Origin of the sequence: Parasedimentitalea denitrificans, assembly GCF_011813015.1 — a bacterium.
In the GTDB taxonomy this organism is placed as follows: domain Bacteria; phylum Pseudomonadota; class Alphaproteobacteria; order Rhodobacterales; family Rhodobacteraceae; genus Parasedimentitalea; species Parasedimentitalea denitrificans.
This window is the reverse complement of sequence record NZ_QHLQ01000011.1, coordinates 72,583-130,253: the sequence shown is the minus strand read 5'-3', so window position 1 is coordinate 130,253 and position 57,671 is coordinate 72,583. Positions and strand designations below refer to the sequence as shown.

The window sequence follows — 57,671 nt, the reverse complement described above, 5'->3', positions numbered from 1 at the left end:
CAAGCAAAGCGGGCAAATTGAGCGCATTCCGGCGCCCAAAGTGCCTGTGTGGCGCCGCGCAGAGAATTGATCAGATAAATATGCCGTGCGTCACTTAGATCCGTTAGCGTCAAAACCGCCTCGCGTAATCTTCCATGGTCCAACATGCTTTGCCTATAAACTCCCGGCAAGCACCCGGAACTAAGGGCTGGGGTCAGTTGTTCACCATCCGGCGTCGTCAGCATAATGTTGGTGATAGTGCCCTCGCACAGCTCGCCCCGTTCGTTGAGCAAGACGGCTTCATGGGTACCCACAGGCAAAGCCGCGCGAGCCTTGTCATAAAGAGCGCGCCGGGTGGTTTTGTGGCGTAGCATCTGATCATCAGAGTTAAGTCGTACATCGGAAATGACAAAGTTCGGCATATGCCAGCGTTTCGGCATTGGAGCAGTTGTCACCTCCAGATCTCCGTCGATGCCCAACGTCAACCGACAACGCAGCGGTTCATTTCCCGCGACCTCTATCATCGTGGCCTCAATCGCAGGCTTGTTGCAACGAAACCCTAGCTCAGCCGCCGAGGCAACTACCCGCGCGACATGCAATTCAGCTCGAGAGATCCCCTGCCCCGGCACATAGCCAAAGGTTTCGATCAGGCGGAAGCTCGGATCGGGTCGGGCTGCCTCAATTGGGCAAATCGGCTTTTCCATAGGGCTTCCTCATATTCGGCCTCGGCCGTGCTGTCCCAAACCACACCACCGCCAACATTCAACGTGGCTTTGCCATTCTCAACCATCAAGGTGCGGATCGCCACGTTGAATTCAGATCGCCCATCCGGGGCTGCCCAGCCGATTGAGCCACAGTAAATTTCGCGCGGGTGGGGTTCCAAGTCACGTAATATCTCCATCGCGCGGATTTTCGGCGCGCCGGTGATAGAACCGCAGGGATACAGCGCGCGTAAGATGTCACCCAATCCAGTATCCGGGCGCAACTTGGCCCTCACAGTAGACACCATCTGATGCACAGTTGCGTAGGTTTCAATGGCAAACAGATCTGGTACATGAACGCTCCCCAGTTCCGCAACTCTGCTGATATCATTACGCAGCAGATCCACGATCATCAGGTTTTCTGCGCGGTTCTTTTCATCTGACTTTAAGAAGGCACGGCGTCTAGCATCCTCTACCGGGTCCGCACTACGCGGCTGGGTTCCCTTCATAGGCCGCGTTTCGATTGCTCCATCAGCATCAGTGCGAAAGAACAATTCGGGACTGCGTGACAGTACGTCAGGCAATCCAACTTGCTCAACCAATACGCCATGCCCAACAGTCTGCACTTCACTCAAAGCCTTATATAGCTCTTCGGCGTTGCCATAGACCCTCGCATCCATCGGAAAAGTCAGGTTGGCTTGATATATGTCGCCGGCGCCGATGTTGCGCTTCACCACCGAAAACCGATCAAGGTAGTCGTCAAAGCTCCAGCGTGGTTTTAATTGTCCCACCACTACTACGGGGCTTGGCATTGCGACTTCAGGCCCAACCATCGTAGGCGCGTCATAAACCCCGAAGCAGATCAGTGGCAGTCGACGATTGTCTGGCATCAGATGCGCAAGTTTCAGCTCTAACGCATACCCCAATTCATAAGAGGCGTAACCTGCCAGCCAAAACCCCTCTTTGCGAGCTTGATCCATAGCCGCCAACGCAGCGGGGACAGAATCAGGTTCATCCGCCCGAATAATTCTTCGTGACGCCTCGAAACACGTCCCTGCCCCCATGGGACCTTGATCAAAGCGAATTCGCACTTAGTTGCACTCCATCAGTCCGTGACCACGCTATAACGATGTTCGCATTGCGCACAAAGAGGTGATTGCGGCAATTTGAGACCAATTTGCGATCCCCCTTGCACCTTTCGGCGCGGTCCCTATAACGCAGGACAATTTGGGCGCTTGGGGGCGCCACTGACTCGCGCAAAATCGAAGGAATATGGCCATGCCTAAAAGAACCGACATCCAATCGATCATGATCATTGGTGCGGGGCCCATTGTTATTGGCCAAGCCTGCGAATTTGACTACTCGGGCGCACAGGCCTGTAAGGCGCTGCGCGAAGAGGGTTACCGGGTTATCCTGGTCAACTCGAACCCGGCGACCATCATGACCGATCCCGGTCTGGCTGATGCGACCTATATCGAGCCGATCACTCCCGAAGTGGTTGCCAAGATCATCGAGAAGGAGCGCCCCGACGCTCTGTTGCCAACCATGGGTGGCCAGACCGGGTTGAACACATCTCTGGCGCTCGAAGAGATGGGTGTGCTAGAGAAATTCGACGTCGAAATGATCGGTGCCACCCGCGATGCCATTGAAATGGCCGAAGATCGTAAGTTGTTCCGCGAAGCGATGGATCGTCTGGGTATCGAAAACCCTCGTGCCACAATCGTCACTGCCCCCAAACTAGACGACGGCAAGGCTGACTTGGATGAGGGTGTGCGCATTGCCCTCGAATCTCTAGAAGACATCGGCCTGCCAGCCATCATCCGCCCTGCATTCACCATGGGCGGAACCGGCGGCGGTGTCGCCTATAACCGCGACGATTATGTCCACTTCTGCCGCACCGGCATGGATGCCTCTCCAGTGAACCAGATCCTGGTCGACGAGAGCCTGCTGGGCTGGAAAGAATTTGAGATGGAGGTTGTGCGCGACAAGGCCGACAACGCCATCATCGTCTGCGCCATCGAGAACATCGATCCAATGGGTGTTCACACCGGTGATTCGATCACAGTTGCCCCGGCGCTGACCCTGACCGACAAAGAATACCAGATCATGCGGACGCACTCGGTCAATGTTCTGCGTGAAATCGGCGTGGAAACTGGCGGGTCGAACGTTCAGTGGGCGGTAAACCCTGCCGACGGCCGGATGGTTGTGATTGAAATGAACCCACGGGTCAGCCGTTCTTCTGCGCTGGCGTCCAAGGCGACCGGCTTCCCGATTGCCAAAATCGCTGCGAAACTGGCTGTCGGATATACACTGGACGAGCTGGACAACGACATCACCAAGGTCACCCCGGCGTCGTTTGAACCAAGCATCGACTACGTCGTCACCAAGATCCCGAAATTCGCATTTGAAAAGTTCCCCGGTTCCGAGCCTTATCTAACCACCGCGATGAAGTCGGTTGGTGAAACTATGGCAATCGGCCGCACCATCCACGAAAGCTTGCAAAAGGCGCTGGCGTCGATGGAATCCGACCTGACTGGGTTTGACGAAGTCGACATTCCCGGTGTGTCAGTCGGGTTGTGGGAAGATGCAAGCGCTGACAAGGCCGCTGTGATCAAGGCAATCGGCATGCAAACCCCAGACCGCATGCGTACCATTGCGCAGGCGATGCGCCATGGCTTGTCGGATGATGAAATCCACAACGTCACCATGTTTGACCCCTGGTTCCTAGCCCGCATCCGCGAGATCATCGAAGCAGAGGCTGAAGTGCGCGCCAACGGGTTGCCTACTGACGAACGCGGTATCCGTAATCTGAAGATGCTCGGCTTTACCGACGCCCGTTTGGCCAACCTGACAGAAGCAACCGAAACCGACGTACGCAAAGCCCGTCGCGCGTTGGGTGTCACCGCCGTATTCAAACGCATCGACACCTGCGCCGCTGAATTCGAGGCGCAAACGCCGTACATGTATTCCACTTACGAAGCCCCAATGATGGGCGAGGCGGAATGTGAAGCACGGCCAAGTGACCGCAAGAAAGTGGTTATTCTCGGTGGCGGTCCAAACCGGATCGGCCAAGGGATTGAGTTTGACTACTGCTGCTGTCACGCATGTTATGCGCTGACCGATGCGGGCTATGAAACCATCATGGTCAACTGTAACCCCGAAACCGTGTCGACCGACTATGACACCTCGGACCGGTTGTATTTCGAGCCGCTCACCTATGAGCACGTAATGGAAATTCTGGAAACCGAAAAACAGAACGGCACCCTGCACGGTGTTATCGTTCAGTTCGGCGGCCAAACGCCACTGAAACTCGCTAATGCACTCGAAGATTCCGGCATTCCAATTCTGGGTACCACCCCAGATGCGATTGACCTGGCAGAAGACCGCGAGCGGTTCCAGGAACTGGTCAACAATCTGGGCCTGAAGCAGCCAACCAACGGCATCGCCTCGACCGACGAGGAAGCACTGGCCATTGCTGGCGAAATTGGCTTTCCACTGGTGATCCGCCCGTCTTATGTACTCGGTGGCCGCGCGATGGAAATCGTACGCGACATGGCCCAGCTGGAACGCTACATCGCCGAGGCGGTGGTTGTGTCCGGCGACAGCCCTGTGTTGCTCGACAGCTATCTGTCTGGCGCTGTTGAATTGGATGTGGATGCCATTTGCGACGGCAAAGACGTGCACGTTGCGGGCATCATGCAGCACATCGAAGAGGCTGGTGTTCACTCAGGCGACAGTGCTTGCTCGCTGCCACCTTACTCGCTGTCGGAAGACGTCCTGACCGAGATTAAAGCGCAGACCTTTGCCTTGGCCAAGGGCCTGAACGTTGTCGGCCTGATGAACATCCAGTTCGCCATCAAGGACGGCGTGATCTACCTGATTGAGGTCAACCCACGCGCCAGCCGAACCGTACCCTTTGTCGCCAAGGCCACCGACAGCGCCATTGCGTCTATCGCGGCACGCGTCATGGCAGGTGAGCCTCTCAGCAACTTCCCGATGCGCGCCCCCTACAAGGCTGACGCCAAATATGACGACGTGCTGCCACTGGGTGATCCGATGACGCTGGCTGATCCCAACATGCCTTGGTACTCAGTCAAGGAGGCGGTGCTGCCGTTTGCTCGTTTCCCCGGCGTAGACACTCTGCTCGGGCCAGAAATGCGCTCTACTGGCGAAGTCATGGGCTGGGACCGCGATTTCCCACGCGCCTTCCTGAAGGCACAGATGGGCGCTGGCATGGTACTGCCCGCCTCGGGCAAAGCCTTCATTTCGATCAAGGACGCCGACAAAGGCGCGCTGATGCTTGAGGCTGCACAGGTACTGGTCGAACAGGGCTTTACCCTGATCGCCACTCGCGGCACTCAAAGCTGGCTGACCGGTCACGGCGTAGAATGTGTACTGGTCAACAAAGTCTATGAGGGCCGCCCACACGTGGTTGACCTGCTAAAAGACGGTCATGTGCAGCTGCTGATGAACACCACCGAAGGCGCGCAAGCGGTTGAGGACAGCAAAGACATGCGCTCTGTCGCGCTGTACGACAAGATCCCCTACTTCACCACCGCTGCGGGTTCTAACGCCGCCGCACTGGCGATTAAGGCTCAGGCAGAGGGTGAAGTTGAGGTGAAATCGCTTCAGGGGTGATCCGCCCCCTGATTGTATGTCAAAAAACCCCGGTCCGTGCGGCCGGGGTTTTCTTTTACAATTGGCAGCTTTACGGGGCCGAGCTGTGCCGGTGCCTTCTGAACTTCCCCTGCGGAACCTGCGCCCTGACCTTGACCTCCCCTATCTAAAGTGACCAAATCGTAAGCACCCTGAACCAGCCAGAGTTCCAACACATGTATACTCCTGCCATTACCGGCACCGGGGTCTTCACCCCCTCGCTGATCATCACAAACGCTGAATTGGTCGAGGCGTTTAACGCCTACGCCGACCGCACCAACGCAAAAAATGCCGAAGCGATTGAGGCGGGTGAGATGGACGCTCTGGCGCATTCGTCAGAAGAGTTCATCCTAAAGGCCAGCGGTATTAACCAGCGTTATGTGATGGACAAGACCGGCGTGCTGGACCCCGACATTATGTACCCGCAACTGCGCCAACGCAGTGATGATGAACCGTCTATCATGGCGGAAATGGCGCTGGACGCAGCACACAAGGCGCTGAAGCAGGCCGGGCGCACAGCGGCCGACGTGGATCTGGTGATCTGCGCGGCATCAAATCTGGAGCGCGCTTACCCAGCTGTGGCGATTGAAATCCAGCAACTGTTGGGCTGTCCGGGCTTTGCTTTTGACATGAACGTCGCCTGCTCCTCGGCCACCTTTGGTATTCAGGCTGCGGCCGATATGGTGCGCTCCGGTTCCGTCCGTTCGGCGCTGGTCGTCAACCCCGAAATCTGCTCGGGGCATCTGGAATGGCGCGACCGGGATTGTCATTTCATCTTTGGCGACGTGGCCACCGCAACCTTGATCGAACGCAAGGAAGATGTGCGGGGCGCACATTTTGAAATCCTATCGACACGCTGTGCCACGCTGTTCTCAAACAACATTCGCAACAACAATGGCTATCTGCGCCGCTCACGCCCGGATGGGGTAAAGGACCGCCGCGACATGCAATTCATGCAGAATGGTCGCAAAGTGTTCAAAGAAGTTCTGCCCATGGTGAGCAAGCACATTGCAGGCCACATGGCTGACAATGACATTGCCAACACCGACCTGAAACGCCTGTGGCTGCATCAGGCCAACAAAGCGATGAACGATTTTATTGGTAAAAAAGTGCTCGGCCGCACGCCCGAGCCGGGTGAACAGCCCAATATCCTGCAAGACTATGCCAACACGTCGTCTGCTGGCTCGATTATCGCATTCTCACAGCACTCTGGCGATTTGTCCGTAGGTGACTTGGGTCTGATCTGTTCATTCGGCGCAGGCTATTCGGTCGGCTCAGTCATCCTGCGTCGAGAAGGCTAAGCGACCTTGATCTATTTTGTTTGAGCCGTCCTCGATCAATCGTGGACGGCTCATTTATGCTGATACAGGACTTTTTCGTGAACTGATCGCTCAAAGCAGATGCTTCAGGCGCTTTCTTCTTCCAGGTGCAATTTCATGTCGATCAAGACATGTTGCAGGTTTACCGTTTCCCGTAGCAGACGCTTGGCTTCGTTTACGGTGATAATTCCGTCTTCCATCGCTGACTGGTATTCACTCATCAGCATGGCAAACCGCTGGCTTAGGGCAATGACGTCAGAATTCACGCCACCACTATCTGACGTGTTTGGTCTGCGGTCATCATACGACAACGAGATCTTTTTGAGATCTGCAAGGGCAGATGTCACATGTGGAAAAGAGGATTCCTGTTCCAGCTTGGCTACGGCATCAACCGGCATAAAGCGATCCGCATGTTCTGCGTTGTCGGAATAGTACCGCCCCAAAGTCGCCTTGGACTTTCCGGTAATCTGGCAAGCCGCCTCGATTCCCACATCCTTTACCAGGGCCTCTGTATGTTTCTTTAGATAAGTGCCTATTTCCGCCATCAATACCGCCCCGGCTTATGCTCTGGCGCTCCATGGGGAACCGCCTGATCTTTTTCCCATTATTGCCTTGTAATCGAAATGCAATACCTTTGCTATCCCTCAGGTATAAGGGAGCTTAAAGAGTGAAGAATGGAATTTCCCCATTTGGTGCCCAATAGGGACTAGGAGTGAGTGAGTATCCTGATCCTTGGCCGCTTTTTCGGTCAAAAGCGTCGCTTGTTTTGTCTTGATCCGTCCATCCCCAGGGTCGTTCCGCCCGGAATGGAAAAAACAGACAGGCGGCGCTTATTTTATCCGTCCTGCTGCTTGGGTAATCTTCGCCGAACATCGCAATTGAGGTTTCAACCCTGCGACCCAGGCGCTAAACCACGCCCATGGCAAAACTCTATTTCAACTATTCAACCATGAACGCCGGCAAATCGACGATTCTGCTTCAGGCCTCGCACAATTATCGCGAAAACAACATGGACACCTACCTGCTGACCGCACAGCTTGATGACAGAGCCGGAACAGGTCGCATTGCATCGCGCATCGGTATTGGCGCCGAGGCGGATATGTTTTCGCCGACGGACGATTTGTTCGAGATGGTGAGCGCGCGTGTAGAGCAGGGAAAAATCGCCTGTGTTTTTGTTGATGAAGCGCAGTTCCTGTCCTCAGAACAGGTGTGGCAGCTGGCCCGAGCAGTTGATGATCTGAAGCTGCCTGTATTGTGCTACGGATTGCGCGTCGACTTCCAAGGTCAGTTGTTTCCCGGATCAGCGGCGCTGCTGGCACTAGCAGACGAAATGCGAGAGGTTCGCACCATCTGTCGCTGTGGCCGCAAGGCCACAATGGTGATCAGGCAGGATGAAGACGGCAATGCCATCACCCAAGGGGAGCAAGTGCAAATCGGCGGCAATGAAACATATGTTTCGCTATGCCGCCGCCATTGGCGCGAATCAGTCGGCGATCTATCCGCCAGATAGGACCGCGCGCCCGTACTGAGCCTTCATTTTTTTGAAAACACTCCGGGGTTTGGGGCAGCGCCCCAAATCATACCCTCAAACAGGATTAGGCAGTTTCTGTCCTGCGGCAAATGCGGCGATGTTATCCAGAACCATATGGCCCATGTTGCTGCGCACCTCTTCGGTTGCCGTGCCCAGGTGTGGCAACAGGCTGACATTGTCCAATGCCATCAGCGCCTGCGGAACCTCTGGCTCGAACTCATAGACATCCAGCCCTGCACCTGCGATTTGCCCAGCCTGCAACGCAGCGATCAAGGCCGCCTCATCGATCACCTCACCACGGGCGATGTTGATCAGATGAGCCCAAGGCCGCATGGCCGACAGAACTTCACCGTCGATCATATGCCGCGTTTCTGCCCCGCCCGGCACGGCGGTCACCAGCACATCAACGTCTGCCGCTATCTGTAGCAAACTCTCCGCACGCTGAGCTTCAAAGTCCAACTCTTTCGCGCTGCGGGCTAGATAACTTACCTTCATACCAAAGCCAAAATGGCAGCGTCGTGCAATTGCCTGCCCAATTCGCCCCATGCCGACAATGCCAACATGCTTGCCGCTCAGGTGTTGTCCTAGCAATTGGGTGGGGTGCCATCCCTGCCACTGCCCCGAGCGCACCAGCCGTTCGCCCTCGCTCGCGCGGCGCGCCGACATCAGCATCAGTGTCATGGCTATGTCCGCTGTGGCATCGGTCACCGCTCCGGGTGTGTTGGTCACTTCAATGCCCGCAGCCATCGCCGCTGCAACATCAATGTGATTGTACCCAACGCCAAAATTGGCCAACAGTTTACACCGAGGTTCAGGTGCCGTTGAAAAGACACCAGCATCGAAGGCATCCCCAAGCGTCGGCATCACCACGTCGAACTCAACCAGCGCACGGTGCATTTCATCTACGCTCATCACCGCAGTGCTGCTGCGAATTTCGACATCGAACTCTGCCCGCGCGCGCGCCTCGACCTCGGCCGTCAGCGGCCGTGACAACAATACTCGCATCAATGCATCCTTCCGCCCAAGGGCACCTGGCAATCCGGTCCAATCAGGCGAATTTCGCCACCTTCATCGGGCAACCCAAGCACTAGAACCTCGGACATGAACTTACCGATCTGACGTGGTGGAAAATTGACCACGGCCATCACCTGCTTACCAATTAATGTCTCCGGCTGGTAATGGGCGGTAATCTGCGCCGAAGTTTTTTTCTCACCAATCTCGTCGCCAAAGTCGATCCACAACTTAATCGCCGGCTTACGGGCCTCTGGGTATGGTTCGGCCCGCAGCACCGTACCAACTCGTACATCCACTTTCAAAAACTCATCAAAAGTAATCTCAGCCACGCGATAGCTCCTTAGATCGGTTGGTTGCGGCCCCAACAGCGCGGTTCAGCAGTGTAGGAAAGCCATCACCCTCGTCCATCAGCACCTCAAGCGCCGCCTGGGTGGTGCCATTGGGGCTGGTGACATTGACGCGCAACTGGCTGGGGTTCTCTTCTGCGGCCTCGGCCAGAGCACCTGCCCCCGCGACAGTAGCTTTGGCCAGTTGCATTGCCAGTTCAGCCGGAAGCCCCTGTGCTTCGCCTGCTGCGGCCAGTGTTTCGATCAGGTGAAACACATAGGCCGGTCCGGACCCGCTAACGCCGGTCACTGCATCCATCTGCGTTTCACTGTCCAAGCGCACCACCTGCCCGACAGCAGACAGCAGCAATTCAGCACCATCCAGATCAATTGCAGAAGCCGTATCGTTACCGATGATTGCTGTGATACCCCGGCGGATCGCCGCGGGCGTATTGGGCATGGCCCGCACTATAGGAGTGCCCGCCCCCAGAATGTCTTCGAATGTGGCAATCGAAGTGCCTGCAGCGACAGAGATAAACAAGGTTCCTCCACCACCCAGAAGTTGCAGATTTGGCAATGCTGCACCCATCATCTGAGGCTTGACCGCGATCAGCACAATGGCCGGTGAAGCAGGCAGTGATTGGTTGATCAAAACGCCTGTGTCTTGCAGCCAGTCTGATGGATAGGGATCAATCACCGAGACCGAGCTGGCTGGTAGACCGCCCTCAAGCCACCCGGCCAACATCGCCGATCCCATCTTGCCGCAGCCCAGAAGAACCAGCCCCCGCGCTGCAATATCTGACATGTCCATCTGCTCGCCCCTCTCTGACATTCAGTTCAGGGCAGAGTGTTACGCGCGGCCATAGGCCTCTGCAATGGCGACTTGCATCGCATCTTCTGGCGTACGGCCTCCCCAGACCATCAACTGAATAGCTGGGTAAAACCGTTCAGCACCGCTGACCGCGTTCGTAATCATAGTGTCGATCTGTTCCGGCCCTGCAATTTTGCCACCGGTCAGTACCAGCCCGTAGCGATAAACCATCAGTTTCTGCTTAGCCCAATAGGTAAAGGCCCCGGTCCAGCACTCGTCGTTCATCTTGTTCAGCAGCTCGTACAGCTTGGGCAGCTTATCTTCTGGCGGCTCCATTTCAAAACTGCACACCATGCGCAGTGTCTCGTCATAGCTTGACCAGGCCAGTGTCAGCGAATAGGTCCGCCACTGCGCCTCGACCGCCATGGCGATCTGGTCGTCGCCAATACGATCAAATTCCCAATCGTGATTGGAAGCCAGATGTTCGACGATATCAATTGGATGAATATCATCTTCCAAATGATGCTCTGAAACGGTCATGGTGCCACCTCACTGAATCACTAGCGACACAGAGCCCCACGCCCTCAATCACTAGTTGATTGCTCTATTGGCCGGGGTTTAGCCCCCGTATCCATACAAAATATGGTGGGACCACAGGGCCGCTGTGGCAACCCTTATTTTGGGGATAACTGCAATAAGTTGTGGATGACTGGAATTTCAGCGCAATATAGTGGCGCGCTACTCCATCGGCGGTCTTCCCGACATTTTCACAAGCGCGCAATTGCGCTTCTTTTTGCTAAAAATACTCATATCCAACCTTTCCAGGCTGGTCCATGCGCTGCCTTCACCCCGTCGGGCCTCCCAAAGGACGCACAGGCAGCGCTGGCAGGTGTCAGTTTTTGGAGCCAGCCTCAAGTGCATCCAGACGCACCTTGAGTGCTTCGTTCTCTTCACGGGCCTTCTGGGCCATCGCACGCACCGCGTCGAACTCTTCACGAGTCACAAAGTCGCGATCAGCCAACCAGCGGTCCATCAACCCTTTCATCGCAGTTTCTGCTTCATCCTTAGCACCTTGGGCCACGCCCATGGCGTTAGTCATAAGCTGCGAAATGTCATCCATGATCTTATTTCGTGTCTGCATCGTCTTCTCCATATCCGGCTTAACCCCTATATGGGCAAGCAATCGACCGACGACAAGACGTTGACTTTATTACCTCAGCACAGGCATTCACTCATCCATGCAAGCAATGATCCAATTTCCCGACCTCTCGCCCGAGATTTTTTCGATTTCCCTAGGCGGAATGGAATTCGCCCTGCGCTGGTACGCGCTGGCCTATATAATCGGCATTGTCATCGCTTGGCAGCTGGCAGTTACGGCTTTGAAACGTCCTGCACTGTGGCCCAACCAAACACCGCCTATGCGACCCGAACAGGTCGAGGATCTGCTGACCTGGATCATTCTGGGTGTGATCTTGGGCGGGCGCTTGGGCTACGTGCTGTTTTACGGATCCGGCACCTACCTATCTGATCCCCTGCAAATCCTACGAGTTTGGGAGGGAGGAATGGCCTTTCACGGCGGCTTGGTTGGCGTTATTGTTGCCAGCTGGATCTTCGCGTCTCGCCATAACATCCCAAAACTTGGCATGGCGGATCTGGTGGCACACACGGTGGCACCGGGTTTGCTCCTTGGTCGGTTGGCCAATTTCGTCAACGCCGAGCTTTGGGGGCGCCCCACCGATCTGCCATGGGGCGTTGCATTTCCAGGCTACGCAGCCCAGGACTGTGGTCAGGCCGTAGGGGAAATCTGCGCGCGCCATCCATCGCAATTGTACGAAGCCATGATCGAGGGGCTTTTTCTCAGCGTTGTGCTTGTGTGGTTGGCCTACCGTCGTGGCGCCTTTCACAAGCCTGGGCTTGTTCTTGGTGTCTTTCTTGCGACCTATGGCGCCGCACGTTTTCTTGTTGAATTTGTCCGCCAGCCCGACGCTCAGTTCATTTCGCCCGGCAACCCACTGGGGCTGGCATGGCAAATCGAAGGGATCGGCATCACTCAGGGCCAAATGTTGTCCCTTCCGATGATCATAATTGGTGTCTTTTTCGTTCTACGTGCCCACTCCAATGCAACGAGACTGGCATGAGCCTGCAAGATTATCTTATCGCGCGGATCGACGCTGACGGCCCTCTGTCGGTCGCCGACTACATGAACGAGTGTCTGCTGAACCCCAAATACGGATACTACACCACCCGCGATCCTCTGGGCTCGGGTGGTGACTTCATCACCGCCCCCGAAATCAGCCAGATGTTTGGCGAAATGTTAGGCCTGTCTTTGGCCCAAAGCTGGCTCGAGCAGGGATCCCCTGTTGCTTTTACGCTCGCTGAACTTGGCCCTGGGCGCGGCACCCTGATGGCCGATCTGCTGCGGGCCACCAAATCGGTTCCCGGCTTTCACGAAGCGGCCCAGATTGTTTTGGTCGAAGCCTCCCCCACCTTGCAGGCTAAACAACAGGACGCACTAAGCGCCTATCAGGTACAATGGCATGACACGGTAGATTTGCTGCCTGATCAGCCCTTGTGGCTGGTCGCCAACGAATTCTTTGATGCGCTGCCCATTCGTCAGTTCGTGCGTGAAGGTCAAGCTTGGAGGGAAAAGCGTATTGGCAGGGCGCAAGGCGAGTTGACCTTTGGTCTCGGCCCTCTGGCCCCGCAACCCGCACTTGACCATCGACTGGCTGACACCCACGACGGCGACCTGGTCGAAACTTGTGAAGCAGCGGCACCAATAGTCGCCAGGATAGCGCAACGCATCGCCAGTCATGGTGGGGCAGCTTTGATCATCGACTACGGTGACTGGCGTGCATTAGGCGATACTTTGCAGGCGCTACGTGGTCACGAATCGACAGACCCACTGACGACCCCCGGACAGGCTGACCTGACAGCTCATGTCGATTTTGAGGCACTGGCACTGGCAGCCCAAACCGCTGGCTGCGCCTACAGTCGTGTAACACCGCAGGGTGTCTTTCTGGAACGGCTTGGCATTACAGCGCGTGCACAGACATTGGCTGCACTGCTCTCTGGTACCACCTTGGACAGCCTGATTGCAGCACATCAGCGCTTGACCCATCCTCAGGAAATGGGAACTCTGTTCAAAGTACTGGGACTATTCCCCAAACAGTCTACACCGCCACCAGGATTGAACGCATGACGCTGGAAATTCTCACTTCCGAAACACTTTTGCCGGTCAGGCATGGCTTTTTCACCCGCCGAGGTGGCGCCTCTTCAGGGATATTTTTGGGCCTCAATTGCGGAACCGGGTCTTCGGATCAAACTGAAGCAGTGAAAATGAACCGCGCGCGCGTGGCCAAGGCCATGCAGGTTGACGGCCCAGCCCTCGCGGGGGTTCATCAAGTTCACTCACCCGATGTGGTGACAATAACAGCACCGACAGCAGATCGCCCGCAAGCGGATGCCATGGTGACCAATGTCCCCGGCATCGCCCTGTCCATTTTAACCGCGGATTGCCAACCAGTCCTGTTCGCAGATTTCGAGGCTGGCGTCATCGGCGCGGCCCACGCTGGTTGGCGTGGCGCACTAGGTGGAGTGTTAGAGGCCACATTAGACGCGATGGAAGCCCTAGGCGCCAACCGCGCAAACACCGCCGCTGTGATCGGACCAACCATTTCACAACGTGCCTATGAAGTCGGAGAGGAATTCTTTGATGATTTCATGAAGCAGGACCCAGGGAACGCTCGTTTCTTTGCCAATGGAGAGTCTGGGAAATACCAGTTCGACCTTCCGGGTCTGGGGTTGCACAAACTTCGCCAGGCCGACGTCGGCAGCGCAGAATGGACCCGGCACTGCACCTATTCTGACCCTGAGCGTTTTTTCTCGTACCGACGCGCAACCCACGCAAAAGAAGCAGACTATGGCCGTCTAATCTCTTGTATTCGGCTGTAGGCTTCCTCTCCTGCCTCAGGGATATCACTTGCGTACTAAGTCGGTGGGCAGATTGCGGCAACCTCACGAAATTCCTGCCACAATTCCCACCCCCAGCGTTTCCCTTAGGGCACCTACCAAGAAATAACCCAGTATTTTCAGGTCAATGACAGCTCAGGCATCCAGGTTTTGAAAATAAGTCTCAAATTCCACCTATCAGCCACATTGGCGGCGCATTGCTTATTCATACCTAGGACACCGACAGCAACGGGCCATCAATAGCCTGGCAGGAGAAGCGCAATGACAGCCAAGACCAAGTTTTTGAATTCAATCATCGCAAGCGCGCAAGGCCACAATGTCATCATGCCGTGGACCCGCGGTGCGGCCCGGCAAGCATCTATCGCTCGTCGTCGATCTCCTATCCAGAGCACCACCAACTCAACATCCGCAACAGCCAAAACCGCCTGACTTTGGCTTTGGAACATCAGTCGTTGATCTTCCGCCTCTGTTTTGGATGAAACGATCGAGGTTTCCACCAGCCTACACGGGGGGCAAAATACCGCGCTTACCGGATCTTAGGATATTTTGGCGATACTCGTGCCAACGTAGAATGCGGCCCGACGGCACAACAGAAACTGAACGCATATTAACTATACCCAGCGAGTTCTTTTGACAATTTGATGCAAAATCCTTCATTTTTCTCAGCATAGAGAATTAAATCTAAGCATTTCGGGTTTCGGTGGGGACCAACCTAAATGCGCAACTGAAAAAGGTCCGACGACAATGGAGATCCCTCATTCGTTACAGCGTGCAGCAAACAGCGTAGCGAAATCCTCTGCCCTTTTACAAGATCCCGCGACCCTGCGTGCCTCCAACCGGCCCCAGTTGCGACGGTTTGAGGTTGCCAGCCTTTTGCCTAATGGCAATGTCGCTGAAACCCAGCACATCGCGCCAGCTCTCCCCCTATTCGAAGATGCATTTAGCGCCTTTACACGTGGATCTCTGGTGGACACGGAAATTGGCCCGATCGCGGTTGAGGATCTTCTTCCCGGTGATCGCCTGATCACCCAAGACGGCGACGTTCAGACATTGATGTGGAAGGGCAGTACCAGCCTGATCCCAGGCCGTGCGACCAGCTCTGGGCGCACACACAAGCTCACCAGTTTCATGGCCGACTGTTTTGGCATGCAGGGACCGATGTCCTGTGTGATCGCCGGGCCTGCGGCTCGGGTTTTACGTACGCCACCACACCTACGGGCTATGTCCGGCTCTGTGCCACTTTTGACTCCGGTTCACGAATTCCACGATGGCATGTCCATTGTTGAAACCGCACCGCCAACACCGGTTGAATTGTTCCATCTTTGCCTCGACCGTCATACAGTGATCAAGGTTGGTGGGTTAGAGTTTGAAACCTACCATCCAGGGACAAAATCACTGCAATTGACCAGTCACGCAATACGGACCTTATACCTGAATATGTTCAGCCACATCGATCACCTGTCCGATTTTGGCCCACTGGTCCATGCGCGCGCAGGCGATGGTCAGATCGACGCTTTGCCGTCCTGACCCCCGTCACTGTAAAACGCGATATCCCCTTCATCTGGCCAAAAATATCCCGGGGGTGAATTGGCCCTGCGGCCAAGAGGGGGCAGCGCCCCCATCCTGCCTCCCTCATCTGAATGATCAGCCCAATAGCACCAGATCCGGACGCGCCAGCATCAGCCATAAAATGCATAGCACGGCAATGAAGGCCGGGATGCCACAGGCGAACCAGATTGCGAACAGGCGGAAGTAGACCTTCGGCAATAGCTCACCAGCTTTGACCGCCTGCTGCGCCAAGTCGCGCAATCGGACCTGGATCCAAACCACCGGCAGCCATAACGCACCCGTCAGCCCATACAGCCCCAGTGACAGCAGCAGCCACCCCTCGGTCATGTCCCAGCCCAACCTCCAGGCCAGCAGGGCTCCGGTAATTGGTTGCACCACCACCGCGCTAGCGGTGAACAGAAGATCCGCCAGCACCACGACATTGGCAGTATGTGCGATGACATGCGGGTCTTTGCTGCGATGCGCCATCAGCATGAAGAATGCAATGCCCGCCCCAGTGCCCAACAACACGCAGGCGCCAATCACGTGTAGCAAGCGCAGAAACAGATCAAGATCCATCATCGTGACTGCAGCAACTGATGAGTGATCAGTGACAACACCACGCTGGGGATGACTTTCACCATCGGTCCCAATGGGTCAAGCCACAGATCCGGCGTCAAAACCGCTGCTGACACCATATAGACCAGCGATACCGCCACCATTGCCAGACAAGCGCGCGCAGCCCAAGGGCGCCACAAGACCGCCGCGCCCAGACACAGATCAACAGCAGACCAGAACATGACTACTAAAATAGCTGCCCATTGGGACCATCCAACCTGTGTTAATGTGCTCGCCGCATCTTGGATCCGCCAGAGCCCACCCCCTCCCGAGATCAACCAGAACAGGGACAAGACGGCCACCGCCATCGGCATCATCAGCGCCATGCGCGCCGCCAACCGGTGCTCTTGCCCAGATGGCAGCCGTGCGTAAATAGCTGACAACGGAGCCAGCTCTTGCCCAGTTATTTTGCGCAGGGCTGCAGGATTTCCTTGGATCCCTTCCTCAAGAACCTTTATCGCTGTGGACCGCAATGGTGAACGCCAGCCCAACCGCCCTAACAGATCCGCCAACCGCCCGATGGGCCGCAACATCCAAACTGGCAAGGTCAAGGTTACCTGTGCTGGTGCAAATCCCAACCACTTGCGGGTCTCACTCACCACTTGGCTCAGGCTATGCGCCTGTTCCTCGACCAGATCATACTTACCCGGCGGCAAGCGCCCGCCAACTGCAGCGACCACAACTTTGGCGACATCATTCAAGGCCACCGATTGCACAGGAACCTGCCCCAGCGACATGGGTTGAAATCCCGGTATCGCCGCCAGCATCCGCAGCAGCGCCGTGCCCCCATAGGCTGCCTGCCCAATCACCAAACCCGGACGTAGGATCCAGACCCGGCCACCTTGGGCCCGCAAGGCATCATCCCCTCGCCCTTTGGTGCGCATGAATTCGGTGCTTGCCGACTTGTCCGCGCCCACAGCCGAGACCTGCACCACACCGACCCCAAGCTGCTTGGCTGCCTGTCCCAGAGCAGCAACCGCATCGTGATGAACAGCCGCCAGATCATCGTGACGGCTGTCCTGTAATACACCGGCACAGTTAACCACCATATCGAACCCGGCCAACACATCGATCCAGTCACCAACCGCCTGCATATGACGCAGATCAGCCTTGATAAACTTGGCATCCGGCAACACCCGTGCGGCCGTGGTCAGGTTCCGCCCCATGCCGCACGGATCAAATCCTGCTTGCGTCAAGGCGCGCATCACTTGGGCGCCAATGAACCCATAGCCACCCAGCACCAAAACCCGTGTGGCGCTTTGTCCCTTTTCCTTAGTCATGCCGCCCTCTATCTATGCAAAACCAAATCTTACAGACAGGCCCCACCATGCCCGAAACCACGCTGGACAATCCACTGAAACGCTTTGACATCACTGCGGATCAAATCAATCACGTGGTGACCGTATTCTACGCACAGGTCCGCCGCCATCCGGTTTTAGGGCCAATTTTCGCAAACCACATTCCCGATTCCGGCTGGCCCGAGCATGAGGACAAGATCGCCCGTTTCTGGCGCAACGCTATTCTGCGCGAGAAAAACTATAACGGAAATCCAATGCGAGAGCACTTGTCTCGCCCCGACATAAAGGCTGAACATTTTCCCTTGTGGCTGGGCCTGTTCCATCAGGTGCTACACTCCCAATTGCCAGAGCATCTGGCGCTCAGCTGGTCAGCGCTAGCCGATCGCATTGGTGAGGGTTTTCGTGCTGGGATCGTATCGATGCGCCAGCCTAAAGACGAACCGCCAAAACTGTTTTAGCCCCTGAAGAACGTGAAGCAGAAAATGGCAGGCCCCTTTATTCGCCCTTGCCAAACAACCCGGTCAGCGCCCGCTTAATCACAGCCCGCACTTTGGGTTTGCGCCCTTTGCCAAACGGCATCGGGCGGCAAACCTCCATAGCGGCGATCCCCACGCGAGCTGTCAGTGCTCCGTTGACAAGCCCCTCGCCAAAGCGCCGCGAAAGTTTGGACAACATTGTTCCGCCCAGAACAGGTTCCAGCAGATCATCGCCAACCGCAACGGCACCGGTGACCACCAAATGAGACAGAACCGCACGGGTCAGGCGCCACGAGCTAAAGAACCCGCCGCGACCACCATAGATCTCGGCCACCTGCCGGATCATACGCATCGATGACACCAGTGCCGTCACCACATCTGCCAGTGCCAGAGGCACCAATGCGGTCACCGTCGCTACCTGCCGCGCGGCGCCTTCAACGACCCGCAGGGCGGCGGCATCTAGCGGCACCAGCAACTCTGTCTCAGTTAGCTGCAATACGGCGTCCGCATCCAACACCTCTCCTCGACGCTCGGCCAGCCGGGCCCTGCCCCAAGACAGATCATTCCTGCCTGCGTAGAACCTATCTATTTTGTCAGCAAAGGCCTGTGCTTCCTTTAGATCATCGGCAGCGTCATCTGCACCACGGCGTAATCCGTCGACGCGGCGTAGACGCGCCAACGCCACCAATTCCCGCAAGCCCATCAGCATGGCCAAGATCAAAGCAACCGCCAGCCCAACGGTCACCGCCCAGCCTAGCAACGGGACACGTGCGATTAACCCAGCGGCGAAATCCCATGCCGCAACCGAAATAACAGCGCCCATCAGAGCGGCCATGATCCCCCAGAACCAGCGGACCAACCGCGAGGGTTTTCGCGCAGCCAATCGGGCCACTTGCTGCATCGCTGTGTCTGGCGTTGCCGACGTCAGGTCCGGAACAGAAGCCGCCGCGGCCACATCTGGTGCGGCTTCGGTTTCATCAATTTCAAACAACACCGGCTTGTTGCTCATGCTTGGTCCCCTTGTGGGTCATCACCCCATTGCAGGTAGATATCTGGCAGCTCTTCCTCGTTGGTCGATCCGTCGCCGCGACCGATTTCGATGAACCCCTGACGATGATAAAAGCGCTGCGCAGCTTCGTTGGCTACAAAAGTACGCAACAGCAGACGTGGGCTCGAAGCCTTAGCGCTGGCCAACAAAGCACGGCCAAAACCATTTCCACGCTCATTGGACAGCAGATATAGAGAGCAAACCTCTTCCTGATCCCGCGCAAGAAAACCGACTACCCGCCCTTGGCTCTGAGCTACGATAACCCATCCACGGTCGATCATAGCCCGACAAAACCCAACAACCTCTTCCAATGAATACAGCTTTGGCATCCAAGCTGTCTCCTCTTGGAACTGGTGTACTATTTCAGCCGTTGCCCGCACATCGCCAGAGTGTGCTGGACGGATCACACAGCTCATACAAGATCTCCGATCAGAAATTCAGCCGCACGGTCCAACCGGATGTGCGGCGGCCCATCCCCTGGCTTCAAGGTCAATTTGGCGGGTGCAAAGGCCATTGCCTGATAATCTCCATTTAGCCATTTGTCCGCGCCAGTCCGTGCCGGCCCCAGCAGTTGCGTCGGATCGTCGGGCAAGGCACCCGGATAGAATGCCGCCTGCTTGCCACTGTCCAGCAATGTCCCACGTACACAGGCAAGTTCTTCACCATTATGGTTACGCACTTCTTCTGTCGTGGCCCGCAAGGACGCAAGTGCAAGCGCCGAAGTCGAAGCGCCGGCGAACCTTGCGCGATCCTGTGCGTCACGGGTCAGCGCCTCAATTATTGCAGTCATTTGCGGGTGCTGGGTGTGATGTAAGTGGTCAGCTTTGGTCGCTGCAAATAAAATTTTCTCAACGCGTTTTCCGCGCAATAGACGTGACAAGAGCGCGTTGCCGCCGGGGCGAAATGCCCCAAGAATATCTGCCATCGCATGGCGCAGGTCCTCTAGCGCCCTTGGGCCAGAGTGAATTGCGCTCAGTGCATCCACCAACACCACCTGCCTGTCGATACGGGCAAAGTGATCCCGAAAGAAGGGCTGCACGACCTTGCCTTTGTAGGCCTCAAACCTGCGCTGCATCTCACGATGGATCGAACCGCGAAGCGACTTGCCCTGAAACGGGATCGGCGCAAAAGTCAACACAGGCGAGCCTGCCAAGTCACCCGGCAACAGAAACCTTCCCGGAGTACAGTCATAAAAGCCGTCCTTGCGCGCTGTGTTCAGATACTTAGAGAATTCCTCGGCCAACCTCTGGGCCAAGCTCTCGTCATGATCTGTGGTCGCATCAACCGCAAGGGCCTGCGCCAAGAAGTTACTCGCGCACCTTCTGTTTCTGATCCGCTCCAGCACTTCAGATGACCACGTGTCGTAGTCTTTATCCAGCAGCGCCAAATCCAGCAGCCATTCGCCGGGGTAATCCACAATATCAATGTGCACCGTGCGCGGCCCCTGAAGGCCAGACAACAAGCCGACGGGGGCAACCCGCAGGCTAAGTCGCAATTCGGATATTGCTCGGGTGCTATCAGGCCACTGCGGATTAGGACCGGTTAGCATTGCCAGATGGGTTTCATAGTCAAACCGTGGGACAGTATCATCAGGTTGCGGTTGCAGATAGGCGGCGACGATCCGCCCATCACGCACTGCGCACAACTGCATCATTCGGCCTCGGTTCAGCAGGTTGGCCACCAGTGAGGAAATAAACACAGTCTTGCCCGAACGCGCCAGCCCGGTCACCCCTAGCCGGATAGTCGGCTCAAAGAACCGCTCTGACACAGAATCGCTGAGCTGCTCTACCCCGCGTGCAATTCCGTCGGCCAATGAAGAAATCATCAAAATTGCTTCCTGCTTCAATACTCTACGAAAAACATAAGGAGGCTATGACACTGTTACCAGTGTGAACTTGGACTCAAAACAGGACTTGTGTGAAACCGCACGTCACGTTAGGTGCCCCGCCATGCCGCGTTATGCTTTCAAAGTCGAATATCAGGGGGCGCCATTTGCCGGTTGGCAACGCCAGAAAGATCAGCCCTCGGTGCAGGGTGCGATTGAGCACGCCCTAGCCAAGCTTGAACCGGGACCGCATACAATCGCCGCTGCTGGACGAACCGATGCAGGTGTGCACGCGCTGGGACAGGTCGCACATTGCGATCTGACGCGCGATTGGGATCCGTTCCGACTGTCCGAGGCACTGAACTATCACCTGAAACCTGCGCCGGTTGCCATTGTTGCCTGCGTCCATGTTGCGGACGACTGGCACGCCCGGTTTTCGGCACTGGAACGGCAATACTTGTTCCGCATTTTGACCCGGCGCGCCCCTATCACCCATGAGTTGGGGCAGGTTTGGCATCTGAAGAATGACCTGGACGTCCCAGCAATGCAGGAAGCGGCAGATCGTCTTATCGGGCGGCACGACTTTACCACTTTCCGCTCAACCATTTGCCAGGCTGAAAGCCCGGTCAAGACTCTGGATGAACTCCGGGTTGAACGTGTCGATGGTTTTTCGGGTCCTGAAATTCACTTTCACGTCCGCGCCCGCAGTTTCCTGCACAATCAGGTGCGTAGCTTTGTCGGCACGCTGGAACGGGTTGGGGCCGGTTCATGGTCGCCGCGAGATGTTAGCGATGCTCTGGCGGCCTGTGACCGCGCCGCCTGTGGCCCAGTCTGTCCCGGTCACGGGTTATATCTGGCACGCGTGATTTATCCTGAAGCAGTGTTCGACTAACCAGTACGCTGATCCGACGCTACGGGCAGCAACACTTGCTACAGTGAATGCGTGCAGATGGTCGCCGAGGGCACAACCAGTTTCACCCTTTCGGCAGCTAGGGCCACTGAATTGTTCTGAATGAATTGCCTTTGCGCAAAGCTCACCTAGTCTTTGATCCATGATTTTTTTTGCTGAACGCCTCAGCCAACATCAGATCGGATCGAAAACCAAAGGTGACGCAATGCCCGACGACCTTCAAACCCTAGAGAAAAAAGTTCAGACCCTGGAAAAAAAGCTGGGAGAGCAAAGCAAGCTCACTGAACAAAGGTTTGAGAAAACCAAATACAATATCAATGACGTTCTTTTTCAGAACGACAAAATGCTGTCTGCCAAACTGAAGGCCAACCAACAGGCCGACGAAAAACGCGCCGCTAGAATCGAAGGACAGGCAGATCAATCCGCCAAAAACGTTCAAACTCTGGTTAAAAAGTTCAACGAGATCGACAGCCACCTGCGTTCGGCTGACAACCAAATCAAGGCGAATACTGACGATACCGAAGGCAACCGTCAGGCACTGATCCGCGCCCGAAAATATGTCGACACCGAGGTGAAAGGCATGATTGCTCAGATCAAGGCCAACGCCCATGACGCAGAAGAAAACCGGCTGGCCCTGATACGCGCCAGACAGTACGTCGATGACCATGACTCGACATTGGAAAAAAAGATTGCTGAGCTCAAGAAAATCATTTCAGAAATGGAAAAACGGCATGTCAAACTGGTCGACACCCAGATCAAAAACTTCGACAAACTGATCCGCAAGGTCATCTCACAAGAGGTGGCCAAAGTCGCAAAAGGAAAGCGTTAGCAGCCTGCTGTCCCTGACTAGCTGAGTAACAAAACGTAACCGCCTGTTGCGCGTCCCTTGTTCATCTGGCTCCAAATATCCCTGCCAGCGGCCTGCTCCTTTGCTTGCAAAGGGGCCAAAAAAACAGCTGCGGGCCCACTTGGGCCCGCCTCCATTCTTAAACACTGATCCGGTTGGGATCATCAGCCGATAAATTTCTGATACTCAGCTTCGTCCATGTAGTCGTCCATCACTGACAGGTCCGAAGCTTTGATTTTAAAGAACCAAGCACCGCCCTGGGCATCTTCGTTGACCAAGCCCGGTGTCTCGGCAAGGGTTTCATTGACTTCAACAATCTCACCATCCAGCGGCGACAGGATATCCGAAGCGGCCTTAACCGATTCAATCACCACTACCTCTTCATCTTTGGTCACTTCCAGACCCGCCTCTGGCAGTTCAAGAAACACAACATCTCCCAATTGCTCAGCAGCATGTGTGGTAATCCCAACGATAATCAAATCGCCTTCTGGCAGCAGCCATTCATGTTCTTCGGTGAATTTCATCGTTGATTTTCCATTGACCCAAGGATTTTGCGTTGCGTCAAGCTACCAATCGCTCTGCTGCCGTTCAAGCCGCAATTACCTAGATCGTTGTAGACCCGCACTTAGTAGAGGTTGAAATACTCAGACTGCTCCCACTCACTAACAGTGTTCAGATAGCGTTCCCATTCGAACCGCTTAAGATGCAGCAGATAGTCGACAAACTCATCGCCCATCGCCTTGCGGTACAGCGTAGATCCCTCAAACGCTTGCAATGCATCCCCCAATGACCGCGGCAGTTGAAGATCATCACCTTCGTACGGAGACCTAGTCTGAGCTGGGGCGGCACGACCACTGGCGATCCCCTCTGCCCCTGCAATCAACTGCGAAGCCAGAGCATAGTATGGATTGGCCGAAGTATCCGGCGCACGGTTTTCTATCCGACTGGCGCCGTCTCCTTGTTGTAGCAAGGCCCGCAACATTGCCCCCCTATTGTCCTCGCCCCATTGGATCCGGTTCGGAGCAAGCTGAAAAGGCAGGTAACGTTTGTAGCTGTTGACGCTGGGCGCAATCAAAACAGACGCGGCGGCGGCGTGTTCCAGCAACCCTGCAATCCAACCATTAGCCTCCGGTGTTAGCCCGCCCCGCTCATCTGGCATGAACAAGTTCTTTCCCGTTTTCAGGTCAACTAACGACTGATGAATATGCCAGCCATTCGCACAGGTATTGGCCAGCCTAGGCTTGGCCATAAAACTAGCATGCAGCCCGCGCTCGGCGCAGACCTGCTTGACCATGGAACGGAACATGACCAGCGCATCGGCCTGTGTCATCGGGTCTGCAGGGTCAAAGGTAAACTCGACCTGGCTGGGGCCCATTTCTACTTCGACCGAGCGGACTGGCAATCCCAACTCCTGCGCATAGCGGCGCAGGTCATCCAGAACAGGTTCCAACTGGCCATATCTGTTTTCGGTCAAGAACTGATAGCCCTGCGCCAGATTGCGGGTTTCTACAGGGGCACCGGGCATACCGGATTGTTCATGCCCAGTTGCGCCGTCTATCCGCTCGAAAATGTGGAATTCAACTTCCAACCCAATTACGGCCGCCATGCCCTGATCCGCAAGTTGGTTCACTACCTGACGCAACACCCGCCGAGAGCTAAACGGCATCGAGCGACCATCGCGATACACAACATCGCAGAAGATCCAAGCCGAATGCGGAGACCAGGGCAGCACCCGAAAAGTATCAGGGCGCGGCACCAGTAGCACATCGCCAGCACCTTTCATTGGCCCTTGGTCATTTTCACCGGTGTTCGACCATACGTCAAATGCCGTACGATGTGAGGTGTCTTTCAACAGCAAAGTCGAAGGCACCGCTATCCCGGCACTAAACACCGAAGCAAAGGCACTGGCGACAATAGTTTTACCCCGCAGAATGCCGTGTTGATCAACGAACAGCACCCGCACAGTTTCAATACCATTTGACTCGACCTGAGCCACAAGATCTGATACCTTGGCCCGGTCGTCATCAGACAAAAGCCCCATCTGGGCCAGTTTCCCGGCCTTAAATACATCCCGCATCCTGAACTCCCGGCATTAGGTTCGCTTAGACGGCGGCATCCCAAGGGCAAGCTGCACGGCGTTCTGCATCCGACATCTGCGTGGCCTTGCTCCAGTCACCGTCTTTGGCAATGGCATCATTGGACACTGGTCCAGAAATAGTAGCAAGGTCCAGCCCATTGTGCATTGGCAGGTCCTGCTCCCTACCTTCTTTGACAGCAGCTATAGCCGCTCGCAGCATTCGGCGATTGCGAATGATCGCGATATCGGTTTTGCCAAGATGCTCTTGCGTCCGGTCCTGAATTGCCCCCATGCTTTCGACCGCCCATTGGTCGTGCACATTAATATCCAGCCCCATGCCCGTGTAGGTCTCACTTGCCTGCTCGGCGGCATCGTAGCCATAGTTATTGCTGGCATTCTTAAGCGGCGCATAATCCGGCAGGCTGTGCTCTTCCAGCCGCTGTTCGCGCATCAGATCCTTGTCCACCGGGCCATTGAAACTGGTGAACATCGAGAACCAATAGCAGTTTTCGTCATCGATCGGCACATGCCACTGGGTGATGGTCATCTCACGCGACATGGGAATACAGATTGCCTCGGGGAAAATCTGATTGGTCACCCGAACGTGGGTCTGCCCGCCGTCCAGATGGCGCAGCGCCGTCAGCTTCATCCCATATTCAGTCTCTTCCACCTGAATGTCTGGGCGCGGATAATCCCGCAGCAGCTTGGTCATGGGAATATTGGTATCAGCCGCGCTGTCACGGAACTGCTTGCCATAGCTGTCAGCCGGATCTTCATCCTGTAGGAACCGATGCAGGAACGAAGCATGGGCCGGGTCAATGCCAACCTCTAGCGCCTGTAACCAATTACACTTCCACAGACCCTTAAAAGCAAACACATGTGTGCCCGGCGCACGAAAGCAGTCGAAATTGGGAAAGGCCGGAGGCTCCCCCGGCCCCATGTAGGCCCAGATAATACCGTTCTTCTCGACCATCGGATAGGATACCGACTTGATCTTTTCGTGCATTCGGCTGTCTTCTGGCTCTCCCGGCTGTTCAACACATTGGCCGGAACGATCAAAATGCCAGCCGTGGAACGGACAGCGCAGCCCGTTGTCTTCGAGCCGTCCAAAACACATATCAGCGCCGCGATGCGGGCAGTGGCGACCAATCAAGCCCAACTCACCCTCACTATCCCGGAACAACACAAGATCCTCACCCAGCAGCTTTACCGGCACCACAGGGCGGGCTTGTTCTAGCTCGTCCAACAACGCTGCAGGCTGCCAATACCTCCGCAAGACTTCTCCGGCGTCGCTACCTGGGCCTACACGGGTTAGGCTATCGTTCATCTCTTGGCTGATCATTGTAGTCCCAGTCACTGGCTAGAAAGAAAATACAGGCTTGACGAAGTTCGTATATAGAACTAACAGCTTGCAATACGACCACGTTGCAAGAGCATCATAATGCTGTCAACCTCGAGCGGGCTTTTTTACGGAAATTCAAATGTCTAACGCAGGCCAAGATCGAAACATTTCATCCAGCTTTGCCAAGGGTTTGGCTGTACTGGCTGTTTTTGATGCGGCCAGCCCAAGCATGAGCCTGGCAGAAATTGCCCGTCGAACAGGACAGGACCGGGCCACCGCACGTCGAGGCGCCCTAACATTGGTTCAGGCCGGTTATCTACGACAAGATGGTCGTATGTTATCGCTGACTCCACGAGTTTTGGAATTAGCCGGAGGATTTTTGCAGGCTAATCAATTTGGTCTACGCGTGCAGCCAGTTCTTGATCATCATGCCACCAGGCTTGGCGCCGAAATCACACTTGCAATGCTGGACAACGATCAGGTCTTGTTGCTTGCACAATCAACCGTTGATCATGGTCCGGTGACATATGGCTTCACTGCCGGGGCTCGTATTCCGCTGATCCATACTAGCCTGGGTAGGATGCTAATGGCCTGCTTGCCGCCAGATCAGGCTACCGCTCTGGTCAAAAAAGACCCGATCCCCGGCCATACGGAATTATCAATCCTTGATCATGGCTCGATTGTCGAACGGATCGACAAGGCCCGTCAGGACGGACTGGTTGTCACTGACAGTGAATTCGAATCCGGCATCATCGGGTATGCAGTTGTGGTCTCACGCCCCGGCGACACGCCCGTGGTTGTCGGCAGCTCTGCGCCACGCGGATTGGGTGACCAAAACCGGCAGGAAACGATCCTACGCGAGCTACAGCTATGTGCCGCCGAACTGCGGCACACCAATGCGGTCGTTGGGCTCTAACCCCAACCCGCTCGCATTGCTCGGCAGCGGCCCTATGTCAGGGCTGCAAAACCCAAATACCGTCTGCGTTCTTACAGCGACGTGTATGGATTAGAACAGGTTTGTCCCTACCACCCGCCGTAGCCTCATGGCGAAGAGATACACAATTTCCACTAACCGCATCCAGCGTGACTGTGCCAGCAGCACCACTGCTGTCATTGGCCCATTGCGCCTTAGATCCCGCCCTTGGCGCGCTACGATCATACAGCCCAGCGGCATACTGTCCCATCATATCAAAATCTTCGCTGCTAAGACCTGTTTCAGCCAAAATGCGTGACAGCGATTTGGCTTCCGCAACACCGCTCATGGATACCAAAATGGCACAAGCGCTCAGGATTTTTCTCATGTTCGACCCTCGGAAATACAATGCCGTCAAGGCAGTTCTCCCCCAGCGATACACCGCGCCCTCCGATTTGTCCAAAGGCAGCGGGGCGATATTCAAATATTTGCGAAGAATGCTATTGGCCAAGGCCACCTTTCGGCCATCCGACGACACGATCATAGTTACAGCACACTCACGGAAAGGACCCGCCAATGGCACAGCCCAACTATCACACCCCTCAGGGCGGCCATCCGGGACAGGACCAGTTGCTGACCGATCGCGCGATGTTCACGGATGCCTATGCGGTGATCCCCAAGGGCACGATGCGCGACATCGTAACCTCATTCCTGCCCGGCTGGGATGGAATGCGCATGTGGGTTATTGCCCGCCCTATGAGTGGTTTCGCTGAAACCTTTTCGCAGTATATCGTCGAGCTGCAACCGGGCGGCGGATCAGATGCACCTGAAAGCGATGGCGCGGCACAGGCCGGACTGTTTGTCACCCAGGGCAATCTGCAACTGACCATCGACGGCGACGCCCACACGCTGGAACCCGGAAGTTTTGCCTATGTTCCAGCTGGCAGCAATTGGACCGCCCGCAACACCGGCACCGACCTGGCCTCGTTCCATTGGATCCGCAAACATTGGAAATCAGCGCCCGGCGTACAAAAGCCTGCGGCCTATGTGGTCAATGAACAAGACATTGCCCCTAGTGTAATGCCTGACACCGAAGGCCGCTGGGCCACCACCCGGTTCATGGATCCGACGGACATGAGCCACGACATGCACGTCACAGTGGTGACATTTGAACCCGGTGGCGTAATCCCGTTTCTTGAAACCCATGTGATGGAACACGGGCTGTTCGTGCTCGAAGGCAAGGCAGTCTATAAGCTGAACCAAGACTGGGTCGAGGTAGAGGCTGGCGATTTCATGTGGCTACGCGCCTTCTGCCCGCAGGCCTGCTATGCAGGTGGACCGGGCCGCTTTCGCTATCTGCTGTACAAAGACGTCAACCGCCATATGCCGTTGGGCTAATTAAACTACGCCGATACCCATTGCATGTGCCGCAACCAACGTTAAAGTTGCGGCACGCGATTTAAGTGGAGAATTGGTATGTTGAAACAAGTGATCCTGGCCGCCACTCTGGCCGTGGCAATGGTCCCACTCGCACAGGCCAAAGAGGTCGAGGGCAAGCAGGTCACAGTATTAGGCCGAAACTGGGTCGTAACCCCCGTCAAAGACGCACCAGGACAGTTTCGCGCAAAACGCTTGAACGTAGAACTCATCCCGTTTCGCTCTCCGGCCATGATCGGCTCCCGCCAGGCCACCCGTGCATTCAAAGCCGCCACCGGATGCAGTGCCAATATTGATTCAATGGTGAAGTCGATTGACGGCTCTTACTACGCGCAGATGATCTGCCCTAAATAAATCCGCCCCGACGGCGGTGGGCTTTGGTAATTTTGAAACATTTGCCGACACAAGATGTGATCAAATTTCACCTCAAGGTGGATTGAGCCACGCTTAATCCCCTGCCATAGCTTAGGCATGAAGATTGCAATCAACGGATTCGGCCGCATCGGCCGCGCAATTCTGCGCCAAATCCTGACCACCTCGCGTGGTGAGGGGATTGAAATTGTACGAATCAACGACATCGCCTCGCTCGAGATGTGCGCTTATCTGTTTCAATACGACAGCACCTTTGGCCCCTTTTCTCATCCAGTTGAAATGGGCGATGAAACGCTCAATATCATGGGCCGCGCGATCCCGATGAGTCATCAGGCGGACCTGACAGCGGTTGATTTGAGCGGCGTTGATGTAGTGCTGGAGTGTACTGGCATAGCCCGCACGTCCGACGTGGCCGAACGTGGCCTGGCAGCGGGGGCACGTAAAGTACTGATCTCAGGCCCCTCGCCCGCTGCCGAGCAAACGGTAGTTCTTGGCGCCAACGACGAAGTGCTGAACGGCGCGCGGATCATCTCTAACGCCTCATGCACCACCAATGCGCTAGGCCCGTTGATTAAACTGGTAGACCAGATCGCTGGTCTTGATACGGCCCATATGACCACCATTCATTGCTATACCAACAGCCAGCCAATGGTTGATGCGCCGCGCGGTGACTTTGCTCGATCTCGGGGAGGTGCCCAATCCATGGTGCCAACTTCGTCTTCAGCAACACATCTGATCGATACAGTGTTGCCCCAGTTCAAGGGACGCATTAGCGGTGCCGCTGTCCGTGTCCCCAGCGCCAGCGTTTCAGCCGTTGATCTGGTGGTACAGCTTTCACAGCCGCTCAGCGAAGATAGCTTTGTCGCTGCCCTGAAGGAAGGTGTTGCCAGCTCGACCGTTTTGGGCTGGACTGAAATGCCACTGGTGTCATCAGATCTGCGCGCGCGACCTGAGTCACTGGTCATCGCCGCCCCTGAAACCCGCATGGTGGGGGATCATCAGGTGCGCGTATTTGGCTGGTATGACAACGAATGGGGATTCTCCGCACGTATGCTGGATGTCGCCCACAGAATGGCGGCTGAATAGCACACCTCTTGCTATAAAAACGGGGGCCGCTTTGCGTTGCGGCCCCAGACTTCTTTTTGCCGAAATACTCCGGGGAGCGCGAGGGGCTGGCCCCTCGCACCTGTCACCTATTCACCTGGCATGCTGCCTGCACCATGACCAGCATGACCACCAGACACTTCATCTGTTGATTCCTCAGCCAGCTCTTCAGGCAAGATCAGGTTCAAAACCATTGCCAACAGCGCGGCCGGCAACAGCCCCGAGGTCATCAGGATCCGCAATGTATCCGGCAAGTTCTTCACGGCATCTGGTTCAAGCTGCAAACCCAAACCGATCGACAGTGAGATGGCAAAAATCACCATGTTGCGACGGTTCCAGTCCACGTCCGACAGCATCGAGATGCCAGCGGCAACCACCATACCAAACATCACGATGACACCACCGCCCAGCACCTCAATCGGCACCGTACGGATGATGGCACCTACCTTAGGGATCAAGCCGCAGATGATCAGGAATATAGCGCCAATGGTCACCACATGGCGGCTCATCACCCCGGTCATCGCGATCAAACCAACGTTCTGACTGAATGAAGTATTGGGCATGGCACCAAACAGTCCGGCAACTGCCGAACCGATACCATCGGCATAGGTGGCCCCTTCGATCTCCTTATCTGTTGCCTCACGGCCTGCACCACCTTTGGTGATTCCGCTGACGTCGCCAACGGTTTCAACAGCCGAAACAAAGGCCATCAGGCAAAAGCCCAGAACCGCAGCGACCGAGATTTCAAACCCGTATTTGAACGGAACCGGCAGCGCAAATGCCGAAGCACGCGACCAGCTGGTACCGATGGCTTCAATGGTAACCATGCCCATCATCAGTGCATAGGCATAGCCCACGACCAATCCCAGCAGAACGGCAGAAACCGACAACATGCCACGAGTGAAAAACTTGAGCCCCAGGGTCACAACAATCACCACCAGCGCTGCGGACCAGTTCAGCAAAGAACCGTATTCAGCAGCACCTGACATCTTCGCAGGCACCCCGCCAGCAGCGTACTGAATACCGACTTTGACCAGCATCAAGCCAATCATCAGCACCACCAAACCGGTAACCAGTGGCGGCAAAGCAAAGCGGATCTTACCGATCACGGTACCCAATGCCGCATGGAAAATACCACCGATGATGACACCCCCATAAAGTGCGGCTAGTGCATCAACGCCCTTGCCCGCCACTAGCGGGATCATTATCGGCAGAAAGGCAAAGCTGGTACCCTGAACAATCGGCAGTGCCGCGCCCACCGGGCCTACAGTCACCGTCTGCAACAGCGTCGCAACCCCGGCAAACAGCATCGACATCTGGATCATGTACAGCAGTTCGGGGAAATCGGGCGAGTTGGAGCCAAAGCCAAATCCGGCTGCCCCCGCCACGATGATGGCTGGGGTGACGTTTGATACAAACATCGCCAGCACATGCTGGATTCCCAGCGGAATGGCCCGCGATAACGCAGGCGTATAATTGGGATCGCGCAGTTGCTGCGGCGTCCCTATGGAACCAGTTGACATAATGTCCTCCCTTTTGGTCGTTCCTTGTTGGTCCTTGCCACCTCTTTTGCGGGTGACTTCGGATTTATGGGCGCGACACAGTGTAGGCCGTGTCGAACCAATATTCTTCGAGATTGTCTCCGTCACCAATCCGGTCGACCACGGCAAACAGCCCCGGTGCGGCCAGCGGGGTCAGCACTCCATGCCAGATGCCGCGATGTAGGTTGATCGCTTGGCCAGGTGTGGTTTCAAACGCCAGCGGTCTGCCCGGTTTGCCGCCGTCATCCGGGGCAACGATCACCAGGAAACTGGTCTGCGACATCGGGATAAACGCTTGGCTTCCGTCAGGGTGCCGTTCAACCAAATCCAGCGTATAGGGGAAGCTGCGAGGCTGGGCGTCAAACAGCGAGACCCCGGCGCGACCACCGTGAAAATCCATATCCGCCAAATCATGGTGACGGCCACAGAGGCCCTGATTGATCAGCTTGTCGGGATCTGGTTTCAACTCCAGTACGTCACCAAAAGAAGCAAATACTTCAGCGGTCAGCGGTTGGGTGAAGATGGTTGTCATAGCAGCACGGCTCCGGACGAAAGTGATAAGGGGCGTGCCTGACCTTGGGGAGGTGCAAAGCGCCTTCCTTTGGGGGAAGTCAGGCGCGGCCCGGCCTCGGGGCCGGGCGGACAAGGAAGAGAGAGACAGACTTCAATTCCAAAGTATGATCCTGCAGCCCCACAAATCACGACGGCAAAACATCCCGCAACCGGAACTCGGCAATCCGCTCGACTTGTTTGCAAGCCTCAGCAAATTCAATTTCACGGCCGTTATCGATGCGGCGATGGAAGGCTGCCATTATACTGGCCTTGTCATGGTCGCGCACTGCAATGATAAACGGGAAACCGTGCTTCTCCACATACTCGCCATTCAACCGGGTGAAGGTCTCGCGCTCCTCATCAGTCAGCATATCCAGCCCAGCGCCAGCTTGTTCGCCGGTGCTCTCTGCCGTCAACCGTCCAGCCGATGCCAGCTTACCAGCCAGATCCGGGTGTGCGGTTAGCACGCCCAGCCGCTCTTCTTCACTGGCACTGCGGAACATACGTGACAAGGCATTGTGCAACCCTCCCGCGGTATCATGCGCAGGCCCAAGCTCCAGATCAAAGGCCCGCTCGGCAATCCAAGGCGAGTGCTCAAAGATCGAGCCGTACTTGCTTACAAATGTCTCACGATCCATCTGGCTTGGACGCTCAAAACGCCGGTGCGGATGGGTCTTGGCCCAATCTTCGGCAATATCAATGCGACGTGGGCACCACACGCCCTCAAACCCTTGGATGTAGTCGATGAACCGCTTCAGCCCAGCAATCTTGCCCGGACGGCCAATCAGACGGCAGTGTAGACCGATGCTCATCATCTTCGCCGCACCTTCACCACCCTCGGCAAAGAGCACGTCAAATGCATCCTTGAGATACGAGAAGAACTGCTCGCCCGTCGTATATCCCGGTGCGGTGGCAAATCGCATATCGTTGGCTTCCAGCGTATAAGGGATGATCAGTTGATCCCGCTCGCCCTGCTCACGCCAATGCGGCAGATCATCATCATAGGTGTCTGAGATGTAGTCGAACCCGCCTTCTTCGGTCACTAAACGCACTGTGTTGGCGCTGCAACGGCCTGTGTACCAACCACGTGGGCGCTCTCCGACCACTTCGGTGTGCAAGCGAACAGCCTCGGCAATGGTGGCGCGTTCGTCGTCTTCAGCCATGTCCTTGTGTTCGACCCACTTCAACCCGTGGCTAGCGATCTCCCAGCCTGCCGACTTCATCGCTGCCAGCTGATCAGGGCAACGCGCCAAAGCACTGGCGACGCCATAGATGGTCACCGGTATATCCGCCCCGGTGAACAGCCGATGCAAACGCCAGAACCCGGCCCGTGCTCCGTATTCGTAGATGGATTCCATGTTCCAGTGGCGCTGACCGGGCCAAGTTGCGGCACCGGGTATATCTGACAAGAATGCCTCGGACGCGGCATCGCCATGCAGGATGTTATTCTCGCCGCCTTCCTCAAAATTCAGCACAAACTGCACTGCAACCTTAGCCCCTCCGGGCCACTGCGCATCCGGTGGAGTGGCGCCGTATCCAATCATGTCACGCGGATATCTGGTCATAGTGCTTGGCCTTTCAACCTATTGTATCACCCCTTACTATGGCAGAAGATGAGTGAGGTTTTTCAAATTTTCCCGAAGACACTGTCAAGCCCGCCAAGTTTGCAACTACAGCCGCGCTGCGTCAGGGATTGGATCAGGCAAAAGGAGACACCAAGATGACCGGTTATTTGACCACCCATGTTCTGGATACGGCCCAAGGTTGTCCGGCGGCAGGACTGAAAATAACGCTCTATCGCATCGACGGCGACACCCGCACTCAGCTGGCTGAGATGGAGACCAACGACGACGGTCGCACGAACTCACCGATCCTGCCGCAAGACGGATTTGCTATTGGTACCTATGAGTTGGTGTTTCAAGCTGGGAATTACCTGCGTGCCAGTGGTCAGACTTTGCCCGAACCTCTGTTTTTGGATCAGGTCCCTATCCGCTTTGGTATTAGTGAGGCCGACGCCCACTACCATGTACCTCTATTGCTGTCGGCCTTTGGCTATTCCACCTACCGCGGCAGCTGAATAGCTCACCCTCGATGATCTCCCGCCCAACAGGCCTGCATCAAAGATGCATTCCCGTCCGTTGGGCGTGGCACCTGCGGTGGGTTAGCCATTTGGCAACCGGGTCGCAAAGTGCGGTACTGCGCCCAACCGAACCTAGGGTTGGTGCGCAGGTTTGACCTATCCGTCAGGCTTCACTGACGTGGTGATCATTAAAACTATCTGGTGCTGATCAGAAAATTCCCTGACAAATCACCATCACGACAACACTGGCCACCCAATACCCGGCATCAACACCACGCGCATAGGCACTATTCTTGCGAAACAGCCCGCCCGCGTAGCCCATAACTGAAAACCCAACAACCGCCAGAATGATGGTTAGCAGCGCATCTGAAACCGCCGTGACCCCAACCAGCCAGCTGACCAAAAACAGGCCCAGCAGCTGAAAGAACATTGCAGCCTTGGGCATTTCATTGGCATCACCCATCTGAACCCCAACGCCCTCGGCCCATTTGGGCCCAAACAGCTTGGGCGAGTACCACAGCCACCCCAACAGGAACGCGCCTATTGCGCCTGAAATCACCCCTGCCCAGCTAACACCCTGAATAAGCTCTGCCATAAATCAATCCTTTATTATCGTGTTGTGCAGATCGCACTAGCCGATAATTAACCACATCGTTAATAATATAGTCAACGAATAGTTGCCACGCCGCCTAAACTTGGGCTTCAACTATCCAGTGCTCGCACTTAGTTCCGACTTTGCAGCGCCAAGCTGCCGCACCGCGCATGCGCGGTGCCACGCCCAAACCTTGCAATGGGCCAACAGGCCCCTTCATGGGCGGGAGACCACCTTTGCTACCCGGGCCTCAGCTTCGCGAATGGTTCGCGCCATATGTTCGGTCATAAAGTCCATGAACAGTCGTGTTTTTGGGTCTTGATGACGACGATGGGTATATAGGCATGCCATCTGCACGGGGACTGGCGGTGTCTGAGTTGCCACTGGTATCAACCGCCCTTCGCAAAGGTGATCCGCCACTTCGAACACCGGCTTCAACGCGATGCCCTGCCCGGACAGTGCCCAGTCTGTCAAAACATCGCCGTCATCGCACTCATACCGGCCAGTCACAGCATAACGCTTTGGGCCATCAGGCGTTTCCAGCATCCACTGAAATTCCGCGGCACCTGGAAAACGCAAATTCAGGCAGGCATGGGTGCCGCTGACCAGATCTGCTCCGTTCTTGGGCATACCGTGCTGCGCCAGATACTCTGGTGAAGCACAGAGCATACGCTGGCAGTCCGCAATTTTGCGGATCCGCAGGTTGCTGTCCTCCGGCTGCCCCAGAAAGAAAGCCAGATCCAACCCTTCAGTAGTCAAATCAACTGAACGATCCGTCAGTCGCAGCCGCAGGCTCATCTCGGGGTATTCAGCCAAAAATTTCGGCACTTGCGGCGCCAACAGACGTCGGCCAGCGCCTAAAGGGGCCGCGATGAACAATGATCCGCGCGGAACTTCGGTCAGGTGCATCACCTTGGCCTCGGCGGCATCCACGGTTTCCAGCACCGTCACGGCACCACCATAAAACGCCTTGCCCTGCTCGGTTGCGGTCAAATTGCGTGTGGTGCGCTGAAACAGGCGTACCCCAAGGTAATCCTCTAGCTGCGAGATTCGGGCCGAGGTCACCGCTGGCGAAATCCGCAGATCCCGGCCGGCTGCAGACATCGAGCCAAGCTCGTAGACCCTTACAAAGGTGCGAATGTTATCGAGATATGACATTGTTCCATTTTTTTTGATACAGTTTGATAATATGCGGGAATACCGAACAATCTAGGGTTTGCCTAGAGTGCAGCAAACAACAATTACGGGGCGACCAATGTTTGAGCTTTTGATGATGTGGGATTGGTTGGGTTTTGCCCTGCGCTGGCTGCATGTGATTACCGCCATCGCCTGGATCGGTTCCTCGTTCTATTTCATTGCCTTGGACCTTGGTCTGCGCAAAGCGGATGATCTGCCGACAGGCGCCCACGGTGAAGAATGGCAAGTTCACGGCGGTGGGTTCTACCACGTCCGAAAATACTTGGTGGCGCCCGCTGAAATGCCCGACCACCTGACTTGGTTCAAATGGGAGAGCTATTCAACCTGGCTAAGCGGTGCGGCCCTGCTGATGGTCGTTTACTGGGCTGGCGGAGAGCTGTTCCTGATTGATCAGTCCAAAGCGGATCTTTTGCTGTGGCAGGGCATCGCCATCTCGGCCGCATCACTGTCGGTGGGCTGGCTGATCTATGATCGGCTGTGCAAGTCCGGTCTGGCAGAGCGTCCGACCCTGTTGATGGTGCTGCTGTTTGTGCTGCTAGTGGTGATGGGCTGGGCGCTGAACCAAGTGTTCACCGGCCGTGCCATGATGCTGCACCTTGGGGCATTTACCGCCACAATCATGACAGCCAACGTGTTCTTCATCATCATGCCAAACCAACGCATCGTGGTGGCTGACCTGCAGGCCGGGCGCACACCGGATGCAAAATACGGCAAAATAGCCAAGCTGCGCTCGACCCATAACAACTACCTCACGCTGCCGGTGATCTTCCTGATGCTGTCGAACCACTACCCACTGGCCTTTGCCAGCCAGTTTAACTGGTTGATCGCAGCGCTGGTGTTCCTGATGGGCGTGACCATCCGGCATTATTTCAACACCTGCCACGCCCGCAAGGGCAACCCGACCTGGACATGGTTGGTCACGGCCTTGCTGTTCCTTGGCATCATCATCCTGTCTGGCCTTGGATTGGAAACCGACGGCGATGCCGAGGAACAGGCATCTCTGCGCGGAACTGCACTGGTCATGTCGCAGACCGAAGGGTTTGAAGAGGTGCATGAACTGGTAATGGGTCGCTGTTCCATGTGCCACGCCCGCGAGCCGTACTGGGATGGCATCCGTCAGGCACCCAAGGGGATCCTGTTGGAAAGCGAGGCCGATGTCGCCCGTCAGGCTGATGCGATCTATCTACACGCGGGAGTGACTGACGCCATGCCCCCTGCCAACGTCACCTTCATGGAACCCGAAGACCGCGCCGCCATTCGGCGCTGGTATCGCGCAGCGCAAATGTAATTCATAGCTGAAATACGACCCTGGACATTAAGGATGGCTAACTCCTTCAGCTGTTAAACCCGCATTATTCCGGTATGTTATTTCTCACCTTCTACCACAACCTCTGGTGTGTTAGTCGTGATCTCACCGTATGAATCTCTGATTTTTCCAGAGTGGTTAGATTGTTCAGGCAGCTCCGGAGCCCGCCGATGTTTTTATTTTATCGCTCGAGCTTTGTGGCACGCGCAGTATTACTCAGCCTCTGCATCATTGGTCTGTCGCCACCTAATTCTGCCAGCGCTGCTAGCACCAGCCTTACGGCACCAGAGGCAAGCGAAGATTTGACAGAGCGCTTGCGTGGCGCCTCGGCAGTATTGTCAGCACAACCAGATACCGATGTGCAGGGCCTGTTGGCGACCGCTCTTTCGGACTACCGCACATTGGTGCAGGTTCTTTACGACAGTGGTCATTTCTCGCCCGAGGTACATATCCGGCTGGATGGCCGCGAGGCCGCCTCGATCCAACCACTGTACCCGCCGCGCAGCATCAACGATATCGTCATAACTGTGAATCCGGGGCCAAAGTTCACCTTTGGCACCGCCAATGTTACGCCGATGCCCGACCCCAGCGAGATCGAAATCCCCGAGGGTTTTGCGACTGGTCAAGCCGCCAGTACAAGCGCTATCCGTGATGCCAGCCATGCTGGAATAAAGGCCTGGCGCCACGCTGGCCACGCCAAGGTCGCTCTGCAGTCTCAAGACATAACCGCCAACCATACACAGGCCCGCATCAATGCCACTCTGCGCCTAAGCCCCGGCCCGCACCTGCGTTTTGGGCAGCTGTATCAAACCGGCGAAACAGCCGTTAACCCCGAGGCGATCCGTAGGATTGCCGGGTTTCCCACAGGGGAGCCCTATCACCCGGATGACCTAGCTAAGGCCGCAACACGGTTACGCCGTACTGGCACTTTTTCCTCGGTTTCTGTGACCGAAGCCCAGCAACCCAATCCCGACGGCACGCTGGATTTCACCGCCAATTTTGAGGACCAGCCACAGCGTCGCCTGACATTCGGGGCCGAGCTGAGTTCCAGCGACGGCTTGGAACTGACCGGCACTTGGATGCACCGCAATCTATTCGGCAACGCGGAAAAATTGCGCTTTGAAACACGTCTTAGCGGTATTGGCGGCAATAGTGATCTGGACGGTCGCATCAGCCTGCGCCTAGACCGCCCAGCGACACTGGGCCCGGACGACAACACCTATTATCTGCTAGAGGTCGAGCGGCTAGACGAAGAACACTATAAGGCCACGCGCGGGTTAGGCGCCATCGGTGTGCGGCGGGTTTTCTCGGATACGTTATTTGCCGAAGGTTCAATCGGGTTTGAATCCATTCTGGCTGAAGACGTGTTTGGCAAACGCCGGTTCAAATACATCCAAGGCAGCCTGCGGGTCGAAAAAGACGGGCGCAACAACCGTGTCAGTGCCACTAACGGCTACTACATGGATGCGCGTTTCGTGCCCTTTGTTGGCATTGATGGTAGCGAGTCGGGGGCTCAAGTCCGGCTGGATGGACGTTACTATCAAGGCTTTGGCAATTCGGATGCCGTGGTTTTGGCTGGGCGGGTGCAACTGGGGTCAGTTATTGGCCCGGAACTTAGCGAAGTATCTCCGACGATGTTGTTCTTCTCAGGCGGTGCTGGATCTGTTCGCGGCCACGAATACCAATCGCTGGGCGTTCCAGTCCCTGGCGGGATAGCCGGCGGCAAAGGATATCTGGCGCTGTCTGGTGAAATCCGAGGCAAAGTGACCGACAAAATATCGCTGGTGGGTTTCTATGACCTGGGATTGGTGGACGAAAGCAGCTTTGTGTCTGGCTCATCACAACGCCACTCGGGGGCCGGGCTGGGTGTCCGCTATGACGTGGCTGGGATCGGCCCGCTTAGGCTCGATCTGGCCTATCCGGTCGACGGCGGCAGCGACGATGGTCTGCAATTCTATATCGGTATAGGACAATCGTTTTGAACAAGCTCCTTGCATATACTCTGACCGCCACCCTCGTCACGACTCCTCTGGCAGCGCAGAACACCGATGCCGAAGACTCCGGAGGGTTTCTGGTTGGTTTTCTTGAGGACACCCTGTCAGGCGACAACCGGCAGATCAGCGTCATCGGTATGGAGGGCGCGCTGTCTTCCCAAGCCACCATCAAACAGATCACCGTCTCGGACGATGATGGCATTTGGCTGACCATCGACAACGCGGTGCTGGATTGGAATCGGCTGGCCCTGATCAGAGGCAATTTTTCGGTCAATGCACTGACCGCCGACGCTATCCGCGTTGAGCGCAGCCCTACACCCACACCGCAAGACCCCGAGCTGCCGACACCCGAAGCAACTCCGTTCCAACTGCCCGAACTACCTGTCGCTGTTGAACTGGGCGAGATCCGTGTAAACCGGATCGAGTTGGGCAAGGATCTGATGGGCACTGCTGCCAGCCTGTCGCTAAACGGCTCTCTGAAACTGGCAGATGGCGCGTTAGACAGCGACCTATCGGTGGCGCGACTGGACCGGCCGGGCGATTTGCTGCGGTTGGATGCATCCTTCGTCAACGAAACCAGCGTCATCTCATTGGATCTGGCGCTAGAGGAATCGGCCAACGGGCTGGTTGCCTCGCTTTTGGATCTGCCGGGGCGTCCAACTGTGCGATTGTCAGCGCAGGGCACCGGCCCGGTCGATGACTTTAACGCAATTCTGGAGCTCGACACCAATGGTAACCAGCGTCTGGCTGGTCAGGTCGTGCTTGCTGCCCTGCCCTCAGGCGACCCTGAAATCCCGAATAGCATTTCGTTCTCGGTAGATATGGGCGGTGACATTGATCCATTGATCGCGCCGCCTTACCGCCCCTTCTTTGGCCCCGGCATTCGCGCCAACCTAAGAGGAAACAACGACCCGGACGGGGGTATCACACTGGATAATCTGGTGTTGCGCACACAGGCATTGCAGCTAACCGGCGCGCTCGCGCTGGCCTCTGGCGGGGTGCTTGAAACCGCCAATATCAAGGCTGCGATCACGCCGCCTTCAGGTCAGGCCGCGGTCCTTCTTCCTGTTGCCGGAGGCGCGACCGCATTGGCCAGGGCTGAACTCACGGCGCACAAGACCGCCGAGTCTGACTGGCAAGTCAAGGCCCTGCTAGAGCGCATAAGCCACCCGGGGCTGTCGCTGGCACATGCTGACGTGACTGCAGCGGGAACACTGGACCAGAGCGATGGGTTCGCCATCAGCGGCGACATCAACGCGATAGTTAGCGGAGTTAAACCCGCCGACCCGGCATTGGCTCAGGCTCTTGGCAGCCAGATAACCTTTACGGGCTCTGTCGCCAGACAGGGCGACATGGGATTGAAGATTAGCGATATGGCTCTGCGGGGTAGCGACTATCGCGCCAGCGGCGATGCGCTGATTGATGGGTTGGACAGCGGCCTGAAGATCACCACTGACTTGCATCTGGACGCGGCAAATCTGGCTCGGTTCTCAGGTCTGGCAGGTCGTCCAATCGGCGGGTCTGTCAATGCCGAGATCAAAGGTCATGCGGCGCCGTTGTCAGGGATGTTCGACATTGATCTTGCAATGCAGGCCAATGACCTAAGCGCCGATATCGAGCAAGTTGATCCGCTGATTGTCGGCGTCACCACCCTAAAGCTAAAAGCCGCGCGCGACACATCGGGTCTGAGGGTTGATCACTTTGACCTGTCCAACCCCGCCCTAGCCGCACAGGCAGCGGGAAAATTGGACAGCACAACCGGATCATTGAACCTGACCTCCCGCCTGAACGACATTGCTCCCCTACTCCCGCAAACCTCTGGTCCGCTGAACCTAAGCGCGGATGTTACGCGTGATGGTGGCACCCTGTCAGGTAGGGTGCAGCTGCTTGGTCCGAATGCGTCAAGCGCAGTTCTAGATGGGTCCGTTGACCGCAGCGGCACAGCCGATATGACGTTTGAGGCAACGCTGAATGACCTCCAGCGTTTCCTACCGGAACTGGCGGGCAAACTGGCTGCACAGGGTACGGCCAATCGCCGCGATGGCATTTGGCAGATCAACAGTCGTTTGACCGGCCCTGCGGGCATCGACAGTTCAGTTAATGGCAGCTGGAACGAGGCAAAGGCCAGTGCTGACCTGCGTGCGAATGGTCAGGTGCGTCTTGATGCTGCCAATCTGTTCATCACGCCAAACTCGGTCCGAGGGATGGCGAATTTTGACATGACCCTGATCGGCCCCCCGGCCCTATCATCGCTCAGCGGCACTCTTTCGACCTCCGGCGCGACATTGGCTATTCCAGCCGCAAAGCAGCAGATTGATGCAATCGCTGCCACCATCTCGGTTGCGCAATCTAGCGCCACAATCCAAGTCTCGGCACAGCCGCGCGCGGGCGGGGCCGTTCGGATATCTGGACCGGTGTCACTTACCGCGCCCTTCAACGGCAACGTACAAGTGGCGTTGGACAGCGTCGTGCTAACCGATAACTTGATGTACAGCACCATTTTGAACGGCGCGCTAGGCTATACCGGCCCGCTGGCAGGCAATGGGCGGTTGGCCGGGCATATCAATGTCGGTGAGACCAATATCAACCTAGCTGCCGCCGGCGGCTCAGTTACCTCGGCCCCGATCCCGCCGATTCGTCATGTGAACGAGTCCAGCGCCTCGCGCAGCACCCGCGCCCGCGCAGGGTTAATTAATCAGGCCCAAGCTGGCAGCGGCCCCGACATCGCGCTGGATATTCTGATAAACGCGCCCGGGCACATCTTTGCCCGAGGGCGGGGATTACAGGCTGAACTTGGTGGTCAGATCCATGTTCGCGGCAGCACGGCCAACCTTGCACCTTCTGGGCAAATCGATCTGATCCGCGGCAGGTTCAACCTATTAGGCCGCCGATTAGAGCTTGATGAAGGCAAAGTCACCTTGCAGGGCAACCTAGTGCCCTATCTAGACTTCAAATCCACGGCCAGCACATCCGAAGGCTCAGCCACGATGGAGATCTCGGGACTGATCAATGCCCCCGTGATCAAGGTCTATTCAGAACCCGCCCGCCCCAGCGAAGAGGCTTTGGCCCTACTGTTGTTTGGCGATAACATCGAGGACCTGTCTCCTCTTGCATTGGCGCGCATGGCTGGCTCGTTGCGGGAACTCAGCGGGCGCGGAGGAAATACCGAGGGTGCACTGCGTGATGAAACCGGCGCCGACGACGCTGACCTGCGGCTGGATGGGCTGGGTCTTGGCGGTTATGTCGCTGACAATGTCTATACCGATTTCAACGTCAACACCCGTGGCGAGAGCGAGCTAAACATCAACCTGGACATCAGCAGCAATGTGACGGTCACCGGCACTGTAGAAAGCGACGGCGACACCGGTTTAGGTCTGTTCTTCAAAAAGGACTACTAGCGGCGGCCACCTTAGACATCGACCGCCCCTTTGGTGAAACTAGACCAAAGGCCCTGCACCTGCGGCCTCTAGCGCCACCCGAGCCGAGCCGCTGACGCCAGCCGCATCATCAGTGATCACCCACAATGGAATCTGGCTACATTGCTCTTGCAACAAACCGCCCCCTTGCGAGAACCCGTCAAGGAATTGCGCCTGCGCAGGCGACCCCAGCACTCCGCGTGACACACTACCTGCAAAAAACAGACCTTGGCCGGGCATATAGGTTGGCACCAGATTTGAGGACAGTAGCCCCAGCATTTCGGCCCAAGTCTCAACCGTGCGGGCGGCGGCACTGTTTGGGTCATCCAAATATTCGCTCATCAGCTGAGCTCCTCCGGCAATCGCCACGCCGCTCATTGCCTGATGAAACCGAACCAGCCCATGTCCAGAGAACAGATCTTCGTTGGTGTCGAACCCTTCGGGATTACGCCCCAGAACGGCTTCTAGTTTTTTGTAGACCGAGGTCGGCAGATCCGCATGCCCCATTTCGGCCCCAGCGGTGTGCGTACCGGCGACCAGCGACACGTTGAACCCAGTCCCAAGACCAACTACTAGCGACTGATCGCCCAGTTGGGGTCCGGCCCGCAGTGACGACAACTGCCCCGGACTTAGCACTGGCAAAGAATGCCCCAACGCCGCCAGATCATTGATTAGATCCATCCGTGCTCCATCCGGCAACTGCAGCCGCGCCGCCAGACCGCTGGCATCGCCATGCCAGGCCCGGTTGGTCAGACAATACTCATCACCATAAACAGGGCCGGCCACGGCAATACAAGCTCCCTGAATCTCGGGCAGGTCCGGCTGCGAGCGATAGGCTGTCAACACGTCCTCTAGGCTGGTAAAACTGTCGTTGTCGAAGCTCTTTAATGCGGTGACGCCGATTTCAGGTCCAGCCAATGCCAAACGCGTATTGCTGCCGCCGACATCGCCGACCAGTACCGTGACATCCGTGTTCATTCAGCTGTGCCCTTAATCATTCTAATTATGCCTAAATGGTGCTACAAATCGCTCCCAAATGCAAATTCTCAGGAAAATGTTTGCGCTCACATGCCAATTGCCCAATTTGACGACGGTAGTCAACATCGGTGACCAACGGGACTGAAAAACACCCTATGAGGGTAGGAGTACCGTGCCAGACAAGGCCTTCAAAGGGGTTGACCCGTAGTGCCGCGATGGCCGAAGACCAATCATGTATCACCTCTGTGATCAAGATCTCTATAGTGATACGAATTCAAACCGCCGCGCGATGCGGATAAACCGCAAAGCAAGGACCGGATGCTAATATCCAACACGACACCGAGTGACGACCATCTGGCCTTGGTCCAGCCGCTGGTGGGACCGGGAGTGGCATTGGCAATAACCGACCCCCAAGGAACACCACCGCCCCCTTTTGCCGATGAACTGGCCTGCCTGTCGCCCAATGCTGTCAGCAAGCGGCAACGCGAATTTGCAGCAGGCCGCGCAGCAGCCCATACTGCGATGGCAAATCTGGGCGTCCCGCCACAGGCAATTTTGAACGGTGAAGACCGCGCGCCCATCTGGCCCGTAGGGCTGACCGGATCAATCACGCATACGCGCAGCTGCGCTATGGCTATTGTAGCACGCAACAGCGATGTCCGGGCGCTTGGCATCGACGTCGAGCAGGACACTCCCCTGCCGGACAAGTTGCTGTCAGCGATTTGCACCGATGCTGAGCGAGACTGGTTAAAGGAACAGGCCAACCCCGGCCAATTGGCCAAAGTTATTTTTTCTGCCAAAGAAGCCGCTTATAAATGCCAATACACCATTAGCCAGAAGTACTTTGGATTTCACGGTATGAATTTGGAACTGGATTTAACACGACGCAGTTTCCAAGCCCGCTTTACCGCCGACCAATTACCATTCGCCCAAGGTGACGTGATCGACGGGCGGTTTGCCATTGGGGCCGGAGTGATTGTAACCGTGGCAGAACTGCGCACCTAAGGAGACGCCAGAATGAGTTGGAGCACAATTGTTGGCTCGGTTGTCATGATCGGACACAGCTTGTTCGGTCTGGATAACCCGCAGATGCTGAACCAACTGCTGGGCGCACGAAGTGAGACCCCGGTAACGGTTCAGGCGCAGATCATCAACGGTGCCTCGCTGCAATACAATTGGGATCACTCTGACAAGGCCGAGGGCATTAACAGCCGAGACCGCATGCGCCGCACAACCGACGCTGTGATCGTGACCGAGGCTATCCCGTTGGCCAACCACCTGAAATGGAGCGGAACGGCAGACGCAGTCACCCGGTTTTATGAGTTGGCACGTGTCGCAAACCCAAATGTGCAATTTTTCCTGCAAGAAACCTGGCACAGCCTGCGCAGCGGCAGTGGCGAGCTGATCGAGTTTGACGACGGCATGTCCACGCCCTGGCGCGAGCGACTAGAGCAAGATCTGCCACACTGGCAGAGGGTTGTTGACCGGGTCAATGCTCGGACGGGTGGCCAAGTTCGACTGCTGCCAGCGGGTCAGGCCATGGCCCGGTTGGATGATGCCATTCAGGCGGGCACGGTACCTGGGCTGACCAGTATCAATGACGTCTTCGCCGATGACATTCACCCCAACGACATCGGGTTCTATTATCTGGCCTTGCTGCAGTACGCGGTGCTGACGGGCGACGATCCTCTGGATTTGCCACACCATCTGACCAACCGACGTGGGGCAAACTATGATGCCCCGTCGCCCGAGCTGGCCCGCCGCTTGCAGCAGATCGCATGGAAGGCCGCCCAAGGCTCGGATATCCGCACGGTCCTGCCCCCGGACCCAGCCCCCCTGCCCGATGAACCAGCGATGGTACGCCTGAACGACCCGAGTTCAGATACGACGCACACGGCCAAGACAATCATCCGCCAGCCCGTCGCCGTAAATCTCGCAGCCATTGCCGACTGGAGTTCGCAGACCCCATTTCTGGACCATTTCAAAACCGCACGTCCCTGGGTTGGCCACCTTGCCGGACAATGGGGCGGCGCTGGACACGACGATCTTGCTGTTGCTGGTTACCTTGACCCTGACGGCTGGCCCACTGCCATCCCGCCAGAGCTCGGGTCAATTGGCACCTTAATCCTGACAGACCTACCTGACACCGCCACTTCTCTAGCTGGCCGCTACCTGTTGCGCTTTGAAGGTGATGGTATTGTCGAGGTTCTGGGACGAGGCCAAAATGTGCGCTACCGGGACGGACAGGTTTGGTTTGACTACACACCCGGCCCTGGTTCAGTTGAGATCCGTATACAGCGTACGGACCGTCTTCACACAAATGACTATGTGCGCAATATCACAGTAGTGAAGCAAGAGCACCTGGACGACCATGCTCAGGGCGCACTGTTTAACCCACAATGGCTGTCCCGCATTCAAGAGTTCTCTGCTTTACGGTTCACAGGATGGATGGCAACCAACGGTTCCGCTCTGGTCGAATGGACAGACCGCCCGCAGGTCACAGATTACACTTGGGGCCGAAATGGTGTGCCCGCCGAGGTTATGCTGGCATTGACAGCCAAGCTGAGCACAAACCCATGGTTCTCTATGCCCCACGCCGCTAGCGATGACTATTTCAAACACTTTGCCCAGTTAGTAGCCGACCGGCTAACAGATGAGCAAGGGGTATACGTCGAATACTCAAACGAGGTCTGGAATGGGCAATTTCCCCAAGCGCAATGGGCCGAAGATCAAGCTAGAGCTCGCTGGGGGGACGATGATCTGCGGATGCAGTTTTACGGCGCGCGCGCAGCCGAGATGACGCAGATCTGGAGCGAGGTCTTTGGAGATCGCGCCTCAGATCAATTGGTTCGAGTGATGGCCACACAGACCGGATGGCTAGGGCTGGAACAACAGATCCTACAAGCGCCGCTATGGGTCGCGGAACACCCGGACAATCGCCCACCTTCCAGCTATTTCGATGCCTATGCCGTAACCGGCTATTTTGGCGGCATTTTGGGTTTTAAAGAACGCGCAGATGTGGTGCGTGCCTGGATTACAGACAGCACTGAACGCGCCAGTGACGAGGCCCGCAACCGGGGCCTGAAAGGTGAGGCAAGACGCGAATTCATTGCGGCCCATCGCTATGACATAGCCACTGCGCAGGCCGGTCTTGAATTGCGAGACGGTCTAATTTCGGGCGATCCCGTTGATACAGTGGCAGATCTTCTGGAAAGGGTGCTGCCTTATCATGCGGACATCGCCGCCGCGCATGGCATGGACCTGATCATGTATGAAGGTGGTAGCCATGTGGTTGGCATCGGCCCCATGATCGAAGACACGGGCCTGACCGGGTTCTTCACCCACCTCAACTACACCGATGAAATGGGGGCACTCTATACCGAGCTATTGGCAGGCTGGCGGGCGCTGGGCGGGCAGATGTTTACCGCCTATGTAGATGTTGCGACACCTGCCAAGTGGGGCAGCTGGGGAGCTCTCAGATCCCTTGATGACAACAACCCCCGCTGGGACGCTTTAGTTGCGGCAAAATAAATCATCTGGCCCCATCAGGAAACACACTTGGTTTCAGACCGTACGAAACCGTCCGGGGCTATGACCAGTCCAACGCTTGAACGCATCGTTGAAACTACCCAATCCCGAGTACCCCAGCAAAAATGCGATTTCTGCCAGAACCAGATTGCTGTCACGCAAGTAGCTTTTTGAAAGAGATTTACGCAGGTTTTCCAACAGTTGGAAAAAGCTGGTCCCTTCTGCGGACAGCTTGCGAGACAGCGTGCGTGGGCTCATCCCCAACTTGCTGGCAACAGTTTCCATCGTCACAGGTCCGGCCCCTAACTGCTCGGCAATTGCGCGCTCAACTTCGATCACCAATCCTTGATCTTCACGCGCTAGTTCTGCCAGGGCCTGATCGCCATATCCTTGCAACACAGTCAACAATTGCTCATCTGCCGAGGTCAGTGGAAGATCCAAATCATTAGCTGCAAATTTGAATCCATTGGTCGCAGCCCCAAATTCTACTTTGCAGCCAAAAAATTCTTCGATTTCTTCAACCTGGTTACGTCGATGGTGCTGGAACTGCACTAGGCATGGAGAAACTGGGCCATCAGTAAACTGCCTTACGGTATTCAGAAAACTTGCCGCAGAAAACTCAACATATTGGCGACGTTTCAAGCTAGGCGAAATCGCATATTCCCAGTTGATCACCCCATGATCCAAAAGCCGGGATGTATCAATCTCGAGCACAGGGCTGGCAACCCGAGAATAGCGGGCGAAATTCGCCAAAAATCCACCGACGGTTGGCGCCGCCAATCCGACATAACAAATCAGCCCAACCCGCCGGATGTCCTGTTCCCTGCCAATTTGCAACCCGATATTCTCGTTATTGGTTAGCTGAGCAGCCCGCTCAAAGAGGCTTACGGTTTCGGCCAATGGATACCACGGAGCCTTTTCAGTCAGGATCGCAGCGTCAAATACGGTCCCTCGGAAAATGTCTTCCACAGTATAGCCACTCTCAACCAGCTGGTTGGCCAACAAGCTGGCAAGAACAGCAGAATGATGTCCAGCGGGGCCTGCCATTTTCGATCGTCTCCATATTAAATTTCGGCCGGACTGCAATCCCAAGCATACTGCTGTACCCAAGCGCCCAATGCCCTGATGTTCCAAGGTATCGGCTTTCCCAGACTAGCCATAGTGGTCAAGACAATGCACAGGGCCTACAAATTAGCGGTTAGATTGGTCAATCCGTTTTTTCGGTCAGCAGTCAGATAATCACTCAGAGTTTAAATACAAATTTGGTTTCTTAAAGGAGACTCATTTGGCGGCTGAAAATCAAGATCTGATCGGCTTAGTGGTCGAAATCATCAATGGTGCGCGGCCTGAACACAATACAGCGCACACCAAAACCAGGTGTGGTTTTCTACACCTTATCTAGGGGTGCAAAGCGTCTGAACCGCTCCTCTCAAATGGACCTATACTGACCTGGGCTCGACCCAGTCCAGCGCTTAAAGGCGTCATTGAAGCTACTAAGCCCCGAATAACCCAGCAGAAAAGCGATCTCAGCCAGTACAAGATCACTGTCACGCAGATAGCTTTTGGACAGTGACTTCCGCAGATCCTCAAGAACCCGGAAAAAGCTGGTTCCCTCGGCGGCCAGTTTCCGCGACAGCGTTCGCGGGCTCATTCCCATTGTTGTTGCAACATTATCCAGCGTTGCCTCTCCTCGGGCCAACAGATCGGCAATAACGCGCTCAACCTCAAATACCAGCCCCGGCAACTCCCGGTTTTTCTCCGCCAGAACCTGATCTGCATAGCTCTGCAACACCAATAGCAATTGATGATCAGCCGAGATCAATGGAAGTTCCAGATCCTTTGCCATGAACTCAAAACTGTTACGATCAGCACCAAACGAAATACTGCAGCCGAAACTGTCCTCCAAAACACTTATGTGTTCGCGCCGGAGGTGTTCAAAACTAACGTGCTGCGGAACAATCTCCGATGCCGAAAAATGGCGCAGGGTGTTCAGAAAAACCGCGCTTGTATATTCAACATATTGGCGGCGCGCCACGCTGGAAGAAAGGCTATACTGCCAGCCAATCAGACCGTTGTCTTTCAGATGGGAAAAATCCAGTTCCAGCACGTCACTGTAGATCCGGGCATAGCGTGCATAGTTGGTCAGAAACGCACCGACATTTGGGGCCGCCAGCCCGACATAACACACCAATCCGACACGGCGACTGTCCTGCCCCTGTGCTAACTGAAAGCCGAATAGATCATCCTTGGTCAGCAGCGCCCCCTGTTCAAAAAAGCTCATGACATCGGATGCTCTGGCAAATGGGGCCTCTTGCTGTAACAAAGAGTCATCAAACGCTGTTCCACGAAACACTGTTTCTGGGTCATAGCCCTGCTCTATCAAGGCCCGCGCTACCATCTTGGCAAACACCGCGGTATGCTTCTGGTCGGTATTCGCCATCTGTTGACCCCTCCCGATAATCAGTTGCCACCCTTTGCCAACGTGGCCGTCCACCGATTTAAGGCGACCCTCAACGTGCCTGTGAGGGAAGTGGCATGATCCGTTAAGGTATTACCTAGGTCCGTTTTTTGGTTCGGCAGGGATTTTTGTCACCGGAATGTAGATAGGTTCCCTTCCACGAAAAATGATCTGACAGAGATCTGGCCAAGGTTGAAAGGTCAGCAATTTTTTTCGGCTTTCCAAACTAATCGCTGTTTTCGACGTTTGCCCAGCAATTCCCCAAGACAGCTTCCTCGCACTCAAATTCTCCCGCCCGTCGCCAAACATCTTGCGATGTCCGGGCCCAAGACCACAAGGGGGATCTGCGATCGCAGATGGACTGCGTGGACGCGGGAGCTTTTGGGATCGGTAAAGTTCGTTAGAGATGGCCGACATGACTGTGAAACACCTACAACACCCATGTTCTGAAGAGCACCTCAAGTGGCGCGCCCCTTCTAAATTGCCGAAGACGCCACTGAATCTAAGCAGTTCCTAGCGGAGCGGCGCAGTTTGAAACAATCGGATCTTGATGCCGCCATGGGCCACTGGCGCTCCTGTCGGTAAGAAAGGCAGGTCGGTGGCCTTTGCCAGTCCCGCCTCGCTAGTGACAATACCCACCCGCCAACCGGAAAAGCGCGTACTGAGGGTTTTGCCCAGCGCACCATACAGAGCATAGAGCAGTTTCTTGTTACCGATCCGAGCACCATATGGCGGGTTGACGATCACCAATCCCGGCGGACCATCGGGTGGGGTCAGGTCACTGACTGCCTGATGAGTGAAGACCGTGCAGCCATCAACACCGGCGCGCTCAGCATTGGTTTTGGTACTCTCAATCACGCCTGCGTTGCGGTCAGAACCGTAAAACCGTAATTCGGTCTCCGCGCCCTGCCCAGCGTCTCGCATCTGTTGCCAAGCAACTTCGTCAAAATTAGCCAATTTCTCAAACGCAAAGCTGCGGCTGCGGCCCGGGATCAACCCCGTAGCGATCTCGGCTGCTTCGATCACAAAAGTGCCAGAGCCGCACATGGGATCAACCACCGGCTCATTTCCATCATATCGACACTGGTGCAGGAACATCGCCGCCAAGTTTTCACGCATCGGCGCCTTGCCCACAGCGGGTTTATGGCCGCGTTTGTGCAGCGCCTCGCCCGAAGTGTCGACGCTAATGATACAGAGGTTGTCGTCGATGCGGACCTTGATGCGTACGTCTGCCTCGGCAGATATCGGAGCGCCCAGCTCTTCGGTAATGGCCTTTTCAAATCGCTGAATGGCGGCCCCTGCGTGGTAAATCTTGGACTTCTTGTTGGTTGTCACTTCGACCTTAACCGGCACGTCCGGGCGCAGCACATCACCCCAGGGGAATTTGCGTGCGCGTTTATCGAGCTGGGCCAGATGAAAGGCACGGATTTCACCAATACGTGCCAGAACCCGCGCTGCTCCTCGTAGCTGCAGATTGGCGCGCCAGACCTCGGGCCAGGTGCCAGTGATGGTCACGCCACCGGGCGAAATTTTAGGGGAATGAAAGCCCTTTTCACGCGCCTCGTCCCTAAGGGAGGTTTCGGTTCCGGGGGCTGCCACCAGGAAAATTTCGAATTCTGTGTCTGTCATCATGGGCACTGCATAGAGGCAAATCACTGGCGCAGCGACCTCTTTTTGTTTGGTTGCAAAATCGACCCAAAGCAGAGAATCCCCGCAAGGAGCGCAACGCGTCCCGCTAGGACCTTCGAATCCTTTCGTAAATTTACGATAAAAAACAGCAACTTGCGATTTACTAAAAAATTAGTTTGACAAAAACGAAGATCAAATGAAACCTATGTAACAGTCAGGTGCCGGAGAGCACTACTGACATCTTATACCTTAGGGAGGTGACAAGATGCGCAAGTATCTTCTCTCCGCTGTCGCGGCGACTGCCGTGATTGCGGGATCGATGGGGCATGCCGATGAGGCAGCCGCAAATAAATGGATTAACGAGGAATTCCAGCCCTCGGTTCTGAACAAGGACGAACAACTGGCGGAAATGCAGTGGTTCATTCAGGCCGCTGCACCATTCTCAGGCTTGGAAATCAACGTGCTGTCCGAGGGCATTCCAACCCACAGCTATGAGTCGGAAGTTCTGACCAAAGCGTTTGAGGAAATCACCGGCATCAAGGTGAACCACCAGATCCTGGGCGAAGGCGAGGTTGTGCAGGCGGTTCAGACCCAAATGCAAACTCAGCGGAACCTGTATGACGGTTACGTCAATGACTCGGATCTGATCGGTACCCACTCGCGTCTGCAACTGGCGTACAACCTGACCGACATGATGGCAGGTGACTGGTCTGGCACAACATCGCCTACACTCGATCTGGCAGACTTCATGGGCAGCCAGTTCACAACTGGCCCGGATGGTGACTTGTACCAGCTGCCTGATCAGCAGTTTGCAAACCTGTACTGGTTCCGCAAAGACTGGTTTGACCGCGCAGACCTGCAGGAAGCGTTCAAAGCCAAATACGGCTATGATCTGGGTGTGCCAGTCAACTGGTCAGCCTATGAAGACATCGCTGAGTTCTTCAGCAATGACGTCAAGGAAATCGACGGCACCGCCATCTATGGTCACATGGACTATGGTAAGCGCGCGCCTGACCTAGGCTGGCGTATGACTGATGCCTGGCTGTCGATGGCTGGCGCAGGTTCGAAAGGTGAGCCAAACGGTGTGCCAATCGACGAATGGGGCATCCGTATGGAAGCCGGTTCCTGTAACCCAGCTGGTGCCTCTGTCACCCGTGGTGGTGCAGCTAACGGTCCGGCGGCTGTTTATGCGATCCGCAAGTGGGACGAATGGCTACGGGCATATGCTCCTCCGGGTGCTGCCAGCTATGACTTCTACCAGTCGCTGCCAGCTTTGGCGCAGGGTAACGTAGCGCAGCAGATTTTCTGGTACACAGCGTTTACAGCCGACATGGTGAAGCCACAGTCCGAAGGCAACAACACAGTTGACGCAGATGGTGCGCCACTGTGGCGGATGGCGCCAAGCCCACACGGCCCATACTGGGAAGAAGGCCAGAAAGTTGGGTATCAGGACGTGGGTTCCTGGACTTTCCTGAAGTCGACCCCAGCTGATCGTGCTCAGGCTGCATGGCTTTATGCTCAGTTCGTGACATCGAAAACTGTTGACGTGAAGAAGTCCCACGTGGGTCTGACTTTCATCCGTGACAGCTCGATCAACCACGAGAGCTTCTCGGAGCGTGCTGACAAACTAGGTGGTCTGGTAGAATTCTACCGTTCGCCTGATCGTGTAGCATGGTCGCCAACTGGCATTAACGTGCCTGACTATCCAAAGCTGGCCCAGATCTGGTGGCAGCAGATTGGTGACGTCAACTCGGGTGCGTTCACGCCACAAGAAGCGATGAACCGTCTGGCAGAAGAAATGGACATCACCATGGCCCGCATGCAGCGCGCCGATGAAGCAGCCAACGTCTATGGCGGTTGTGGACCACGTCTGAACGACGAGAAAGACGCGGAGTGGTGGATGGCCAATGGTGGCGCCAAGCCAATGTTGGAAAACGAGAAGCCACAGGGCCAGACCGTCAACTATGACGAGTTGGTTGCCCGCTGGGCTACTCAGTAACAGGTCCTCCCTGACGGGCTGACCCCAGCAATCTGGTCAGCCTCCTTGCCCCAGAGATCCCCCTCGATCTCTGGGGCGCTTTTTCCCAAGACTGCGCTAAATCGCGCGCAACAGGCCACCTGCCGGAAAGCCCCACCAAGATGGCTCTCGAATTAAAATCCGTGACCAAGCGCGTCGGCGCGAATTTGCACATCAAGGAAACCTCCCTGACACTGCACCCCGGTCACTTCAATGTCCTATTGGGCGCAACTGGATCTGGTAAGACCTCTCTGATCAAACTGATGGCAGGGCTGGACCCGCTGGCCAGCGGCGAGATCTGGATGGATGGTCAAGACGTATCCAAGCTCAACACCCAGAAACGCAACATCAGTCTGGTGCACCAGTTTTTCATCAACTACCCGCACATGACTGTGTATGAAAACATCGCCTCGCCACTGAAAGTGGCAGGTATGGCGAAGTCCGAAATTCAGGGCCGCGTCGAAGAGGCGGCAGACATTCTGCAACTGCGCCCGATGTTACATCGAATGCCGCATGAGTTGTCAGGCGGCCAGCAACAACGTACTGCACTGGCGCGCGCCATTGCCAAGGAATCCAAGGCCGTGTTCTTAGACGAACCGCTGGCCAACCTTGACTACAAGTTGCGCGAAGAGTTGCGCGACCAGCTGCCCGAGCTGTTTGCCGGACGTGGTGCCGTGGTGGTCTATGCTACTTCTGAGCCCGAAGAAGCTCTGTTGCTGGGCGGGCAAACCGCGCTGATGGAAGATGGCCATGTAACCCAATTTGGTGTCACCGCTGACATCTACCGCAATCCGGCCAATGTGGCCGCAGCCGCAGTCTTCTCGGATCCACCAATCAATACAGCCGCTATTGTCAAACAAGGTTCAACGGCCACTCTGAACGCAGGCGTAAGTTGGGAGCTAACTGGCGCAGCGGCGGATCTGTCGGATGGAGACTACACCATCGCAATCCGCCCGCACCATGTTTTGCCCATCGCCGATGACAAAAGCACGGTACGGCTGTCAGGCCGGGTTCAGGTGACCGAACTGTCTGGCTCAGAAAGCAGCGCCCACTTTGAAATGGGCGCAGGAAGCTGGGTGTCCCTGGCCCCCGGTGTTCACCCCTATCAGGTGGGCGAAATGCACAACTTCTATATGGACCCAACGGCGGCATATGTTTTTGCCCCCGATGGCTCTCGCGTGGCGTGAGGCGCACCAATGGCTAAAATTACACTCTCCAAGCTACGTCACAGCTATTACCCGAACCCGAAGCAACCATCGGACTATGCGCTGAAAGAAATTGATCTCGATTGGACCGATGGCGGCGCCTATGCGCTGCTGGGCCCATCAGGTTGTGGTAAGTCGACCTTGTTGAACATCATATCCGGTCTTCTGGTTCCCTCAGAAGGGCAGATCCTGTTTGACGGCAAGGATGTCACCAGCTTACCGCCAGACCAGCGCAACATCGCGCAGGTGTTTCAGTTCCCTGTGATCTACGACACCATGACGGTTTACGACAACCTTGCCTTCCCGCTGCGCAACCGTGGCCGGGACGAGGACACTGTCAAGCAACGTGTCATGGCCATTGCCGAGATGTTGGAAGTCGTCGACATGCTCGACCAAAAGGCCGCAGGTCTGAGCCCGGACAATAAGCAAAAAATCTCGATGGGGCGCGGGTTGGTGCGTGAAGACGTCAATGTGGTGATGTTTGATGAACCGCTGACGGTGATTGATCCTCATCTGAAGTGGAAGCTGCGATCTAAGCTGAAAGAACTACATCAGCGCGTTAAGGCGACGATGATCTATGTTACCCATGACCAGACCGAGGCGCTGACCTTTGCTGAGCAGGTTGTGGTGATGCAGGATGGTGAGATCGTGCAGATTGGCACCCCGGTTGAGCTGTTCGAACGTCCCGCACACACCTTTGTCGGTCACTTCATCGGCTCGCCGGGCATGAACATTCTACCTTGCACACTGACCGATGGAGCCGCCTATTTCGCGGACCAACCCATCGCGTTGGAAGGTCCCATTCAGGGAACACCTACCGGTCAGCTTGAGATCGGCATCCGTCCCGAGTTTGTCTCTCTGGCAGACACCGGCCTGCCCGCAACCGTGATCAAGGTATCCGACATTGGCCGCCACACAGTGGTCGAATGTGAGGCCAACGGCAGCCGGATCAGCGCTATCATCGATGGCCAAGGCCCGGCCAAAGGCGCGGCTGTTCACCTTAACTTCCAACAGTCACAGACCCGGCTTTATGTCGACGGCTGGATTGCCACCCAACCGCAAGAGGCGCAGTCATGAAAACCGAAAACCAAAAAGCCTGGTTCTTTGTGCTGCCGGTGCTGTTGCTGGTCGCCTTTAACGCCCTGATCCCGATGATGACTGTGGTCAACTATTCGGTGCAGGAAACCTTTGGCAATAACCAGTTCTTCTGGCAAGGCTTGGACTGGTTCGAGCAGATCCTGCGGTCTGAACGGTTTCACGCGGCGCTGGGGCGCCAGTTCCTGTTCACCTTCCTGATCCTGATCATCGAAGTGCCACTGGGCATTGCCATTGCCCTATCAATGCCACGCAAGGGCATTTGGGTGCCCGTCTGCCTAGTGCTGATGGCGCTGCCGATGCTGATCCCATGGAACGTGGTTGGCGCGATGTGGAATATCTTTACCCTGCCCGATATCGGCCTGCTGGGGTATTTCCTGAACCATACGCTGGGTATTCAGTATGACATGACCCAAGACCCAATCGCGGCCTGGATCACCATTGTCACCATGGATGTCTGGCACTGGACTTCGCTGGTGGTGCTGCTGGCCTATGCCGGGCTGGTGTCGATCCCCGATGCCTATTATCAGGCGGCCAAGATCGACGGCGCGTCAAACTGGTCGGTGTTCCGCTTTATCCAGCTGCCCAAGATGAAATCGGTGCTAACCATCGCCATCCTGCTGCGATTTATGGACAGTTTCAACATCTACACCGAACCCTTTGTGCTCACTGGCGGTGGCCCCGGCAACTCGACCACGCTCTTGTCCATTGATCTGGTGAAAATCGCCCTTGGCCAGTTTGACCTTGGTCCTGCTGCTGCGATGTCGCTGATCTACTTTGCAATCACTCTCTTGGTATCATGGCTGTTCTACACGCTGATGACCAAAGACGACCTGAACTAAAGGAGACCATGGAAATGCAAAAACGATCCATCGTCCCAATTGTCTATATCCTGTTTCTCATGCTGCCGATCTACTGGCTGGTGGCGATGAGCTTCAAAACCACCAACGAGATCCTCGGCGGTTTCTCGATGTTCCCGCAGACCTTCACGCTGGAAAACTACAAGGTGATCTTTACCGACCCCAGCTGGTACTGGGGTTATATCAACTCGATTTCCTATGTGACGCTGAACACCGTGATCTCGATCGCGGTGGCCCTGCCGGCCGCCTATGCATTCAGCCGCTACCGGTTTCTGGGCGACAAACAGCTGTTTTTCTGGCTTCTGACCAACAGGATGGCACCTGCTGCGGTGTTCGCCCTGCCCTTCTTCCAGCTCTACTCGGCTGTTGGACTGTTCGACACTTACTGGGCTGTTGCGCTGGCACATTGTCTGTTCAACGTGCCTCTGGCTGTGTGGATCCTCGAAGGCTTTATGGGCGGAGTGCCCAAGGAACTGGATGAAACCGCTTATGTGGACGGCTATTCCTTCCCACGCTTCTTTGCCACAATCTTCATCCCTTCCATCAAGGCCGGTGTAGGCGTTGCTGCCTTCTTCTGCTTCATGTTCTCGTGGGTAGAACTGCTGCTGGCCAAAACCCTGACCGCCGTTGCAGCAAAACCCATTGCCGCGACCATGACCAAAACCGCATCCAGTGCGGGATATGAGCTGGGACTGCTGGCGGCGGCAGGGACTTTGACAATCATTCCGGGCGCAATCGTGATCTACTTCGTCCGCAACTATATCGCGAAAGGTTTCGCGATGGGGAGGGTGTAATGCTTTCATGGATGGCCTGGACCTGGCCTACAGCGCTGGTCTTTATCGGTATCTTCTCAGCCATTGGCGTGTTGATCGCATTGGAAATCCGCCACCCCGGCGGCGACGAACGCAAAGGAGTGCTGGGACTGACCACCACTCGCGGCGATCGGTTGTTCATCAGCCTGCTCGGCACCAGTTATATCTTTCTGGCCTGGCTGGGGTTGATCGGCATGCCACTGTGGGGACCTCTGGTTCTGTCAATTGGTTGGGGGTTCTTTTGCTTTCGCAAGGTGTAACCCAACCGGTACAGCAGCCGGGTCAAG

The 57,671-nt window shown here is 56.0% G+C and carries 53 protein-coding genes (1 of these 53 running past the window's edge); 27 read left to right on the top strand and 26 right to left on the bottom strand.

What is annotated here, in order from left to right:
• Window positions 1–683, bottom strand: the 5' portion of a protein-coding gene (locus DL239_RS12605) for an aminotransferase class IV family protein (protein WP_167684449.1). The gene continues 1 nt to the left of window position 1, outside the view; 683 of the gene's 684 nt are visible here — the first part of the coding sequence; it begins with the start codon at window positions 681–683; the stop codon is cut by the window's left edge — 2 of its three bases fall inside, at window positions 1–2.
• Entirely contained in the window at window positions 626–1,771 is a 1,146-nt protein-coding gene (locus DL239_RS12600; protein ID WP_167684448.1) for an aminodeoxychorismate synthase component I, read from the bottom strand. Before DL239_RS12600 ends, DL239_RS12605 begins: the two co-directional genes overlap by 58 nt.
• 187 nt (window positions 1,772–1,958) lie before the next feature.
• Here DL239_RS12600 and carB point away from each other — a divergent pair, with 187 nt between their 5' ends.
• Both carB and DL239_RS12590 read left to right on the top strand, forming a co-directional pair.
• Entirely contained in the window at window positions 1,959–5,318 is a 3,360-nt protein-coding gene (carB, locus tag DL239_RS12595; RefSeq protein WP_167684447.1) for a carbamoyl-phosphate synthase large subunit, read from the top strand.
• Window positions 5,319–5,512: 194 nt separating this feature from the next.
• Window positions 5,513–6,637: a beta-ketoacyl-ACP synthase III gene (locus DL239_RS12590; protein ID WP_167684446.1), complete on the top strand. Its 1,125-nt coding sequence runs from the start codon at window positions 5,513–5,515 to the stop codon at window positions 6,635–6,637.
• 104 nt (window positions 6,638–6,741) lie between these two features.
• Here DL239_RS12590 and DL239_RS12585 read toward each other — a convergent pair whose 3' ends face one another.
• Window positions 6,742–7,200 (bottom strand): hypothetical protein, encoded by a 459-nt coding sequence (locus tag DL239_RS12585; protein ID WP_167684445.1) that lies wholly within the window; start codon window positions 7,198–7,200, stop codon window positions 6,742–6,744.
• A gap of 374 nt (window positions 7,201–7,574) precedes the next feature.
• Between DL239_RS12585 and DL239_RS12580 the strand changes: the two genes are divergently transcribed.
• Window positions 7,575–8,165: a thymidine kinase gene (locus DL239_RS12580; RefSeq protein ID WP_167684444.1), complete on the top strand. Its 591-nt coding sequence runs from the start codon at window positions 7,575–7,577 to the stop codon at window positions 8,163–8,165.
• Between the two features lie 75 nt (window positions 8,166–8,240).
• On the opposite strand, the gene DL239_RS12575 is transcribed toward DL239_RS12580, so the two are convergent.
• The 5 genes from DL239_RS12575 to DL239_RS12555 form a co-directional block, all read right to left on the bottom strand.
• The gene (locus DL239_RS12575; protein ID WP_167684443.1) at window positions 8,241–9,191 is read right to left on the bottom strand and encodes a 2-hydroxyacid dehydrogenase; all 951 of its coding nucleotides are present in this window, start codon (window positions 9,189–9,191) and stop codon (window positions 8,241–8,243) included.
• Window positions 9,191–9,529 (bottom strand): tRNA-binding protein, encoded by a 339-nt coding sequence (locus tag DL239_RS12570; protein WP_167684442.1) that lies wholly within the window; start codon window positions 9,527–9,529, stop codon window positions 9,191–9,193. The genes DL239_RS12575 and DL239_RS12570 overlap by 1 nt, the downstream gene beginning before the upstream one ends.
• Window positions 9,522–10,337, bottom strand: coding sequence for a pyrroline-5-carboxylate reductase (proC, locus tag DL239_RS12565; protein WP_167684441.1), 816 nt, complete (start codon window positions 10,335–10,337; stop codon window positions 9,522–9,524). Before proC ends, DL239_RS12570 begins: the two co-directional genes overlap by 8 nt.
• A 39-nt stretch (window positions 10,338–10,376) precedes the next feature.
• Window positions 10,377–10,877 carry a type III secretion system chaperone family protein gene (locus DL239_RS12560; RefSeq protein WP_167684440.1) on the bottom strand — a complete coding sequence of 167 codons (501 nt, stop codon included), beginning with the start codon at window positions 10,875–10,877 and terminating at the stop codon, window positions 10,377–10,379.
• A 352-nt stretch (window positions 10,878–11,229) separates the two neighbouring features.
• The gene (locus tag DL239_RS12555) at window positions 11,230–11,478 is read right to left on the bottom strand and encodes an accessory factor UbiK family protein (RefSeq protein WP_167684439.1); all 249 of its coding nucleotides are present in this window, start codon (window positions 11,476–11,478) and stop codon (window positions 11,230–11,232) included.
• Window positions 11,479–11,575: 97 nt separating this feature from the next.
• On the opposite strand from DL239_RS12555, the gene lgt reads away from it, so the two are divergent.
• The 5 genes from lgt (at window position 11,576) to DL239_RS12530 (ending at window position 15,836) form a co-directional block, all read left to right on the top strand.
• Entirely contained in the window at window positions 11,576–12,475 is a 900-nt protein-coding gene (gene lgt / locus DL239_RS12550) for a prolipoprotein diacylglyceryl transferase (protein WP_167684438.1), read from the top strand.
• Window positions 12,472–13,539, top strand: coding sequence for a class I SAM-dependent methyltransferase (locus tag DL239_RS12545; protein ID WP_167684437.1), 1,068 nt, complete (start codon window positions 12,472–12,474; stop codon window positions 13,537–13,539). Before lgt ends, DL239_RS12545 begins: the two co-directional genes overlap by 4 nt.
• Window positions 13,536–14,291: a peptidoglycan editing factor PgeF gene (pgeF, locus tag DL239_RS12540; protein WP_167684436.1), complete on the top strand. Its 756-nt coding sequence runs from the start codon at window positions 13,536–13,538 to the stop codon at window positions 14,289–14,291. Before DL239_RS12545 ends, pgeF begins: the two co-directional genes overlap by 4 nt.
• A gap of 279 nt (window positions 14,292–14,570) precedes the next feature.
• Window positions 14,571–14,738 carry a hypothetical protein gene (locus DL239_RS12535; protein WP_167684435.1) on the top strand — a complete coding sequence of 56 codons (168 nt, stop codon included), beginning with the start codon at window positions 14,571–14,573 and terminating at the stop codon, window positions 14,736–14,738.
• 315 nt (window positions 14,739–15,053) lie between these two features.
• A complete protein-coding gene (locus tag DL239_RS12530; RefSeq protein WP_167684434.1) occupies window positions 15,054–15,836 on the top strand; it encodes a Hint domain-containing protein in 783 nt (260 codons plus the stop codon).
• A 117-nt stretch (window positions 15,837–15,953) separates the two neighbouring features.
• Here DL239_RS12530 and DL239_RS12525 read toward each other — a convergent pair whose 3' ends face one another.
• Together DL239_RS12525 and DL239_RS12520 are read right to left on the bottom strand one after the other, a co-directional pair.
• Complete coding sequence (locus DL239_RS12525) at window positions 15,954–16,436, bottom strand: DUF2269 family protein (RefSeq protein ID WP_167684473.1); 483 nt, start codon at window positions 16,434–16,436, stop codon at window positions 15,954–15,956.
• Complete coding sequence (locus DL239_RS12520; protein ID WP_167684433.1) at window positions 16,436–17,755, bottom strand: SDR family oxidoreductase; 1,320 nt, start codon at window positions 17,753–17,755, stop codon at window positions 16,436–16,438. Before DL239_RS12520 ends, DL239_RS12525 begins: the two co-directional genes overlap by 1 nt.
• A gap of 47 nt (window positions 17,756–17,802) precedes the next feature.
• Between DL239_RS12520 and DL239_RS12515 the strand changes: the two genes are divergently transcribed.
• Complete coding sequence (locus DL239_RS12515) at window positions 17,803–18,231, top strand: group III truncated hemoglobin (RefSeq protein ID WP_167684472.1); 429 nt, start codon at window positions 17,803–17,805, stop codon at window positions 18,229–18,231.
• A gap of 37 nt (window positions 18,232–18,268) precedes the next feature.
• On the opposite strand, the gene DL239_RS12510 is transcribed toward DL239_RS12515, so the two are convergent.
• From DL239_RS12510 to DL239_RS12500, 3 genes are read right to left on the bottom strand one after another with little or no spacing between them, the layout of a single operon-like run.
• Window positions 18,269–19,258, bottom strand: a complete 990-nt coding sequence (locus tag DL239_RS12510) for a YcjF family protein (RefSeq protein ID WP_167684432.1) — start codon at window positions 19,256–19,258, stop codon at window positions 18,269–18,271.
• Window positions 19,255–19,713, bottom strand: coding sequence for a GNAT family N-acetyltransferase (locus tag DL239_RS12505; protein WP_167684431.1), 459 nt, complete (start codon window positions 19,711–19,713; stop codon window positions 19,255–19,257). Before DL239_RS12505 ends, DL239_RS12510 begins: the two co-directional genes overlap by 4 nt.
• A complete protein-coding gene (locus DL239_RS12500) occupies window positions 19,710–21,125 on the bottom strand; it encodes a YcjX family GTP-binding protein (RefSeq protein WP_167684430.1) in 1,416 nt (471 codons plus the stop codon). The genes DL239_RS12505 and DL239_RS12500 overlap by 4 nt, the downstream gene beginning before the upstream one ends.
• 121 nt (window positions 21,126–21,246) lie before the next feature.
• Here DL239_RS12500 and truA point away from each other — a divergent pair, with 121 nt between their 5' ends.
• Window positions 21,247–22,014, top strand: a complete 768-nt coding sequence (truA, locus tag DL239_RS12495) for a tRNA pseudouridine(38-40) synthase TruA (protein WP_167684429.1) — start codon at window positions 21,247–21,249, stop codon at window positions 22,012–22,014.
• A 160-nt stretch (window positions 22,015–22,174) separates the two neighbouring features.
• Entirely contained in the window at window positions 22,175–22,861 is a 687-nt protein-coding gene (locus tag DL239_RS12490) for a hypothetical protein (protein ID WP_167684428.1), read from the top strand.
• A gap of 182 nt (window positions 22,862–23,043) precedes the next feature.
• Here DL239_RS12490 and gcvH read toward each other — a convergent pair whose 3' ends face one another.
• From gcvH to DL239_RS12475, 3 genes are all read right to left on the bottom strand, one after another.
• Window positions 23,044–23,403 carry a glycine cleavage system protein GcvH gene (gcvH, locus tag DL239_RS12485; protein ID WP_167684427.1) on the bottom strand — a complete coding sequence of 120 codons (360 nt, stop codon included), beginning with the start codon at window positions 23,401–23,403 and terminating at the stop codon, window positions 23,044–23,046.
• Window positions 23,404–23,504: 101 nt separating this feature from the next.
• The gene (locus DL239_RS12480) at window positions 23,505–24,956 is read right to left on the bottom strand and encodes a glutamine synthetase family protein (protein WP_167684426.1); all 1,452 of its coding nucleotides are present in this window, start codon (window positions 24,954–24,956) and stop codon (window positions 23,505–23,507) included.
• A 25-nt stretch (window positions 24,957–24,981) separates the two neighbouring features.
• Window positions 24,982–26,283: a Rieske 2Fe-2S domain-containing protein gene (locus tag DL239_RS12475; protein WP_369410566.1), complete on the bottom strand. Its 1,302-nt coding sequence runs from the start codon at window positions 26,281–26,283 to the stop codon at window positions 24,982–24,984.
• Between the two features lie 154 nt (window positions 26,284–26,437).
• Here DL239_RS12475 and DL239_RS12470 point away from each other — a divergent pair, with 154 nt between their 5' ends.
• Window positions 26,438–27,214: an IclR family transcriptional regulator gene (locus DL239_RS12470; RefSeq protein ID WP_167684425.1), complete on the top strand. Its 777-nt coding sequence runs from the start codon at window positions 26,438–26,440 to the stop codon at window positions 27,212–27,214.
• 37 nt (window positions 27,215–27,251) lie between these two features.
• On the opposite strand, the gene DL239_RS12465 is transcribed toward DL239_RS12470, so the two are convergent.
• Window positions 27,252–27,599 carry a hypothetical protein gene (locus tag DL239_RS12465; protein WP_167684424.1) on the bottom strand — a complete coding sequence of 116 codons (348 nt, stop codon included), beginning with the start codon at window positions 27,597–27,599 and terminating at the stop codon, window positions 27,252–27,254.
• Between the two features lie 188 nt (window positions 27,600–27,787).
• On the opposite strand from DL239_RS12465, the gene DL239_RS12460 reads away from it, so the two are divergent.
• From DL239_RS12460 to DL239_RS12450, 3 genes are all read left to right on the top strand, one after another.
• Window positions 27,788–28,609 (top strand): bifunctional allantoicase/(S)-ureidoglycine aminohydrolase, encoded by an 822-nt coding sequence (locus DL239_RS12460; protein WP_167684423.1) that lies wholly within the window; start codon window positions 27,788–27,790, stop codon window positions 28,607–28,609.
• A gap of 78 nt (window positions 28,610–28,687) precedes the next feature.
• On the top strand, window positions 28,688–29,002 hold the full coding sequence (locus tag DL239_RS12455; RefSeq protein ID WP_167684422.1) for a hypothetical protein: 315 nt from the start codon (window positions 28,688–28,690) through the stop codon (window positions 29,000–29,002).
• Between the two features lie 117 nt (window positions 29,003–29,119).
• Window positions 29,120–30,106: a type I glyceraldehyde-3-phosphate dehydrogenase gene (locus DL239_RS12450; RefSeq protein WP_167684421.1), complete on the top strand. Its 987-nt coding sequence runs from the start codon at window positions 29,120–29,122 to the stop codon at window positions 30,104–30,106.
• A gap of 107 nt (window positions 30,107–30,213) precedes the next feature.
• Here the strand turns inward: DL239_RS12450 and DL239_RS12445 are convergent, their stop codons facing one another.
• The 3 genes from DL239_RS12445 to puuE form a co-directional block, all read right to left on the bottom strand.
• A complete protein-coding gene (locus DL239_RS12445) occupies window positions 30,214–31,647 on the bottom strand; it encodes a uracil-xanthine permease family protein (protein WP_167684420.1) in 1,434 nt (477 codons plus the stop codon).
• 64 nt (window positions 31,648–31,711) lie between these two features.
• Entirely contained in the window at window positions 31,712–32,197 is a 486-nt protein-coding gene (locus tag DL239_RS12440) for an ureidoglycolate lyase (protein ID WP_167684419.1), read from the bottom strand.
• 166 nt (window positions 32,198–32,363) lie between these two features.
• A complete protein-coding gene (gene puuE / locus DL239_RS12435; protein ID WP_167684418.1) occupies window positions 32,364–33,782 on the bottom strand; it encodes an allantoinase PuuE in 1,419 nt (472 codons plus the stop codon).
• Window positions 33,783–33,937: 155 nt separating this feature from the next.
• Between puuE and uraH the strand changes: the two genes are divergently transcribed.
• The gene (gene uraH, locus DL239_RS12430; RefSeq protein WP_167684417.1) at window positions 33,938–34,294 is read left to right on the top strand and encodes a hydroxyisourate hydrolase; all 357 of its coding nucleotides are present in this window, start codon (window positions 33,938–33,940) and stop codon (window positions 34,292–34,294) included.
• Between the two features lie 211 nt (window positions 34,295–34,505).
• On the opposite strand, the gene DL239_RS12425 is transcribed toward uraH, so the two are convergent.
• Window positions 34,506–34,892 (bottom strand): DUF1761 domain-containing protein, encoded by a 387-nt coding sequence (locus DL239_RS12425; protein WP_167684416.1) that lies wholly within the window; start codon window positions 34,890–34,892, stop codon window positions 34,506–34,508.
• A 213-nt stretch (window positions 34,893–35,105) separates the two neighbouring features.
• Window positions 35,106–36,047: a LysR family transcriptional regulator gene (locus tag DL239_RS12420; protein WP_167684415.1), complete on the bottom strand. Its 942-nt coding sequence runs from the start codon at window positions 36,045–36,047 to the stop codon at window positions 35,106–35,108.
• 97 nt (window positions 36,048–36,144) lie between these two features.
• Here DL239_RS12420 and DL239_RS12415 point away from each other — a divergent pair, with 97 nt between their 5' ends.
• From DL239_RS12415 to DL239_RS12405, 3 genes are all read left to right on the top strand, one after another.
• Complete coding sequence (locus tag DL239_RS12415) at window positions 36,145–37,374, top strand: urate hydroxylase PuuD (RefSeq protein ID WP_167684414.1); 1,230 nt, start codon at window positions 36,145–36,147, stop codon at window positions 37,372–37,374.
• A gap of 188 nt (window positions 37,375–37,562) precedes the next feature.
• On the top strand, window positions 37,563–39,374 hold the full coding sequence (locus DL239_RS12410; protein ID WP_167684413.1) for an autotransporter assembly complex protein TamA: 1,812 nt from the start codon (window positions 37,563–37,565) through the stop codon (window positions 39,372–39,374).
• Entirely contained in the window at window positions 39,371–42,784 is a 3,414-nt protein-coding gene (locus tag DL239_RS12405) for a translocation/assembly module TamB domain-containing protein (protein ID WP_206188448.1), read from the top strand. The genes DL239_RS12410 and DL239_RS12405 overlap by 4 nt, the downstream gene beginning before the upstream one ends.
• Window positions 42,785–42,823: 39 nt before the next feature.
• Here the strand turns inward: DL239_RS12405 and DL239_RS12400 are convergent, their stop codons facing one another.
• Window positions 42,824–43,780 carry a glucokinase gene (locus DL239_RS12400; protein WP_167684412.1) on the bottom strand — a complete coding sequence of 319 codons (957 nt, stop codon included), beginning with the start codon at window positions 43,778–43,780 and terminating at the stop codon, window positions 42,824–42,826.
• Window positions 43,781–44,098: 318 nt separating this feature from the next.
• Between DL239_RS12400 and DL239_RS12395 the strand changes: the two genes are divergently transcribed.
• Window positions 44,099–44,785 (top strand): 4'-phosphopantetheinyl transferase family protein, encoded by a 687-nt coding sequence (locus DL239_RS12395; RefSeq protein WP_167684411.1) that lies wholly within the window; start codon window positions 44,099–44,101, stop codon window positions 44,783–44,785.
• A gap of 12 nt (window positions 44,786–44,797) precedes the next feature.
• Window positions 44,798–47,311, top strand: coding sequence for a hypothetical protein (locus DL239_RS12390; RefSeq protein WP_167684410.1), 2,514 nt, complete (start codon window positions 44,798–44,800; stop codon window positions 47,309–47,311).
• Window positions 47,312–47,344: 33 nt separating this feature from the next.
• On the opposite strand, the gene DL239_RS12385 is transcribed toward DL239_RS12390, so the two are convergent.
• The 3 genes from DL239_RS12385 to DL239_RS12375 form a co-directional block, all read right to left on the bottom strand.
• Complete coding sequence (locus DL239_RS12385; protein ID WP_167684409.1) at window positions 47,345–48,355, bottom strand: AraC family transcriptional regulator; 1,011 nt, start codon at window positions 48,353–48,355, stop codon at window positions 47,345–47,347.
• A gap of 382 nt (window positions 48,356–48,737) precedes the next feature.
• On the bottom strand, window positions 48,738–49,748 hold the full coding sequence (locus tag DL239_RS12380; protein WP_167684408.1) for an AraC family transcriptional regulator: 1,011 nt from the start codon (window positions 49,746–49,748) through the stop codon (window positions 48,738–48,740).
• A 531-nt stretch (window positions 49,749–50,279) separates the two neighbouring features.
• Window positions 50,280–51,398: a THUMP domain-containing class I SAM-dependent RNA methyltransferase gene (locus tag DL239_RS12375; protein ID WP_167684407.1), complete on the bottom strand. Its 1,119-nt coding sequence runs from the start codon at window positions 51,396–51,398 to the stop codon at window positions 50,280–50,282.
• A 262-nt stretch (window positions 51,399–51,660) separates the two neighbouring features.
• Here DL239_RS12375 and DL239_RS12370 point away from each other — a divergent pair, with 262 nt between their 5' ends.
• The 6 genes from DL239_RS12370 to DL239_RS12345 all read left to right on the top strand — a co-directional run bounded on the left by DL239_RS12370 (window position 51,661) and on the right by DL239_RS12345 (window position 57,644).
• Window positions 51,661–53,394, top strand: coding sequence for an ABC transporter substrate-binding protein (locus tag DL239_RS12370; RefSeq protein WP_167684406.1), 1,734 nt, complete (start codon window positions 51,661–51,663; stop codon window positions 53,392–53,394).
• 140 nt (window positions 53,395–53,534) lie between these two features.
• Window positions 53,535–54,599 carry an ABC transporter ATP-binding protein gene (locus DL239_RS12365; protein WP_167684405.1) on the top strand — a complete coding sequence of 355 codons (1,065 nt, stop codon included), beginning with the start codon at window positions 53,535–53,537 and terminating at the stop codon, window positions 54,597–54,599.
• A 9-nt stretch (window positions 54,600–54,608) separates the two neighbouring features.
• Window positions 54,609–55,694 carry an ABC transporter ATP-binding protein gene (locus DL239_RS12360; RefSeq protein WP_167684404.1) on the top strand — a complete coding sequence of 362 codons (1,086 nt, stop codon included), beginning with the start codon at window positions 54,609–54,611 and terminating at the stop codon, window positions 55,692–55,694.
• A complete protein-coding gene (locus DL239_RS12355; RefSeq protein ID WP_167684403.1) occupies window positions 55,691–56,554 on the top strand; it encodes a carbohydrate ABC transporter permease in 864 nt (287 codons plus the stop codon). Before DL239_RS12360 ends, DL239_RS12355 begins: the two co-directional genes overlap by 4 nt.
• A 14-nt stretch (window positions 56,555–56,568) precedes the next feature.
• On the top strand, window positions 56,569–57,366 hold the full coding sequence (locus DL239_RS12350) for a carbohydrate ABC transporter permease (protein ID WP_167684402.1): 798 nt from the start codon (window positions 56,569–56,571) through the stop codon (window positions 57,364–57,366).
• Window positions 57,366–57,644 carry a DUF2160 domain-containing protein gene (locus tag DL239_RS12345; protein ID WP_167684401.1) on the top strand — a complete coding sequence of 93 codons (279 nt, stop codon included), beginning with the start codon at window positions 57,366–57,368 and terminating at the stop codon, window positions 57,642–57,644. Before DL239_RS12350 ends, DL239_RS12345 begins: the two co-directional genes overlap by 1 nt.
• The last annotated feature ends 27 nt before the right edge of the window (window positions 57,645–57,671 follow it).

Bases quoted from the DNA above. Each gene is read 5' to 3' on its own strand.
- carB (WP_167684447.1), top strand. From the start codon at position 1,959: ATGCCTAAAAGAACCGACATCCAATCGATCATGATCATTGGTGCGGGG.
- DL239_RS12590 (WP_167684446.1), top strand. From the start codon at position 5,513: ATGTATACTCCTGCCATTACCGGCACCGGGGTCTTCACCCCCTCGCTG.
- DL239_RS12585 (WP_167684445.1), bottom strand. From the start codon at position 7,200: ATGGCGGAAATAGGCACTTATCTAAAGAAACATACAGAGGCCCTGGTA.
- DL239_RS12580 (WP_167684444.1), top strand. From the start codon at position 7,575: ATGGCAAAACTCTATTTCAACTATTCAACCATGAACGCCGGCAAATCG.
- DL239_RS12575 (WP_167684443.1), bottom strand. From the start codon at position 9,191: ATGCGAGTATTGTTGTCACGGCCGCTGACGGCCGAGGTCGAGGCGCGC.
- proC (WP_167684441.1), bottom strand. From the start codon at position 10,337: ATGGACATGTCAGATATTGCAGCGCGGGGGCTGGTTCTTCTGGGCTGC.
- DL239_RS12560 (WP_167684440.1), bottom strand. From the start codon at position 10,877: ATGACCGTTTCAGAGCATCATTTGGAAGATGATATTCATCCAATTGAT.
- DL239_RS12555 (WP_167684439.1), bottom strand. From the start codon at position 11,478: ATGCAGACACGAAATAAGATCATGGATGACATTTCGCAGCTTATGACT.
- lgt (WP_167684438.1), top strand. From the start codon at position 11,576: ATGCAAGCAATGATCCAATTTCCCGACCTCTCGCCCGAGATTTTTTCG.
- DL239_RS12545 (WP_167684437.1), top strand. From the start codon at position 12,472: ATGAGCCTGCAAGATTATCTTATCGCGCGGATCGACGCTGACGGCCCT.
- pgeF (WP_167684436.1), top strand. From the start codon at position 13,536: ATGACGCTGGAAATTCTCACTTCCGAAACACTTTTGCCGGTCAGGCAT.
- DL239_RS12535 (WP_167684435.1), top strand. From the start codon at position 14,571: ATGACAGCCAAGACCAAGTTTTTGAATTCAATCATCGCAAGCGCGCAA.
- DL239_RS12530 (WP_167684434.1), top strand. From the start codon at position 15,054: ATGGAGATCCCTCATTCGTTACAGCGTGCAGCAAACAGCGTAGCGAAA.
- DL239_RS12525 (WP_167684473.1), bottom strand. From the start codon at position 16,436: ATGGATCTTGATCTGTTTCTGCGCTTGCTACACGTGATTGGCGCCTGC.
- DL239_RS12520 (WP_167684433.1), bottom strand. From the start codon at position 17,755: ATGACTAAGGAAAAGGGACAAAGCGCCACACGGGTTTTGGTGCTGGGT.
- DL239_RS12515 (WP_167684472.1), top strand. From the start codon at position 17,803: ATGCCCGAAACCACGCTGGACAATCCACTGAAACGCTTTGACATCACT.
- DL239_RS12510 (WP_167684432.1), bottom strand. From the start codon at position 19,258: ATGAGCAACAAGCCGGTGTTGTTTGAAATTGATGAAACCGAAGCCGCA.
- DL239_RS12505 (WP_167684431.1), bottom strand. From the start codon at position 19,713: ATGAGCTGTGTGATCCGTCCAGCACACTCTGGCGATGTGCGGGCAACG.
- truA (WP_167684429.1), top strand. From the start codon at position 21,247: ATGCCGCGTTATGCTTTCAAAGTCGAATATCAGGGGGCGCCATTTGCC.
- DL239_RS12490 (WP_167684428.1), top strand. From the start codon at position 22,175: ATGATTTTTTTTGCTGAACGCCTCAGCCAACATCAGATCGGATCGAAA.
- gcvH (WP_167684427.1), bottom strand. From the start codon at position 23,403: ATGAAATTCACCGAAGAACATGAATGGCTGCTGCCAGAAGGCGATTTG.
- DL239_RS12480 (WP_167684426.1), bottom strand. From the start codon at position 24,956: ATGCGGGATGTATTTAAGGCCGGGAAACTGGCCCAGATGGGGCTTTTG.
- DL239_RS12475 (WP_369410566.1), bottom strand. From the start codon at position 26,283: ATGAACGATAGCCTAACCCGTGTAGGCCCAGGTAGCGACGCCGGAGAA.
- DL239_RS12470 (WP_167684425.1), top strand. From the start codon at position 26,438: ATGTCTAACGCAGGCCAAGATCGAAACATTTCATCCAGCTTTGCCAAG.
- DL239_RS12465 (WP_167684424.1), bottom strand. From the start codon at position 27,599: ATGAGAAAAATCCTGAGCGCTTGTGCCATTTTGGTATCCATGAGCGGT.
- DL239_RS12460 (WP_167684423.1), top strand. From the start codon at position 27,788: ATGGCACAGCCCAACTATCACACCCCTCAGGGCGGCCATCCGGGACAG.
- DL239_RS12455 (WP_167684422.1), top strand. From the start codon at position 28,688: ATGTTGAAACAAGTGATCCTGGCCGCCACTCTGGCCGTGGCAATGGTC.
- DL239_RS12450 (WP_167684421.1), top strand. From the start codon at position 29,120: ATGAAGATTGCAATCAACGGATTCGGCCGCATCGGCCGCGCAATTCTG.
- DL239_RS12445 (WP_167684420.1), bottom strand. From the start codon at position 31,647: ATGTCAACTGGTTCCATAGGGACGCCGCAGCAACTGCGCGATCCCAAT.
- DL239_RS12440 (WP_167684419.1), bottom strand. From the start codon at position 32,197: ATGACAACCATCTTCACCCAACCGCTGACCGCTGAAGTATTTGCTTCT.
- puuE (WP_167684418.1), bottom strand. From the start codon at position 33,782: ATGACCAGATATCCGCGTGACATGATTGGATACGGCGCCACTCCACCG.
- uraH (WP_167684417.1), top strand. From the start codon at position 33,938: ATGACCGGTTATTTGACCACCCATGTTCTGGATACGGCCCAAGGTTGT.
- DL239_RS12425 (WP_167684416.1), bottom strand. From the start codon at position 34,892: ATGGCAGAGCTTATTCAGGGTGTTAGCTGGGCAGGGGTGATTTCAGGC.
- DL239_RS12420 (WP_167684415.1), bottom strand. From the start codon at position 36,047: ATGTCATATCTCGATAACATTCGCACCTTTGTAAGGGTCTACGAGCTT.
- DL239_RS12415 (WP_167684414.1), top strand. From the start codon at position 36,145: ATGTTTGAGCTTTTGATGATGTGGGATTGGTTGGGTTTTGCCCTGCGC.
- DL239_RS12410 (WP_167684413.1), top strand. From the start codon at position 37,563: ATGTTTTTATTTTATCGCTCGAGCTTTGTGGCACGCGCAGTATTACTC.
- DL239_RS12400 (WP_167684412.1), bottom strand. From the start codon at position 43,780: ATGAACACGGATGTCACGGTACTGGTCGGCGATGTCGGCGGCAGCAAT.
- DL239_RS12395 (WP_167684411.1), top strand. From the start codon at position 44,099: ATGCTAATATCCAACACGACACCGAGTGACGACCATCTGGCCTTGGTC.
- DL239_RS12390 (WP_167684410.1), top strand. From the start codon at position 44,798: ATGAGTTGGAGCACAATTGTTGGCTCGGTTGTCATGATCGGACACAGC.
- DL239_RS12385 (WP_167684409.1), bottom strand. From the start codon at position 48,355: ATGGCAGGCCCCGCTGGACATCATTCTGCTGTTCTTGCCAGCTTGTTG.
- DL239_RS12380 (WP_167684408.1), bottom strand. From the start codon at position 49,748: ATGGCGAATACCGACCAGAAGCATACCGCGGTGTTTGCCAAGATGGTA.
- DL239_RS12375 (WP_167684407.1), bottom strand. From the start codon at position 51,398: ATGATGACAGACACAGAATTCGAAATTTTCCTGGTGGCAGCCCCCGGA.
- DL239_RS12370 (WP_167684406.1), top strand. From the start codon at position 51,661: ATGCGCAAGTATCTTCTCTCCGCTGTCGCGGCGACTGCCGTGATTGCG.
- DL239_RS12365 (WP_167684405.1), top strand. From the start codon at position 53,535: ATGGCTCTCGAATTAAAATCCGTGACCAAGCGCGTCGGCGCGAATTTG.
- DL239_RS12360 (WP_167684404.1), top strand. From the start codon at position 54,609: ATGGCTAAAATTACACTCTCCAAGCTACGTCACAGCTATTACCCGAAC.
- DL239_RS12355 (WP_167684403.1), top strand. From the start codon at position 55,691: ATGAAAACCGAAAACCAAAAAGCCTGGTTCTTTGTGCTGCCGGTGCTG.
- DL239_RS12350 (WP_167684402.1), top strand. From the start codon at position 56,569: ATGCAAAAACGATCCATCGTCCCAATTGTCTATATCCTGTTTCTCATG.
- DL239_RS12345 (WP_167684401.1), top strand. From the start codon at position 57,366: ATGCTTTCATGGATGGCCTGGACCTGGCCTACAGCGCTGGTCTTTATC.